This is a genomic window from Peribacillus simplex, assembly GCF_900156045.1.
GTDB classification, from domain to species: domain Bacteria; phylum Bacillota; class Bacilli; order Bacillales; family DSM-1321; genus Peribacillus; species Peribacillus simplex_D.
Genome location: NZ_FTMX01000006.1, coordinates 1 through 57671 on the forward strand (window position 1 = coordinate 1; position 57671 = coordinate 57671).

49 protein-coding genes, 21 tRNA genes, 1 rRNA gene, 1 riboswitch and 1 other annotated feature (1 of these 73 running past the window's edge) are annotated in these 57671 nt (G+C 43.7%); of the genes, 50 read left to right on the top strand and 21 right to left on the bottom strand.

Features of this window, described 5'->3' with window-relative positions; genetic code table 11:
* The 22 genes from rrf to BW986_RS19770 form a co-directional block, all read left to right on the top strand.
* A 5S ribosomal RNA gene (gene rrf, locus BW986_RS19665) occupies positions 1-95 on the top strand; the annotation flags it as partial.
* Positions 96-106: 11 nt separating this feature from the next.
* A tRNA-Val gene (locus tag BW986_RS19670) sits at positions 107-182 on the top strand.
* Positions 183-192: 10 nt separating this feature from the next.
* Positions 193-268, top strand: a tRNA-Thr gene (locus BW986_RS19675).
* A gap of 20 nt (positions 269-288) precedes the next feature.
* Positions 289-364, top strand: a tRNA-Lys gene (locus BW986_RS19680).
* Positions 365-372: 8 nt separating this feature from the next.
* Positions 373-454: transfer RNA gene (locus BW986_RS19685), tRNA-Leu, on the top strand.
* An 8-nt stretch (positions 455-462) separates the two neighbouring features.
* A tRNA-Gly gene (locus BW986_RS19690) sits at positions 463-537 on the top strand.
* 12 nt (positions 538-549) lie between these two features.
* Positions 550-638 (top strand) — tRNA-Leu (locus BW986_RS19695).
* A 9-nt stretch (positions 639-647) separates the two neighbouring features.
* Positions 648-724: transfer RNA gene (locus tag BW986_RS19700), tRNA-Arg, on the top strand.
* 11 nt (positions 725-735) lie between these two features.
* Positions 736-812, top strand: a tRNA-Pro gene (locus BW986_RS19705).
* A gap of 17 nt (positions 813-829) precedes the next feature.
* Positions 830-905 (top strand) — tRNA-Ala (locus tag BW986_RS19710).
* A 28-nt stretch (positions 906-933) separates the two neighbouring features.
* Positions 934-1010 (top strand) — tRNA-Met (locus BW986_RS19715).
* Between the two features lie 10 nt (positions 1011-1020).
* Positions 1021-1097 (top strand) — tRNA-Ile (locus BW986_RS19720).
* Between the two features lie 21 nt (positions 1098-1118).
* Positions 1119-1211: transfer RNA gene (locus BW986_RS19725), tRNA-Ser, on the top strand.
* 104 nt (positions 1212-1315) lie between these two features.
* A tRNA-Met gene (locus tag BW986_RS19730) sits at positions 1316-1389 on the top strand.
* A gap of 6 nt (positions 1390-1395) precedes the next feature.
* Positions 1396-1471, top strand: a tRNA-Asp gene (locus tag BW986_RS19735).
* Positions 1472-1494: 23 nt separating this feature from the next.
* A tRNA-Phe gene (locus tag BW986_RS19740) sits at positions 1495-1570 on the top strand.
* A 17-nt stretch (positions 1571-1587) separates the two neighbouring features.
* Positions 1588-1663, top strand: a tRNA-His gene (locus BW986_RS19745).
* A gap of 4 nt (positions 1664-1667) precedes the next feature.
* Positions 1668-1741, top strand: a tRNA-Gly gene (locus tag BW986_RS19750).
* Between the two features lie 5 nt (positions 1742-1746).
* A tRNA-Ile gene (locus BW986_RS19755) sits at positions 1747-1823 on the top strand.
* A gap of 10 nt (positions 1824-1833) precedes the next feature.
* A tRNA-Asn gene (locus BW986_RS19760) sits at positions 1834-1908 on the top strand.
* A 1-nt stretch (position 1909) separates the two neighbouring features.
* A tRNA-Ser gene (locus tag BW986_RS19765) sits at positions 1910-2000 on the top strand.
* Positions 2001-2003: 3 nt separating this feature from the next.
* A tRNA-Glu gene (locus BW986_RS19770) sits at positions 2004-2075 on the top strand.
* A 41-nt stretch (positions 2076-2116) separates the two neighbouring features.
* On the opposite strand, the gene BW986_RS19775 is transcribed toward BW986_RS19770, so the two are convergent.
* On the bottom strand, positions 2117-2866 hold the full coding sequence (locus BW986_RS19775) for a TraR/DksA C4-type zinc finger protein (protein ID WP_076369973.1): 750 nt from the start codon (positions 2864-2866) through the stop codon (positions 2117-2119).
* Between the two features lie 147 nt (positions 2867-3013).
* Positions 3014-3934, bottom strand: a complete 921-nt coding sequence (locus BW986_RS19780; RefSeq protein WP_076369974.1) for a 1,4-dihydroxy-2-naphthoate polyprenyltransferase — start codon at positions 3932-3934, stop codon at positions 3014-3016.
* 299 nt (positions 3935-4233) lie between these two features.
* Here BW986_RS19780 and BW986_RS19785 point away from each other — a divergent pair, with 299 nt between their 5' ends.
* The 7 genes from BW986_RS19785 (at position 4234) to BW986_RS30320 (ending at position 12230) form a co-directional block, all read left to right on the top strand.
* On the top strand, positions 4234-5643 hold the full coding sequence (locus BW986_RS19785) for an isochorismate synthase (protein WP_076369976.1): 1410 nt from the start codon (positions 4234-4236) through the stop codon (positions 5641-5643).
* On the top strand, positions 5636-7387 hold the full coding sequence (gene menD, locus BW986_RS19790; protein ID WP_076369978.1) for a 2-succinyl-5-enolpyruvyl-6-hydroxy-3-cyclohexene-1-carboxylic-acid synthase: 1752 nt from the start codon (positions 5636-5638) through the stop codon (positions 7385-7387). The genes BW986_RS19785 and menD overlap by 8 nt, the downstream gene beginning before the upstream one ends.
* Positions 7384-8205, top strand: coding sequence for a 2-succinyl-6-hydroxy-2,4-cyclohexadiene-1-carboxylate synthase (gene menH / locus BW986_RS19795; protein ID WP_076369980.1), 822 nt, complete (start codon positions 7384-7386; stop codon positions 8203-8205). Before menD ends, menH begins: the two co-directional genes overlap by 4 nt.
* Position 8206: 1 nt before the next feature.
* On the top strand, positions 8207-9025 hold the full coding sequence (gene menB / locus BW986_RS19800) for a 1,4-dihydroxy-2-naphthoyl-CoA synthase (RefSeq protein ID WP_076369982.1): 819 nt from the start codon (positions 8207-8209) through the stop codon (positions 9023-9025).
* A gap of 86 nt (positions 9026-9111) precedes the next feature.
* Entirely contained in the window at positions 9112-10590 is a 1479-nt protein-coding gene (locus tag BW986_RS19805; protein ID WP_076369984.1) for an o-succinylbenzoate--CoA ligase, read from the top strand.
* Positions 10587-11690: an o-succinylbenzoate synthase gene (gene menC / locus BW986_RS19810; protein ID WP_076369986.1), complete on the top strand. Its 1104-nt coding sequence runs from the start codon at positions 10587-10589 to the stop codon at positions 11688-11690. Before BW986_RS19805 ends, menC begins: the two co-directional genes overlap by 4 nt.
* Positions 11691-12083: 393 nt before the next feature.
* Positions 12084-12230, top strand: coding sequence for a hypothetical protein (locus tag BW986_RS30320; protein WP_179086120.1), 147 nt, complete (start codon positions 12084-12086; stop codon positions 12228-12230).
* Positions 12231-12278: 48 nt separating this feature from the next.
* Here BW986_RS30320 and BW986_RS19815 read toward each other — a convergent pair whose 3' ends face one another.
* A complete protein-coding gene (locus tag BW986_RS19815; protein ID WP_076369988.1) occupies positions 12279-12974 on the bottom strand; it encodes a response regulator in 696 nt (231 codons plus the stop codon).
* Positions 12967-14577 carry an ATP-binding protein gene (locus BW986_RS19820; protein ID WP_076369990.1) on the bottom strand — a complete coding sequence of 537 codons (1611 nt, stop codon included), beginning with the start codon at positions 14575-14577 and terminating at the stop codon, positions 12967-12969. The genes BW986_RS19815 and BW986_RS19820 overlap by 8 nt, the downstream gene beginning before the upstream one ends.
* Before the next feature lie 139 nt (positions 14578-14716).
* Here BW986_RS19820 and BW986_RS19825 point away from each other — a divergent pair, with 139 nt between their 5' ends.
* Positions 14717-15781: a DctP family TRAP transporter solute-binding subunit gene (locus BW986_RS19825; RefSeq protein WP_076369992.1), complete on the top strand. Its 1065-nt coding sequence runs from the start codon at positions 14717-14719 to the stop codon at positions 15779-15781.
* Positions 15782-15845: 64 nt separating this feature from the next.
* Here the strand turns inward: BW986_RS19825 and BW986_RS19830 are convergent, their stop codons facing one another.
* Together BW986_RS19830 and yidD are read right to left on the bottom strand one after the other, a co-directional pair.
* Positions 15846-16790 carry a metal ABC transporter solute-binding protein, Zn/Mn family gene (locus tag BW986_RS19830; RefSeq protein ID WP_076369994.1) on the bottom strand — a complete coding sequence of 315 codons (945 nt, stop codon included), beginning with the start codon at positions 16788-16790 and terminating at the stop codon, positions 15846-15848.
* Between the two features lie 123 nt (positions 16791-16913).
* Entirely contained in the window at positions 16914-17135 is a 222-nt protein-coding gene (gene yidD / locus BW986_RS19835; protein WP_377400061.1) for a membrane protein insertion efficiency factor YidD, read from the bottom strand.
* A 209-nt stretch (positions 17136-17344) separates the two neighbouring features.
* Between yidD and BW986_RS19840 the strand changes: the two genes are divergently transcribed.
* Positions 17345-17818: an S-ribosylhomocysteine lyase gene (locus BW986_RS19840; protein ID WP_076369998.1), complete on the top strand. Its 474-nt coding sequence runs from the start codon at positions 17345-17347 to the stop codon at positions 17816-17818.
* 37 nt (positions 17819-17855) lie between these two features.
* On the opposite strand, the gene ytzI is transcribed toward BW986_RS19840, so the two are convergent.
* Positions 17856-18011, bottom strand: coding sequence for a YtzI protein (gene ytzI / locus BW986_RS19845; protein ID WP_076370000.1), 156 nt, complete (start codon positions 18009-18011; stop codon positions 17856-17858).
* A 124-nt stretch (positions 18012-18135) separates the two neighbouring features.
* On the opposite strand from ytzI, the gene BW986_RS19850 reads away from it, so the two are divergent.
* Positions 18136-18576 carry a Dps family protein gene (locus tag BW986_RS19850; RefSeq protein WP_076370002.1) on the top strand — a complete coding sequence of 147 codons (441 nt, stop codon included), beginning with the start codon at positions 18136-18138 and terminating at the stop codon, positions 18574-18576.
* A 99-nt stretch (positions 18577-18675) separates the two neighbouring features.
* Here the strand turns inward: BW986_RS19850 and BW986_RS19855 are convergent, their stop codons facing one another.
* Positions 18676-18942: a DUF6154 family protein gene (locus BW986_RS19855; protein ID WP_370662567.1), complete on the bottom strand. Its 267-nt coding sequence runs from the start codon at positions 18940-18942 to the stop codon at positions 18676-18678.
* A gap of 226 nt (positions 18943-19168) precedes the next feature.
* On the opposite strand from BW986_RS19855, the gene BW986_RS19860 reads away from it, so the two are divergent.
* Both BW986_RS19860 and ytkD read left to right on the top strand, forming a co-directional pair.
* A complete protein-coding gene (locus BW986_RS19860) occupies positions 19169-19519 on the top strand; it encodes a hydrolase (RefSeq protein WP_081395714.1) in 351 nt (116 codons plus the stop codon).
* 113 nt (positions 19520-19632) lie between these two features.
* On the top strand, positions 19633-20103 hold the full coding sequence (gene ytkD, locus BW986_RS19865; protein ID WP_076370006.1) for an RNA deprotection pyrophosphohydrolase: 471 nt from the start codon (positions 19633-19635) through the stop codon (positions 20101-20103).
* A 379-nt stretch (positions 20104-20482) separates the two neighbouring features.
* Here the strand turns inward: ytkD and BW986_RS19870 are convergent, their stop codons facing one another.
* Genes BW986_RS19870 through BW986_RS19880 form a run of 3 tightly spaced genes read right to left on the bottom strand, consistent with a single transcriptional unit; the run spans position 20483 to position 23018 of the window.
* Positions 20483-21274, bottom strand: coding sequence for an ABC transporter permease (locus BW986_RS19870; RefSeq protein ID WP_260320910.1), 792 nt, complete (start codon positions 21272-21274; stop codon positions 20483-20485).
* Complete coding sequence (locus BW986_RS19875; protein ID WP_076370010.1) at positions 21264-22034, bottom strand: ABC transporter ATP-binding protein; 771 nt, start codon at positions 22032-22034, stop codon at positions 21264-21266. The genes BW986_RS19870 and BW986_RS19875 overlap by 11 nt, the downstream gene beginning before the upstream one ends.
* Before the next feature lie 27 nt (positions 22035-22061).
* Positions 22062-23018 (bottom strand): ABC transporter substrate-binding protein, encoded by a 957-nt coding sequence (locus tag BW986_RS19880; protein ID WP_076370609.1) that lies wholly within the window; start codon positions 23016-23018, stop codon positions 22062-22064.
* Positions 23019-23198: 180 nt separating this feature from the next.
* Here BW986_RS19880 and BW986_RS19885 point away from each other — a divergent pair, with 180 nt between their 5' ends.
* The 4 genes from BW986_RS19885 to BW986_RS19900 all read left to right on the top strand — a co-directional run bounded on the left by BW986_RS19885 (position 23199) and on the right by BW986_RS19900 (position 25776).
* Positions 23199-23987, top strand: a complete 789-nt coding sequence (locus BW986_RS19885; RefSeq protein WP_260320911.1) for an alpha/beta hydrolase family protein — start codon at positions 23199-23201, stop codon at positions 23985-23987.
* 41 nt (positions 23988-24028) lie between these two features.
* Positions 24029-24271, top strand: a complete 243-nt coding sequence (locus tag BW986_RS19890; protein ID WP_076370015.1) for a DUF2584 domain-containing protein — start codon at positions 24029-24031, stop codon at positions 24269-24271.
* 231 nt (positions 24272-24502) lie between these two features.
* The gene (locus BW986_RS19895; protein WP_076370611.1) at positions 24503-24967 is read left to right on the top strand and encodes a 2-thiouracil desulfurase family protein; all 465 of its coding nucleotides are present in this window, start codon (positions 24503-24505) and stop codon (positions 24965-24967) included.
* A 38-nt stretch (positions 24968-25005) separates the two neighbouring features.
* Positions 25006-25776, top strand: a complete 771-nt coding sequence (locus tag BW986_RS19900; RefSeq protein ID WP_076370017.1) for a sulfite exporter TauE/SafE family protein — start codon at positions 25006-25008, stop codon at positions 25774-25776.
* Positions 25777-26249: 473 nt separating this feature from the next.
* Here the strand turns inward: BW986_RS19900 and wecB are convergent, their stop codons facing one another.
* Positions 26250-27386: a non-hydrolyzing UDP-N-acetylglucosamine 2-epimerase gene (gene wecB / locus BW986_RS19910; protein WP_076370019.1), complete on the bottom strand. Its 1137-nt coding sequence runs from the start codon at positions 27384-27386 to the stop codon at positions 26250-26252.
* A 196-nt stretch (positions 27387-27582) separates the two neighbouring features.
* Here wecB and BW986_RS19915 point away from each other — a divergent pair, with 196 nt between their 5' ends.
* The 3 genes from BW986_RS19915 to BW986_RS19925 are packed head-to-tail and all read left to right on the top strand — an operon-like array spanning position 27583 to position 31471.
* A complete protein-coding gene (locus BW986_RS19915) occupies positions 27583-28788 on the top strand; it encodes a glycosyltransferase family 4 protein (RefSeq protein ID WP_076370021.1) in 1206 nt (401 codons plus the stop codon).
* Positions 28789-28811: 23 nt separating this feature from the next.
* Positions 28812-30128, top strand: a complete 1317-nt coding sequence (locus tag BW986_RS19920; protein ID WP_076370023.1) for a glycosyltransferase — start codon at positions 28812-28814, stop codon at positions 30126-30128.
* A 41-nt stretch (positions 30129-30169) separates the two neighbouring features.
* Complete coding sequence (locus BW986_RS19925; protein WP_076370025.1) at positions 30170-31471, top strand: nucleotide sugar dehydrogenase; 1302 nt, start codon at positions 30170-30172, stop codon at positions 31469-31471.
* Between the two features lie 564 nt (positions 31472-32035).
* On the opposite strand, the gene pckA is transcribed toward BW986_RS19925, so the two are convergent.
* On the bottom strand, positions 32036-33622 hold the full coding sequence (pckA, locus tag BW986_RS19930; protein ID WP_076370027.1) for a phosphoenolpyruvate carboxykinase (ATP): 1587 nt from the start codon (positions 33620-33622) through the stop codon (positions 32036-32038).
* Positions 33623-34052: 430 nt separating this feature from the next.
* Positions 34053-34215: riboswitch (SAM riboswitch) on the top strand.
* 162 nt (positions 34216-34377) lie between these two features.
* Between pckA and metK the strand changes: the two genes are divergently transcribed.
* On the top strand, positions 34378-35571 hold the full coding sequence (metK, locus tag BW986_RS19940; protein WP_076370031.1) for a methionine adenosyltransferase: 1194 nt from the start codon (positions 34378-34380) through the stop codon (positions 35569-35571).
* A gap of 453 nt (positions 35572-36024) precedes the next feature.
* Here the strand turns inward: metK and BW986_RS19945 are convergent, their stop codons facing one another.
* Positions 36025-36543 carry a gamma carbonic anhydrase gene (locus BW986_RS19945; protein WP_076370613.1) on the bottom strand — a complete coding sequence of 173 codons (519 nt, stop codon included), beginning with the start codon at positions 36541-36543 and terminating at the stop codon, positions 36025-36027.
* A gap of 209 nt (positions 36544-36752) precedes the next feature.
* On the opposite strand from BW986_RS19945, the gene BW986_RS19950 reads away from it, so the two are divergent.
* Complete coding sequence (locus BW986_RS19950; RefSeq protein WP_076370033.1) at positions 36753-37556, top strand: alpha/beta hydrolase; 804 nt, start codon at positions 36753-36755, stop codon at positions 37554-37556.
* Positions 37557-37627: 71 nt separating this feature from the next.
* Here BW986_RS19950 and BW986_RS19955 read toward each other — a convergent pair whose 3' ends face one another.
* The 3 genes from BW986_RS19955 to mnmL form a co-directional block, all read right to left on the bottom strand.
* The gene (locus BW986_RS19955) at positions 37628-38023 is read right to left on the bottom strand and encodes a hypothetical protein (RefSeq protein ID WP_076370035.1); all 396 of its coding nucleotides are present in this window, start codon (positions 38021-38023) and stop codon (positions 37628-37630) included.
* A 134-nt stretch (positions 38024-38157) separates the two neighbouring features.
* Positions 38158-38730, bottom strand: a complete 573-nt coding sequence (gene mnmM, locus BW986_RS19960; RefSeq protein WP_076370037.1) for a tRNA 5-(aminomethyl)-2-thiouridylate-methyltransferase MnmM — start codon at positions 38728-38730, stop codon at positions 38158-38160.
* Positions 38727-39686 (bottom strand): tRNA modification radical SAM protein MnmL/YtqA, encoded by a 960-nt coding sequence (gene mnmL / locus BW986_RS19965; RefSeq protein WP_076370039.1) that lies wholly within the window; start codon positions 39684-39686, stop codon positions 38727-38729. Before mnmL ends, mnmM begins: the two co-directional genes overlap by 4 nt.
* A 168-nt stretch (positions 39687-39854) precedes the next feature.
* Between mnmL and BW986_RS19970 the strand changes: the two genes are divergently transcribed.
* The 4 genes from BW986_RS19970 (at position 39855) to BW986_RS19985 (ending at position 47070) form a co-directional block, all read left to right on the top strand.
* Positions 39855-40361 carry an SMI1/KNR4 family protein gene (locus BW986_RS19970; protein ID WP_179086121.1) on the top strand — a complete coding sequence of 169 codons (507 nt, stop codon included), beginning with the start codon at positions 39855-39857 and terminating at the stop codon, positions 40359-40361.
* A 96-nt stretch (positions 40362-40457) separates the two neighbouring features.
* Positions 40458-40721 carry a DUF2524 family protein gene (locus BW986_RS19975; protein WP_076370043.1) on the top strand — a complete coding sequence of 88 codons (264 nt, stop codon included), beginning with the start codon at positions 40458-40460 and terminating at the stop codon, positions 40719-40721.
* Between the two features lie 154 nt (positions 40722-40875).
* Positions 40876-41107, top strand: a binding site (T-box leader).
* 54 nt (positions 41108-41161) lie between these two features.
* Complete coding sequence (gene leuS / locus BW986_RS19980) at positions 41162-43576, top strand: leucine--tRNA ligase (protein WP_076370045.1); 2415 nt, start codon at positions 41162-41164, stop codon at positions 43574-43576.
* Positions 43577-43902: 326 nt separating this feature from the next.
* On the top strand, positions 43903-47070 hold the full coding sequence (locus BW986_RS19985; protein ID WP_076370047.1) for a S8 family peptidase: 3168 nt from the start codon (positions 43903-43905) through the stop codon (positions 47068-47070).
* 848 nt (positions 47071-47918) lie between these two features.
* Here BW986_RS19985 and BW986_RS19990 read toward each other — a convergent pair.
* From BW986_RS19990 to BW986_RS20000, 3 genes are all read right to left on the bottom strand, one after another.
* On the bottom strand, positions 47919-48518 hold the full coding sequence (locus BW986_RS19990) for a hypothetical protein (protein ID WP_076370050.1): 600 nt from the start codon (positions 48516-48518) through the stop codon (positions 47919-47921).
* A gap of 133 nt (positions 48519-48651) precedes the next feature.
* Entirely contained in the window at positions 48652-49146 is a 495-nt protein-coding gene (locus tag BW986_RS19995) for a spore coat protein (RefSeq protein WP_076370052.1), read from the bottom strand.
* Positions 49147-49285: 139 nt separating this feature from the next.
* On the bottom strand, positions 49286-50188 hold the full coding sequence (locus tag BW986_RS20000; protein WP_076370054.1) for a glutamate biosynthesis transcriptional regulator GltC: 903 nt from the start codon (positions 50186-50188) through the stop codon (positions 49286-49288).
* A gap of 133 nt (positions 50189-50321) precedes the next feature.
* On the opposite strand from BW986_RS20000, the gene gltB reads away from it, so the two are divergent.
* The 3 genes from gltB to BW986_RS31285 are packed head-to-tail and all read left to right on the top strand — an operon-like array spanning position 50322 to position 56719.
* Positions 50322-54872 (top strand): glutamate synthase large subunit, encoded by a 4551-nt coding sequence (gene gltB, locus BW986_RS20005; protein ID WP_076370056.1) that lies wholly within the window; start codon positions 50322-50324, stop codon positions 54870-54872.
* A gap of 16 nt (positions 54873-54888) precedes the next feature.
* Complete coding sequence (gltD, locus tag BW986_RS20010; protein WP_076370058.1) at positions 54889-56370, top strand: glutamate synthase small subunit; 1482 nt, start codon at positions 54889-54891, stop codon at positions 56368-56370.
* 55 nt (positions 56371-56425) lie between these two features.
* A complete protein-coding gene (locus tag BW986_RS31285; protein WP_397222708.1) occupies positions 56426-56719 on the top strand; it encodes a hypothetical protein in 294 nt (97 codons plus the stop codon).
* Here BW986_RS31285 and BW986_RS20015 read toward each other — a convergent pair.
* Positions 56681-57671: the 3' portion of an MmgE/PrpD family protein gene (locus BW986_RS20015; RefSeq protein WP_076370060.1), read on the bottom strand. 350 nt of this gene lie beyond the right edge of the window; only the last 991 of its 1341 coding nucleotides appear in the window; the start codon falls outside the window, past its right edge — the gene reads right to left on this strand; the stop codon is at positions 56681-56683. The genes BW986_RS31285 and BW986_RS20015 overlap by 39 nt on opposite strands.

Sequence of the window (57671 nt, forward strand, 5' to 3'; positions counted from 1 at the left end):
GTCACACCCGTTCCCATTCCGAACACGGCAGTTAAGCTCTTCAGCGCCGATGGTAGTTGGGGGTTTCCCCCTGTGAGAGTAGGACGTCGCCAAGCAGGTTTCATATGGAGGATTAGCTCAGCTGGGAGAGCATCTGCCTTACAAGCAGAGGGTCGGCGGTTCGATCCCGTCATCCTCCACCATTTTACACCTGCCGGTGTAGCTCAACTGGTAGAGCAACTGACTTGTAATCAGTAGGTTGGGGGTTCAAGTCCTCTTGCCGGCACCATTTTAAGATAGTACAAGCACGAGCCATTAGCTCAGTTGGTAGAGCATCTGACTTTTAATCAGAGGGTCGAAGGTTCGAATCCTTCATGGCTCACCATTTTATATGCGGGTGTGGCGGAATTGGCAGACGCACCAGACTTAGGATCTGGCGCCGCAAGGCGTGGGGGTTCAAGTCCCTTCACCCGCATCTTTCATGCGGAAGTAGTTCAGTGGTAGAATACAACCTTGCCAAGGTTGGGGTCGCGGGTTCGAATCCCGTCTTCCGCTCCACTTTTCGTATGTGCCGGGGTGGCGGAACTGGCAGACGCACAGGACTTAAAATCCTGCGGTAGGTGACTACCGTACCGGTTCGATTCCGGTCCTCGGCACCATCATAATATGCGCCCGTAGCTCAATTGGATAGAGCATCTGACTACGAATCAGAAGGTTGTAGGTTCGACTCCCGCCGGGCGCACCATGTTTTTATTGCGGGAAGTAGCTCAGCTTGGTAGAGCACTTGGTTTGGGACCAAGGGGTCGCAGGTTCGAATCCTGTCTTCCCGACCACGTGATTTTTAATGAATGGGGCCTTAGCTCAGCTGGGAGAGCGCCTGCCTTGCACGCAGGAGGTCAGCGGTTCGATCCCGCTAGGCTCCACCATTTTTCAATCAGATACTTATATTATATTGGCGGTGTAGCTCAGCTGGCTAGAGCGTACGGTTCATACCCGTGAGGTCGGGGGTTCGATCCCCTCCGCCGCTACCAATAAATATAAGGACCTTTAGCTCAGCTGGTTAGAGCAGACGGCTCATAACCGTCCGGTCGTAGGTTCGAGTCCTACAAGGTCCACCATATTCACTTTTCAAAAGCCATGGAGGTATACCCAAGTTCGGCTGAAGGGATCGGTCTTGAAAACCGACAGGGGAGTCAAATCCCGCGGGGGTTCGAATCCCTCTACCTCCTCCATTTTTTAAAAAAAGCAGCAAGTTGTTTTGAAACACCCTTACATAAAGGATGCGGACGAAACGATATACACGAAAACTTGATGCGAATCGTTTCATTATTACCGTCGCGGGGTGGAGCAGTCCGGTAGCTCGTCGGGCTCATAACCCGAAGGTCGCAGGTTCAAATCCTGTCCCCGCAATTATTAGGTCCCGTGGTGTAGCGGTTAACATGCCTGCCTGTCACGCAGGAGATCGCGGGTTCGATTCCCGTCGGGACCGCCATTCTTTAAATTGAATACATATGTGGCTCAGTAGCTCAGTCGGTAGAGCAAAGGACTGAAAATCCTTGTGTCGGCGGTTCGATTCCGTCCTGAGCCACCATATTATAAAAAATTACGGCGATTGTGGCGAAGTGGTTAACGCACCTGATTGTGGTTCAGGCATTCGTGGGTTCGATTCCCATCAGTCGCCCCATTTCGCGGGTGTAGTTTAGTGGTAAAACCTCAGCCTTCCAAGCTGATGATGAGGGTTCGATTCCCTTCACCCGCTCCAAATATGGGCCTATAGCTCAGCTGGTTAGAGCGCACGCCTGATAAGCGTGAGGTCGATGGTTCGAGTCCATTTAGGCCCACCATATTCATTGTTCCGCAGTAGCTCAGTGGTAGAGCATTCGGCTGTTAACCGAACGGTCGTAGGTTCGAGTCCTACCTGCGGAGCCATGGGGAAGTACTCAAGAGGCTGAAGAGGCGCCCCTGCTAAGGGTGTAGGTCGCGCGAGCGGCGCGAGGGTTCAAATCCCTCCTTCTCCGCCAGTTGGCCCGTTGGTCAAGCGGTTAAGACACCGCCCTTTCACGGCGGTAACACGGGTTCGAATCCCGTACGGGTCATAACAAAAAAGGAAGCATACATTCATGTATGCTTCTTTTTTTCATTTCTTTTCATTGATATAACTATCTTTTTGTTTATAGGGAATGTCTCCAAGATTGGATTCTATATTTTCTTCCACCAGTGTATCTTCAAATTCCTTTTGCTTTTTGTTCGTTATATTCACTCTATTTTTTCCTTCGATATCATTTGCGGCATATCCTTCATAGTCTTCAGGAAACCCGTTCGTTTCATCCTCGGTTTTATAAAGATCATTATAATTGTCATGATCGCCTGTGTAATCGGATGGTGTTTCGGATGTACCGAATTTGGCAACTTCACCAAAGCTATCTTCTTTATCCACCATTTCGATTCCATGACGATTTTCAAAATGATCACCCTTGGAAGGAATTAGTATATCCTCTTCCACAGGCCGGTCTTGTAAAAGTGGCCGTTCTGGGGCGTGCTCGACACAGTAGAGGGTACTTGGGATCGCTTCAAGCCTCTCGATAGGGATTTCCCTATTGCAGGTTTTACAATGGCCATACGAACCTTCTTCCATGGCTTTCAAAGCTTCATCGATTTTCTCCATTTCGGAATGTGCGTGCTCATCGAGTGCTTGATTCCGTTCCATCTCGAATAATTCGGTTCCTAGGTCAGTGGGATGATTATCATAGGATGATAATTCCCCTACGGATTCGGTCTGGCTTTTATCCAGAACGGATTGTTCATCATTTTGAATTCTATTACTTAGCTCATTCTTTTCCTGGAGCAGTTCTTTTTTGAATTTTTGCGTTTGTTGTTTCGTTGCCATATCGGATTCACTCCTTCTAAAGTCTAAATATCATTTTATATTGGTAAGATGGTTGTATTATCTATTACCCGATTCGGGGGATAGGAAAACAATATGGAACGGATGATAGAAAAAAAGGACTGAGCGGATGAGCTCAGTCCTCGGAGGTTATATAAGATAGCTGATGAATAATCCAATGGCCATGAGTAAGCCAAAGAATGTGTTTGTTTGGGCCGTGGCTTTCATTGCTGGCACCATCGTGATCGGCTGCGTTTTACCTACGAAGCCTTTGATTGCGGCCATGGCTTTCGGGATGCTTAGGAAGGCAAGGAGGATCCACGCCGTTACGCTTCCGGTAAGGACTAGCCCAACTAGCCATAGGTAAGAGAAGGCGAACATGATTGCCATGAATGTCAGGGCGTTTTTCCGACCCATGACTACTGGCATCGTTTTGCGGCCATGTGCCTTATCTCCGTCATGGTCACGCAGGTTATTGGATAAGTTGATCAACCCGACCAATATTCCACTTGGAATGGCAATTAAGATGGCTGTTGAAGAAACATCACCGGTTTGAATGAAATAGGCGATCAGGATTATCAAAAAGCCCATGAACAATCCAGAAAAAAGTTCCCCGAATGGTGTATATGAAATGGGCAGGGGGCCGCCTGTATAAAGATAGCCGACAAGCATGCAAACGAGTCCTACTGCAGCAAGCCACCAAGATGATGCGGCACAGATATAGATTCCAATTATCAAGGCGATGGCATACATGCCAAGGGCCAAGTTCATGATTAGTTTGGGGGTCATCCCATGACGGACGATCCCGCCGCCGATGCCTACGGATTCCTCCGTATCCAAACCTCTCTTGAAATCATAGTATTCATTGAATAAATTGGTTGCAGCTTGAATCAGGATACTTGCAATCATCATGGCAGCGAATAATAACCAATTCACTCCATCTTCCAAAAGTGCAATAACAGTTCCAAGCAAGACTGGGACAAAAGCTGCGGTTAGTGTATGTGGACGAATTAACTCCCACCAAATTTTCCAGGTCCGTTTAAGGGGAAGTCCGTCGTATTCTGTTTGCATTATTTCTCTCCTCAAAATCATTATTGGTTCTCTCGAAATTATAACAAATATTGAAATGTTGCACAAAAGGTTATCCTAATAAATGCAGGAAAAGTGGGCAAGGGTGATATTTGGAATTCATGGATGATGCATTTCCAGAATCAAGGATATTTCTCTGCATTCGCTAAGATTCATATAATAAGGAAAAAAGCAGGAAAGAATCGGACGGTAAAGGGGCGTTTTATTGACATGAGGTTCAAGGGAGGTGTATCTTTAAATAGGTTAAAAAGCTTTTAAAATGTACATTTGGGGGGATTTTTTTGGCTATCTCAGAGGAAACTGAACAGTTTCAGGGACTGGCTTCAGCTATACAAAAGGCGAAGGACTTGAATGATCAAGTTCTATTCAGTCATATTAAGAAAGTTAATTGCAACAACCCCCTTTCATTTTATCAAGCTGGAAGAGAACGGTACGCGGGTGAACGCTTTTTCTGGGAGGACCCTGCAAAGGAAATAACCATCACCGGTTTAGGCAATGTTAAGAAACTCAAAGCGGCATCGAATGCCGAACGTTATAGAGAAGTCGAAAAGAGCTGGATCAAATTGCAGAATACTGCTGTCAAAACAGGAGTGACCGATGTGGAAGCGACAGGTCCTTTACTGTTTGGAGGCTTTTCGTTTGATTATGAAACGGACAGTACGCTCCTGTGGAACCAGTTCGGGGACAACCTGTTTTATATACCTGCCTTCATGCTGTCAATAGTGGGGAAACAAGCTTACTTAACGACAAACTTACTTTGTTCGCCTGATGATTCAGAAAAACTCTTCATAGATATGATAAATGAACGGGAAGCTTTTCTTTTAGAAGGCTTGGATGGCAATGGATCGGCTGCAAATTCCCTGGTTATGCAGAGGGAAGTCGAACCTGAGGAATGGAAGCGGACGGTCGAAGAGGCTGTTCAGGAAATCAAGACGACAGATCTCGACAAGATCGTTTTGGCAAGGGAGCTTCGACTTGTTTTTGAACGTTCCATCGATTCAGGGAAAGTGCTTGAACAATTGATTGCAGAGCAGCCATTAAGCTATATTTTCAGTTTGGAGGCTGGAGGTGACTGTTTTGTAGGTGCCACCCCTGAACGTTTAATTAAGAAACAGGGAAATGAAGTTTTTTCAACCTGTCTTGCCGGATCGATGGGACGAGGGAAAGATGAGCAGGAAGATGTTTGTCTTGGTGAAGAATTGCTTCATGACCAAAAGAATTTACAAGAGCATGAATATGTCGTGTCGATGATATCCAATGCTTTTGATTCTGTATGCGAAAAGGTGATGGTTCCGGCACAACCGACGCTTATGAAAAACCGTCATATCCAGCATCTGTACACACCTGTCCGCGGTATATCCAAGGAAGATGTCACGATTTTTGAATTCGTCGAGAACCTCCATCCAACACCTGCCATGGGCGGACTTCCAAAAGAAAAGGCTGTTGTCCGGATTCGGGAAATGGAAGGTCTTGAACGAGGCTTTTATGCGGGTCCTTTAGGTTGGGTGGATACGTATGGAAACGGGGAATTCGCTGTAGGGATACGTTCTGCCCTATTACAGAATAATGAGGCATCCCTCTTTGCCGGATGCGGGGTAGTCGAAGATTCGACTCCCGAAAGTGAATTCAGGGAAACAGGGATTAAATTCAATCCGATGTTAAGTGCTTTAGGAGGAAATCTTAATGAATGACCGAGATGCATTGACAGCGTATGCTGCTTCATTCGTCGATGAGCTGGCACAAAATGAGGTGAAGCATGTGGTGGTGAGCCCAGGTTCACGATCCACGCCCCTAGCTTTGTTGCTGGTGGAACATCCTGATATCGAGATTCATATTAATGTGGATGAGCGTTCGGCTGCTTTTTTTGCCCTTGGTTTGGCTAAGGCCTTAAAAGAACCTGTCGGACTTCTTTGTACGTCCGGTACAGCCGCAGCAAACTATTATCCAGCCGTCATTGAGGCTTTCTATTCAAGAGTGCCGCTTATTGTACTTACCGCTGACCGCCCGCATGAATTGCGTGATGTCGGAGCCCCGCAGGCGATCGATCAGATACATCTTTACGGGAGACATGTAAAATGGTTTGTCGAAATGGCACTTCCTGAAAGCACGGATGGGATGATGCGGTATGCCAGAACGGTCGGTGCAAGGGCAGTGGCTACAGCGGCAGCTGAACCTGCAGGGCCTGTACATTTGAATTTCCCGCTTCGTGAACCATTGATTCCGGATCTGGAGAAAGCAAAGGAGTACAGGCAAAATAAAATGACGCCTGCAGTGTTGATTGACAGTGGAGAACGGTTACTGTCCGCATCACAAATAGAAGCTGTAGCAACTACATTGTCACAAGCTAAGCAAGGTATGATTGTATGTGGAGAATTACCGTATCCGGAGATGAAGGAAGCCATCGTCGCATTAGCGGAAAAACTTGCTTTTCCTATACTGGCTGATCCCCTTTCCCAGTTAAGGAGCGGAAGTCACGGCAAAGCCGTCATAATTGATGCGTATGATACGTTTCTACGCGATGAGACGGCAAAAGCGGCTTTCAGGCCGGAAGTGATCTTGCGTTTCGGGGCAATGCCTGTTTCTAAACCCTTATTGTTATTCATGAAAAACCAAAAACAGGCAATCACTTTGGTCGTCGATGGCGGAGCAGGCTGGCGTGAACCTGCCGGATTGGCAGCGAATATGATTTACAGCGAAGAGAAAGATTTTTGTTTAAAAATTGCTGATAAAATTATTTCTTCCCCTGATGATGATTGGCTTCGTTTATGGCAGACCGTCAACGGAGCGACGAAGGATGCCCTGGCCTCCGTCAGGGATGAATCGGAGTTAAGTGAAGGAAAGCTGTTCGCCCTGCTTACTGATATGATGCCATTGGAATCGACGCTGTTTGTCGGGAATAGCATGCCTATACGTGATTTGGATACTTTCTTTTTGAATAATGGAAAAGGAATCAAAACCATGGCAAATCGAGGTGCGAACGGGATCGATGGTGTCGTTTCCACTGCTCTTGGCGTAAGCACGGTATCAAAAAATACAGTGCTGGCAATCGGGGATTTAAGCTTTTTCCATGATATGAATGGCTTGCTTGCGGCAAAACTTCAAAAACAAAATATCACGATATTGCTGGTTAATAATGATGGCGGCGGCATATTCTCCTTCTTGCCGCAGGCGAATGAGAGGGAACATTTCGAAACGCTATTCGGCACGCCTCATGGGCTTGATTTTTCCCATACTTCACAGCTTTATGGCGGTAAATACAGCAAGGTCCAAAGTTGGGATGAGTTTGAGAAGGTATTTACGGAGTCATTTGAAATTCAAGGTCTGAAAATCATCGAAGTACCGACAGAAAGAGAGTCCAATTTACAAAAGCATCGAAATTTGTGGAGCTTTGTTTCCCAGGAAATAAAAATGGTGTTAGACAGGGAAATATCATGAATATTGTCAGCAAGGATGTCAATTATGCTGTTGAAATAACGGGAAATGGGGATCCTCTTGTACTTTTACATGGATTTACGGGAAATCGGGATACATGGAAATTCCTCATTCCGCTACTGAGTGACAGGTTCACCATGATAATGGTTGACATCATCGGTCATGGCATGTCTGCGTCACCAGCCGATCATCGAAGGTATGACATGGAGCGTGTGGCTGAGGATATCAAGTATATTTTGGATGTGTTACATTTCCCGAAAGCCCATATCCTTGGATACTCGATGGGCGGAAGGCTCGGATTGGGATTTGCCTGTTTGTATCCCGAGTATGTTGATACACTGATATTGGAGAGCGCTTCACCAGGCCTTTTAACAGAAGGGGAACGGGAAATCCGAAGGGAAAATGATAGGAAGCTTGCCGAACGGATTCTTGTAAATGGCATGGAAGCGTTTGTGGATAAATGGGAAAACATCCCGCTGTTTGAAAGTCAAAAACGGCTGTCGTCCAAAACCAGGTCGGCCATTCGGGAGCAGCGATTGGCAAATGATCCTGCCGGCCTTTCCAATAGCCTTCTTGGTATGGGGACAGGCAGTCAGGCATCATATTGGGAACAATTGCAAACTCTTGATTTCCCTGTACTCCTTGTAACCGGTGAACTTGACCGTAAATTTTGTGACATTGCAGACTCCATGAAGAGAAAGCTGAAGCGGGCCGAATGGAAAATAATAAATGATGCGGGACATGCGATTCATGTGGAAGTTGGAGAAAAGTTTGGTAAAATAATAAGTGAGTTTTTAAAGCGAAATAAAGGGAGGAATTAAGATGACGATACAATGGGAAACAATACGTGAGTATGATGAAATTCTGTATGAAAAATATAACGGGATTGCAAAAGTGTCCATCAACCGACCACATGTACATAATGCATTCACGCCAAAAACGACTGCTGAAATGATTGATGCATTCGCAAGGGCGCGTGATGATTCAAGCATTGGTGTCATTATTTTAACAGGTGTAGGCGGCAAAGCATTCTGTTCAGGCGGAGATCAAAAAGTACGCGGAAATGGCGGATATGTAGGTGAAGATAACATTCCGCGTCTAAATGTTCTTGACTTGCAACGTTTGATCCGCGTAATTCCAAAACCGGTCGTAGCCATGGTTGCAGGATATGCAATTGGTGGCGGTAATGTCTTGAACGTGGTATGTGACTTGACGATCGCTGCTGACAATGCAATTTTCGGACAAACTGGACCGAATGTAGGAAGCTTTGATGCTGGTTATGGTTCTGGCTACCTTGCACGTATCGTGGGTCATAAAAAGGCGCGCGAAATCTGGTACCTATGCCGTCAATACAATGCACAGGAAGCATTGGATATGGGATTGGTCAACACGGTTGTACCTTTGGACGAATTGGAAACGGAAACGGTTAAATGGTGTGAAGAAATGCTTGAGAAGAGCCCGACTGCACTTCGTTTCTTGAAAGCGGCAATGAACGCTGATACGGATGGCCTTGCAGGTCTTCAACAATTGGCTGGTGACGCTACACTTTTATACTATACAACAGAAGAAGCAAAAGAAGGCCGCGATGCATTCAAAGAAAAACGCACTCCGGACTTTGGGCAATTCCCTCGTTTCCCTTAATGAAACGCGTGAATCGATGAGACTGACAGCTTGGCGGAAAATCGCCGGGCTGTTTTCTATATCAAAATGGAAGAGGGTAAGCAGCAATGGCAGAAGAAAAGTTGCCGAACTGGCTGAAAAATCGGGCGCATCTTTCACCGGATCGCCCGGCAATCGAGTTTGAAGGTCATACGTATAGCTTTCTTGAACTGCATACATTATCGGAGAAAATGGCTGGTAAGCTGGCAAGCGTTGGTCTGGGCGCTGGCGATTCATGTGCGGTTTTGCTACGTAACCATATTGATGGTGTTGTCGTTATCCATGCACTACTTTACCTCGGTGTAAAGATTGTGATGCTGAATAATAAGCTAACGGCAAAAGAGCTGTCCTGGCAGATCGGGGATAGTGGAACTGCCCATTTGGTTTCAGAAGGCTCCTTCTCCGGCAAACTCTCTGATATTGGTGAGATTCTCCCGGAGTTGAACCTTCACCTAATGGAAGGATTGCCGGATGGCACTGCTGAGATACTTCAAGAGTTTTACCTTGAGGATACTGCGACGATCATGTATACATCAGGTACGACAGGAAATCCAAAAGGAGTGATCCAAACATTCGGCAACCATTGGTGGAGTGCCGTCGGGTCGGTTCTGAACCTCGGATTGCATGAGGAGGATGCGTGGTATTGTGCGGTGCCCATCTTTCATATTAGCGGCTTATCCATCCTGATGAAAAATGTGATTTATGGCATGAAAGTCGTTTTGGCAGAACGTTTCGATGAACGGGAAGCAAACCGGAGCATCCAGGAAAATGGTGTGACGATCATTTCGGTCGTGACGGCGATGCTGAATAGAATGGTACAGGATTTGAAGGGAACCGGCTATCCGGAAACCTTTCGCTGTTTCCTGTTGGGCGGCGGCCCTGCACCCGTCCATTTACTTGAGTTATGTAAGGAGAAAGGGATTCCCGTCTATCAAACATATGGGATGACCGAAACGTCTTCACAGATTGTGACACTGGCACCGGAGTATAGCATGACAAAAATCGGCTCGGCGGGAAAGCCTTTGTTTCCTTCGCAGTTACGGATAGAGAAAGACGGCACGATGTGTGAACCGGGAGCAGTGGGCGAAATCGTGGTTTCAGGTCCGAATGTGACGAAAGGCTATTTTAATCGGTTGGACGCTACACAGCAGGCCATTACCGATGGATGGCTTTATACTGGGGACCTTGGATATCTCGATGAGGAAGGGTTTTTATATGTACTTGACCGACGCTCGGATTTAATCATTTCCGGCGGTGAAAACGTCTACCCGGCAGAGATTGAAAATGTCCTTAGTATGCACCCTGATGTTTTCGAAGCGGGGGTGACGGGGACTGACGATGAAAAATGGGGACAGGTCCCGCTTGCCTTTGTCGTCTTGCATCAAGATGCAGAGCTTGATGAGAGCGAACTGCTGGAATATTGCAGGGGATATTTGGCGTCTTATAAAATTCCCCGGAACGTGATTTTTTGTAAGGAGCTTCCCCGGAATGGCGCAAGCAAGCTTTTGAGGCGGGAACTGAAGAAGGAAATGGGGGAATGGCAATGAAGTTATCCTCCATTTCCCTTAAGCTCATTAAGGCCCCTTTAAAGCGGTCATTCAAGACGCATCTCGAAACGGTAAGCGATCGGGAAGTGATAATTGTCGAAGCCATGGATGAAGACGGATTGATAGGATACGGGGAAGCTGTCCCTTTTACAAGTCCTTGGTATACCGAAGAAACGACCAAGACATGCTTTCATATGTTGGATGACTTCTTAATCCCGCTGACATTGGCCAGTCAGATCAGGCATCCTGATGAGCTGCCGAACTTATGGAGCGGAATCAGACGGAATGCGATGGCGAAGTCAGCTTTAGAGCAGGCAATCCTCGATTTATATGCGAAGCAGAAAGGAGTCTACCTCGGACGGCTGTTTGGCGGCGAGCGAAGTGAAGTGGCCGCTGGTGTAGTCATTGCATCCAATGATATAGAAGACGCGATGCACCAGATCGAGGATTTTTCCGGATTTGGTTATCAGCGTTATAAAATAAAGATCAATCCTCAAAATGATCTGGAGTTTTTAGGGGAAATACGTCGGGCCTATCCCGATATCCCGCTAATGGCAGATGCCAATTCAGCGTACAGTCTTGATGACATCCCACATCTCCAGAAGCTTGATGTGTTTAAGCTGATGATGATTGAGCAGCCGCTTGGACATGACGACATCGTGGAACATTCATTTTTGCAGAAACAGCTGCAGACACCCATTTGCCTTGATGAAAGCATAAATTCATTTCATGATGCCAAAAGTGCGCTGTCGCTCCAAAGCTGTGGGGTGATCAACATTAAGATGGCTAAAGTCGGCGGCTGGATGGAAGCTGTTAGAATCCATGATCTATGCCTGGGTAATGGTGTGCCCGTATGGTGCGGCGGTATGATTGAATTTGGCATTTCACGTGCACATAATATCGCACTGGCCACATTAAAAGGGTTCACGATTCCCGGGGATATATCATCTTCATCTCGTTATTGGGAAGAGGATATAATCGATCCCGAAGTCATTGTCGAAAACGGCATGATCCAAGTTCCCGATAAAGCTGGAATTGGTTTTGCCATCAATGAAAAGCGGCTAAAGGAATTGACTACATATAGTAAGCTGTACAAGTGAAAACATCAAAAGAGGTGCATCACGCCTCTTTTGATCAAATATTGATAACCTTCCTTTTACATCCCACGGTCTATGTAAATCACCCAATTAGTATTTTTTGGACAGGAATCCCACCCTTTTGGTAAATGATTTAATAGGATAAATAACAAATAAAAGTTTGAAGTTTCGATTGGCATCTCCCCGAACCACTAGGTCCTGCTGGATGCCTGTGGCGAGGCAGGCAGTCGGGCGGAAGGGGAATTACTGAAAGCGCCCCTACAGATTTTAGAAAATTCATTTAAATGGCCGGATAAACCATATTTTTTTTTCGGAAAATGGGGTTTTGTCTATTTTTTCTTTATTGGATTATTTTGTATAATGAATTTAAAAGAATGGCAAGGGAGGGGAGAGTGTATGAAAAAACCGTACCTAATTGCGGAAATTCTACTGAGAAGAGGCATGCCTGACTATGTCGTAAAAGAAGTGACGGCTTTGGAGGAGTGCGAGCTGTTTCATTTGAAGAGAAAGTGGGGCCTCTATGACCGGAAGACAGGTGCGTAAAGAATAAAAGTAAAAAGGGAACCGTTTTCGAGCCGGTCCCCATGCATTTTAAGGTTTTTTAAGCCGGTACCTATTGACGGGGCGGCCTATGCTGCCATACTGTACGTCAAGCTGAAGGACTTCTTCGCCATGCAAGTATTCAAGATAGCGTCTTGCTGTAACTCTGGCGATACCAATTCCATCAGCCACTTCTTCTGCAGATAGTGACCCAGGCTGGGTCTTTATGAACTTCGTCACTTGCTCAAGAGTCGCGCCATTCAATCCTTTGGGAACATCATGTTTCGGACTCGTTTCAGAATGTGTTTTATTTTGAAAGAGAATTCGGTCGAGCTGGGTTTGAGAAATTTGATGGTCAGGCTCAACCTCCATCCGAAAAGCGAAGTATTGTTCCAGCGTATGTTTTAGCCTATCGAATTTAAATGGCTTGATTAAATAGTCAAAAGCCCCGTTCTGCATCATTTTTCGGATCGTTTTCTGATCATTTGCCGCTGAAATGATGATGACATCCACATCAATTTGCTCTTTTCTGATTTGATAAAGTGTATCAACCCCGTTTAAAGAAGGCATGAAGATGTCCAAAATGACAAGGTCGGGTTTAGACTGCCTGATTTTATCCAGACCTTCAAGCCCATTTGAAGCTGTATCAACGACTTTAAAGGCAGGCAGGCGCTCGATGAACTGTTTGTTGACCTCTTGGACCATTGGGTCGTCTTCAATTAAAAGTACACGAATTTCGTTAGTCATTTTGGTTCTCCTCTATATCGTGCATCGGAAAAGAAAGAAAAAAGCTTGTTCCTTCGTTAGGGCGTGTCGTGAATTTCATTTCGCCGTTCGCTTTTTTTACAATTTGGTCTATAAGATAAAGACCGATTCCTGATCCTTCCGCACCTTTTGTTGTAAAACCATACTCGAATATATCTTTATGAATGTCCTCGGGAATGCCGGGTCCATTATCCTCAAGCACGATTTGACAGTGACGTTCATCCTGGTAGATGGATAAATAAACCTGTTTTGTTTCCTCGGAACAATGCTTTAGCGCTGCGAATGAGTTTTCGACCAGGTTTCCGATTATCAAAACAAAATCGTGATGATCCAAATCAGCGGGGAAGCGGTCCAATTTCGTGTGCTTGTCCATGATGAGCTCGATTCCGAGTTCCCGTCCCAATGAGATCTTACTTAATATCAGCCCCACTAAATTATCATCGTGAATGTGCTTCGTTAAAAACCTGGTCAATTCCTCTTGTTCTTCCGTGATCTGAAAAATGTAATGCAGCGCTTCGTCAAGATTACCTAGCTGGATCAATCCGGCTATCGTATGAAGTTTGTTCATATGTTCATGGTTTTGAACACGCAGGGCTTCAACGAATGCCTTGACACTAGTCAACTCTTCAGCTAGCTTCGTCACATCGGTCCGATCTTGGAAAATGGCCACGGCACCGATCGTTTTATCCGCAATCTTTATTGGTACCCGGTTGCTTACAATATTCCTGTTTTGAACGGAGATTTCCTGATTGAAGATGGGAGATGTCCGGTCGAGCACTTCCGGGAGACGGGTATCGTGTATAACATCATTGATATTTTTGCCTATGACTTCATCGTTGATATTGAATATTTGCTTAGCCTTTTCATTGAAAATCGTGATTGTTTCATTATTATCTATGGCGATGACCCCTTCATGCATCGCATTGAATGCGGCTGTCCTTTCAACCAACATCCGTGAAATTTCATGTGGTTCAAGTTGGAAGGTCTCTTTTTTTATCCTTTTTGCCATGAGCCATGAGCCGCATACCCCGAATAGGAGTGTAAGGACCAGGATAATCGCGATTTCCCCCTTAAGATCCTTGATTAATTCGGGTATCGTGGGCAAGATATTCCCTACCAGAACGACGCCGATTTGCTCTCTATTTTTATCAAGGATCGGGACAAAGGCGCGGACGGAAATGCCAAGATCGCCAGCCGCCTTTGAAAGATACTCGTGCTCAGCGAACGCAGCGCTTTCATCACTGCTTTCCGAAGGGGTCCCCAATTGGCTGAACACCGGATGGGAATAACGTATATGCTGATTGTTGAGCACAACTATATAATCGGCTTGATGGATTTTCCTCAAGTTTTCAATAATCGGATTGAGCTGCGTCCATCCTTCGGGCTCACGGACCAATTTTTGTACTTCAGGGAGTTCGGCAATGGTATGGGCAGTGATCATGGATCGTTTGCCGATTTCATCTTCCCTGACCGAAACGATGTTTCCGAATATAAAAATCCCGCCTATTAGTATCGAAAAAGCGACGATTACAAATGATAGCAGGGTGATTTTAATTTGTATGGGCATATGAAAGGATTTATCCATTGTTTTTCCTCCATTACTTCTATACTTTATAGTAACAGAATTTCTATCACTTTTCGCTATTTTTCGCGCATTGTATTACGACAGTAAAAAGCTGTGATAGAATAGTGATAATGTGAAGTGAGCGGTGAGGAGTGTCGGTATGCGTGCATTATGGGGGTACTTATTATTAATTGGCCTGGGGCTGTTGGTAGCAGTGTATATATCGTTTCAATCGTTCTTTACAAGCTTCGGTTTCAATTTGCCAAAGGATGAGGAGCAGGTCGGGATGAAGGATCAAATCGTGATTAAGTTCAGTCATGTCGTTGCCGAAAATACACCTAAAGGACTAGCTGCGAACCGGTTTGCCCAACTTGTCGATGAATATACAGATCATCGTGTCAAAATTGAAGTTTATCCTAATCAGTCATTATATAGTGATCATGAAGAAATCGAAGCATTACAAGAAAACAAGGTGCAGATGATTGCTCCAACTACATCTAAAATCACGAGCATATCAAAGAAATGGATGCTATTGGACCTTCCTTACGTCTTTCCAACGGACGCAGCCTTGCAGGAAGCATTAAATGGCGAAGTGGGGGAAGAACTGCTTAAGCAGCTGAACACCATCGATATCGAGGGACTCGCATTTTGGTCGAATAACTATAAACAGATTACAAGCAGTAAACCGATACGTCATCCAAGTGATTTTGCAGGAAAGAATTTTAGAATCATGCCAAGTGCAGTTCTGGAAAGCCAATTCAATCATTTTGGGGCGACAACTTCAGAGCTGGAGTTTAATGAAACGTTTAAAAGCCTTGAAATCAATGAAACGGACAGCCAGGAAAATACGATTTCGAATATCTATTCCAAGAAATTATATGAGGTGCAAAAATATTTAACGATCAGTGATCATGGCTATTTAGGCTATGTCGTCATGATAAACAAGCCGTTTTGGAACAAACTGCCGTTGGACATCCAGCAGCAAATCCAACGGGCGATGGATGATACAACGAAATGGCTATGGATCAAATCAAATGAATTGAATCAGGAACAACTTAAGGAAATCCAGCAAAAATCGAATATCGACATCTATAAACTGTCAGATGAAGAAAAGAAGGAATGGATGGATGAGATGACCGTCATCTACCCGGAATTCGAATCAACGATCGGTACCGATTTGATGATGAAGATGGAAAAGATCCGTGAGAAGCATTTAAAGGAATAACCAAAAAACTCATCAAATAGTGAGGGACAAAAAAAGAGCGGACCCAATGGGCCCGCTTTTTTTCCTATTGCAATGCAGTTTGAAGTGTCTTGATATTTTTTTCCATTAAACTGAAATAATCTTCACCGGCTTCGATATCTTTATCCGTCAACACGGAAAGGTTATGGAGCTCAAGTGATTTCGCTCCCATCTCCTTTTGGATGATCTCGGTTAGTTTAGAACTGATATTCTGCTCAAAGATGACGTAGTTCAAGTCTTTTTTTTCAGCCATGGTTACGATTTTCCCCAATTCCTTTTGAGAAGGTTCGTTTGAAGACGTTAGTCCTGTGACGCCAATTTGTTCCAAACCATAGCGTTCCTCCCAATAACCATATGCTGAATGGGAAACGATGATTTTATTGGTACGGCCCGACTCGATCGTCGTCGCGAATTTTTCATCAAGTGCCTCGAGCTTTTCGGAAAGCTCATTGAATTGGCTGTTGAAATATTCTTCCTGTTCCGGCATTTTTTTTATTAATTCGTCCTTGATGGTTCTAGCCATGTCAATGGAATAAATGGGATCTAACCACAAATGCGGATTAACGCCCCCATGGTCATGACCGTCTTCTTCATGTGAATGTTCCTCTTCGTGTGCATCTTCATCAAGATGAACCGTTTCGCCCACCGCGATTGTACTGACACCTTCTTTGCTTAGTATTGGTTCAGCCTTGGTTACAAAGCCTTCAAGATTATAGCCAATATAGAAAAATAGGTCTGACTCAGCCATTTTTACAATATCTTTTTGAGAGGGTTCGAATGAGTGTTCATCCGTTCCGGGAGGATAAACCGTCTCGACATTTACGTACTCCCCGCCAATGGCCTCCGTGAAGTACTGTAAAGGGTAAACCGTCGTATATATATCTAAGGCATCCTTGGTTTCTTCTTTACTCGATTCTCCCTTTGAGTTGCCGCAGGCCGACAGAAATACCGCAGTAACAAGGAAAAGTGAGAGCAATGCTCGGATTTTCATATTTGAAATGCTCCTTTATAATTCGTATTGATTACGATTTGAATTTTATATGGTAAAAACGAAATGATTACGATTTGACTTCTGTATGATACAAAAGATTGCAAAAGAAAGCAAGGATTTTTTCTATTGGTCCTCACTTTTTTCTTTTTTTTCAGGAACGAGGTCAATGCCCCCTGGATGAAACGGATGACATTTAAGAATCCGGATGAGTGCTAACCAGCTTCCTTTTATAGGTCCGAAACGATTGATCGCTTCCAAACCATAATGGGAACAAGTTGGGTAAAAACGGCAGGTAGGCGGTTTTAGTGGAGAAATGGCAACTTGGTAAAAACGGATGATTCCCATTAATATTTTTTTCAACACAATGCTTTCATCTCTTTTCGAGTAAATTCACTACCCTTCATTATAGCATATTTTCTATATTTCCAATAAGGGTAAAAAAGGAATAAGTATATGGGTAATCCGATAGATATAATAAGAATTAATTTTAAAGGATGAAATATATTGTTATTCAAGGTAAAATAGAGATGACATACAATTAAGGAGTGAATTAAATGCCTTCAGTTGAAAGCTTTGAATTAGATCATAATGCTGTTAAAGCCCCATATGTTAGACATTGCGGTGTCCATAAGGTAGGAACAGACGGTGTTGTTAATAAATTTGATATCCGTTTTTGCCAGCCTAATAAACAAGCGATGAAGCCGGATACGATCCATACCCTGGAACACTTGCTTGCATTCAATATCCGTAAGCATTCCGAGCGCTACGATCACTTTGATATTATCGATATTTCGCCAATGGGATGTCAAACAGGATATTACCTTGTTGTCAGCGGTGAGCCGACAGTGACGGAAATCATCGATGTTCTTGAAGATACATTCAAGGATGCTGTTACAATTACCGAAATTCCCGCTGCAAACGAAAAACAATGCGGCCAAGCAAAATTGCATGATCTTGAAGGAGCCAAGAAATTAATGAATTTCTGGCTTACACAAAATAAAGAAGATCTTCATAAAGTATTCGGTTAATAAAAAAGTTCCTGTCCTATTGTGACAGGAACTTTTTTCATTTTTTGGGTTCTTCTTTTTTTTCCTCATCCTCAGGCAAAGGATCGATGGGATCCACTGTATGCTTGTAGCTGTACCCTTTTCCGATTGTTAGGACCGATAATGCCAATACAATCAGAATCACAATGATGGAGATGACTAAAACCGTAATCATACTTCACAGCTCCTAACGTTCACAATTTAGATTCATTTTAGCATAAGAACCGAGTCAGAAAATGTTTCAATTTTCGAATAGGGGGAATTATAAAGGTATAACCAACTTACGGAGGTAGATATTTATGGCTCAGAAAAAATTAGGAACTTTAGTGAATAAGGAAATTGCAAACTTCAGTGTTCTTTATACCAAAATTCATAATTACCACTGGTTCGTGAATGGACCGCACTTCTTTGAACTTCATCAAAAATTGGAAGAATTATATAAAGAAGTGACATCCAATTATGATGAATTGGCTGAAAGGTTATTGGCCATTGGTGAAAAACCGGTCGCTACGCTTAAAGAGTACATGGAATTAACGACGATCGAAGAAGCGACAGGTAATGAAAATACGGAAGATATGGTTCAAAGCGTCATCAATGATTTTGAGAAGCTTTCCGAAGAGTTCCTGGAAATCATCGAAGTTGCCGAAGAAGAAGATCCGGTTACGGCTGATATGCTGACAGGCATGAAGAAAAGCCTAAACAAACATGCTTGGATGCTGCGAGCGTATTTAGGACATTAAGATATAGGAAAAGCCCTGCTTCGGCAGGGCTTTTTTTTTTTTAGGTTAAAACAATAAAAAAGGCATCCATCAAAAGAGGGACACCTGACTAGGTATGTATTAATGAATATTCCTAGGCGGAAAATGTGTAGGTTTCGTGTCGTTCAAACTATTTTGAGCGAACTTCCCTTTTAACGTTTCAATAATGTAAAGGCCCATTAAATTGGTTAGTTCTTGATCATCCATCTCTTGAAGCAATTCGAAAATTTCCTTGCGGTCAAGTTGTTCCAGAACCGCAAAAGTAAGCATATCAATATCCTCTTCATCACCAGTCATCTTATCACGGTACATATTGTATAATTCTTCAATTAACTTCAAAACTCTCACCTCACATTTATTAGAAATCCGTTATCTCTTTATATGTAGGTTATCAAAAAAACCTCTGGGTGCATATAAAAATCTTAAGGGATGCTTGGGCTTATTATATGTTTTACCCTTTGAAAGATACTTTAATCTATTATTTAACATCTTTGTTCTTCTGTAAACAAAATTTTCCATTGTATGAAGTAGGGAAATACGTGAAAAATAAGCGTAGGTTATATGGAAAGGGTGGATGGATGTGTCTGAAAACAGGAAAAAATACTACATTTGGCTTCCGAATGGGCAGATAACACAAGATAGGGAAAGTTCTCCATGGAATTTCGAAATCGAGGCGACCGATGATGAAATCATCAAGTTACGTGAATTATTTGATTATAATTATTCAGTAGGGGAAGAAAATTTTTACCGGGCACACGTCCCATACCTTCAATACCATTTTGACCGTGAAAATGATAAACAGGATATCACACTCCAAAAAATTTACGAGATGATTTATGCTCTAGGTACTGATGAAGGAAGAAGGCATATAGAAAGCATGGGGATTTTACAGGCAAAACCAACAGACGATGGCCTCGAATATTGAGGGTCCATCGTTTTTTTGATGTGACGCAGATTCTAGCTGGATAGTGGTTTTTTTTACCCATATAATGAGAGAAGGGACATAGCATTATTTCTTACACGGAGAGAAGGGGAAAAATGAAGCGATTTCTTGATAAGAACGGATATAAGGTAGAATACTCCGAGGATCCTGTCTTTGGAGAGTCTTGGCATGTTTTCGTGCTAAGCAGGTATAAAGGCAGGTGGGTATTGACCAAACACAAAGAGCGGGGATTGGAGTTTCCTGGAGGAAAGCGGGAAGCAGGGGAATCGATTGAAGAAACGGCCATAAGGGAAGTGTATGAAGAAACAGGAGGCTTGGTGGGCCAGCTGCAATTTTTAGGACAATATAAAGTACATGATCCAGTGAAGCCATTCGTTAAATCAATATACTACGCTTCATTGCGTGAAGTAGAGAAGAAACAGGATTACCTGGAAACGGAAGGCCCAATTTTTTTGGAAGCATTGCCGGATGTGCTTGGTGAGGAGTTTAGCTTCATCATGAAAGATGAGATTGTACCGTTGAGCTTATCAAGACTGGATGATGCCATTTTGCTGAGAAACGAGTGAACCGTCGTAACTCACGAATAAAAGCTCAATTCGCGAGTAAATGTGCGGAAATCACGAGTAAAAGGCCGGAATTCACGAGTAAATGTGCGGAATTCATGAGTAAAAGTTCAATTCAAGAGTAAAAGCCTAATTTACGAGTAAATCGCCGAAACTTACGAGTAAAAGGCCGGAATTCATGAGTAAAAGTTCAATTCAAGAGTAAAAGCCTAATTTACGAGTAAATCGCCGAAACTCACGAGTAAATGGGCGAAACTCACGAGTAAATGTGCGGAATTCACGAGTAAATCGCCCAAACTCATGAGTAAACCACCGAAACTCAACTAAATTCTGTTTTATGTCAGCATGATTGAAAAACTGCCGAGGGTTATCGGCAGTTTGGTTAGTCTTTGATTAATTTTCGCTCGAGCAGTTCTACTAGTTGATACATGATTGTGGCAAAGACGGCAATGATCATCAAGGCAAGCATTACGAGGGTGAAGTTGAAGACTTGAAAGCCATAAATGATGAGGTAGCCGAGTCCTTTGGCCGAAACAAGGAATTCCCCTACGATGACTCCGACCCAGGAGAGGCCGACATTCACTTTCAATGTCGAGATGATCGTTGGGAAAGAGGCGGGTAAAATGGCTTCCCGAAAAGCTTGTGTTCTTGTGGCACCAAAGGTTTGGAGTACCTTCAGGTAGTTCGGGTCGACTTCGCGAAATGCTGTGTAGACGACGATGGTGGTGATGATGATGGAGATGATCGCCCCCATCGAGATGATGGATGGAAAGCCAGGGCCGAATGCTACGATGATGATGGGGCCGAGTGCCACTTTCGGCATGGCATTTAAAATGACGAGATAGGGGTCAAGTGTTTTGGACAATCTTGGCGACCACCAAAGTAGGGATGCCAGGATCGTTCCAAGCAGTGTCCCTATGATAAAGCCGAAAACGGTCTCGAATAGCGTCACTCCGGAATGGGATAGCAGTGTTCCATCACCTAGTTTCTGTATGAAAAGATGCCATACTTTAGTTGGGGAGCTGAAGATGAGCGGATCGATCACTTCCATCCGGGATAAGAGTTCCCAACTGCTGAAAAAAACGATGAAAATCAGGATCTGATAAAAGCGGATGAGCCTGTTTTCCTTTTTTAATGAGGTTTTATATTGGTTATGAAGCTGTTCAATATTCAAGGCTCTCAAGCTCCTTCCATATCGTTTGGAATAGCATCGGATATTGGGGATGGTTTCGTGCATGGAAAGGCGTGAGTTCACGCAGTTCATCGGGCACCTTGAAGATTTTGTGCACGCTTCCCGGGTTCGCGGAAAACAGGTAGATGCGGTCACTCATTGCAATGGCTTCACCGATATCATGGGTGACGAGCACGGCTGTCTTTCCGAAGGATTTCAAGGTTTCAAAAACAAGGTCTTCCAGCTTCAGCTTCGTTTGGTAATCAAGAGCCGAAAATGGTTCATCAAGCAAAAGGATTTTTGGGTCGACCGCCAGTGTCCGTGCCAGTGCGGCCCTTTGCCTCATTCCTCCCGAGAGTTCGCGCGGATATGATTTTCCGGTGCCTCCCAATCCAACGTCACTTAAAAGCTTCAGCGCTTTTATTCTTTCAAGGCCTTCATCTTTTTTGATCAGTTTCAATCCTAATAAAACATTTTCTTCTATTGTCTTCCAGGGAAATAGATAATCCTGTTGCAGCATATAGCCGATTGAAAGGTCGCTGTTGGCTTTCAGCGGTTTGTTTTCGAGCAGGATCTTTCCTGCAGTGGGCGGAAATAGCCCGGCGATGATGGAAAGCAGGGTGGTTTTTCCGCAGCCGCTCGGACCTAGAAAAGAGACGAATTCACCTTTTTCAATGTCGAGGGAAATGTCCGCTAGTGCGGTCGCTGCCGTCTGATTTGAAAAATAAGTATGGTGAATGTCTTGGATTTTTAAAAAGCTCATCGGACATCCTCCTTACCTTTAGTTATGCTATTTTGTGACTTCTTCTGCAAAATCTGTATTGACCAGCTCATCATGGCTTATACGTGAAGGCAGCTCACCTGCTTCATCCATGATGTTTTGCAGATTGTTCCATTCTTCTTCATCAAGAATGGGGTCTGTGGCAAAGGATCCTTGGTCTTTGTAGCGGTTGATAACAGTTTCCATCGTCTCGATGTTGGTATCTTCAAAATACGGCTGAATGACTTCGGCAATTTCGGCAGCATCATTTTCCTGAACCCAATCCTGTGCTTTCTTCAATGCCCTCGTGAATTTTTCGACAGTCTCTTTGTCTTCTTTCAAATAGCTTTCCTTAGCCATATAAACTGTATAAGGAAGATGCCCGGACTCGGTGCCGAAAGAAGCGACGATATAGCCTTTTCCTTCTTTTTCAAACACACTGGCCGTTGGTTCGAACAGTTGAACGAAGTCGCCGGTTCCGGAAGCGAAGGCAGTTGCGACATTGGCAAAATCAATATTCTGGATGAGGTTCAAATCTTTTTTCGGGTCTATGTTATGTTTTTTCAATACGAACTCGCCGGCCATTTGTGGCATTCCGCCTTTTCGCTGGCCTAGGAATGTAGAGTTTTTCAGCATATCCCAATTGAAGTTGTCAATTTTTTCACGTGAAACAAGAAACGTTCCATCCGTCTGTGTTAATTGAGCGAAGTTGATGACCGGGTCGTTCGAGCCTTGTGCCTGAACGTAGATCGATGTTTCAGAGCCAACGAGAGCAATATCCGCACCATCGGTCAGAAGCGCGGTCATTGTCTTGTCTCCGCCTGCCGTCGTTTTCAAATCAATGCTTAAACCCTCATCTTTAAAAAATCCTTTTTCAATCGCTACATATTGCGGTGTATAGAAAAGGGAGCGGGTTACTTCGGCAACCCTGACTTTCGTTGTTTCCTGTTGCTTGTTGCCGCATGCTCCAAGCGGGATCACCAGCATGCACAGAAGTAATAATACGACACCTGCTTTACACCATTTTTTCAAAATTCCTTCCTCCTTGATATATAGGTATTTTGCCTACATTATCGTATGAACGGAAGAAGAAAATGTGAATGCCTCTTAGGGGATAAAAACAAGCGGATGTTTTACAATAAGAATAAGGAGAAAGGAGAGTGGAAATTGGAGAACGGAACGATTATTTCAAAACGGCGGTTTCCATCACCGCATCCACGAATCCATCTTTATTCAGTCACATACATATCACAAGGCCTGAAGGTGAAGGGGCTCTTAGCTGAACCGGTTGATGGCGAGATACATGACGCTTTCTTATATTTACGAGGCGGAATAAAAAATGTCGGCAAGGTGAGGCCCGCAAGGATCGTGCAGTATGCCGTAGAAGGATTCATCGTTTTTGCCCCTTTTTACCGTGGAAATCAAGGCGGGGAGGGAGATGAGGATTTTGGAGGCGAAGATAGGTTCGATGCGATATCAGGATTCAATCTTCTTGAACAGCACCCCCGCGTGAACAAGGATCACATTCATATCCTCGGATTTTCCCGTGGCGGCATCATGGCGCTTTGGACTGGGATATACTGCAGGAATGCAGCATCGATCGTCACATGGGGAGGTGTGTCGGATATGTTTTTAACATATGTCGAACGTGTCGATATGCGTCGGATGATGAAGCGGGTCATCGGCGGAACACCTAAAAAATGCCCCGATCAGTATGAATACCGTACGCCATTGTTTGCAATTGAAGATTTGAATGTACCCGTTCTGATCATTCATGGTGAAAAGGATGACAATGTCGCCATTGAACACGCGTACCGGTTGGAAAAAAGGTTGAAAATGCAGGACAAAGAGGTAGAAAGCTGGTATTTCCCTCAATTCACTCATTACTTCCCACCCGCCGTGAACAGAAAAGTAGTCGAAGATTTAACATCTTGGATGAAAAGTAAAACCGAATAATGATAGAATGAAGTATATATTGGCAAGAGGAGGAGATACACATGGGCATGCCTATGGAGCTAAATACCATGATCGTTACAAAAGGGAACGAAACCCGTGAAGAAGAAAACATTTTTCGGCTGTCGAAAGATGGTTACAGGTTATACCCTATCGATATTCCAATCGATGTCCGCAAGACGATTCAATCTGACTCAAGCGGAACAGCCGTTATCCAAAAAATTGAATGGACCAGTGAAAAGACCATCATTACGTACCAACTACTATCACTGAACTCAACTAACTAAATAGACAAGCGCTTGCCGGGAATCGTCTTCGCAGCAAGCGCTTTTTTTGATTGTGTGCATAATTCGACCTGTGCACCAGCGAAATCGACCGTAAACTCCCATATTCGACTTATACGCCAATCTTCCAACCGACATCTTTCAGCACAAGATCCCTGGCGGATTCAATCTTCGAAATCACTGTCATTAAAAGAATGGTAAAATGGTGTAAAGCGCATGAGGTTGGGTGATTTGATGATTTTGGTGAGTTCTTGTTTAGCGGGTCTTGAGGTAAGATACAATGGTACACACAGCCTGGATGATAGAATTATGGAATTGGTGAAGGAGAAAAAGGCCATAGCGGTTTGTCCTGAGTTGCTTGGCGGTTTTTCGACACCGAGGGATCCTGCGGAGATAGTTGGCGGTGAAGGTGGGGATGTCCTTGATGGAAAAGCGAAGATCATCGAAAAGTCGGGCAGGGATGTAACGGAATTGTACATAAAGGGAGCGAATCTTACGTTATTGAAAGCCCTGGAGGTAGGGGCGACGTTAGTCGTTTTAAAAGAAAATAGTCCATCCTGTGGAAGTGCCACGATTTATAATGGGGAATTCAATGGGGAGAAGAAGGTCGGGAATGGAGTGACCGCGGCTTTGCTTAGGCGGCATGGATTCACGGTCATTTCAGAGGAAAGTTTATTCGATTATCTGAAAAATGAGTAATGGCATTTTAGATAGTGCTTTGGAAAGAAGGGGAATACATGGAGGATATCAATCTCTATACTTTGCTATTTTTAGTACTTGCGGGTTTTATAGCCGCATTCATCGATTCCGTTGTGGGCGGGGGCGGATTAATTTCCATTCCGGCTTTATTGTTCACGGGGATTTCGCCTTCAGCGGCACTTGCCACTAACAAGCTGGCGGGTACAATGGGATCTTTAACGAGTACGATTTCATTCATTCGGGCTGGAAAAGTGGATTTCAAATTCGTCATCAAGCTGTTTCCGATTACTGTGATTGGAGCGGCGTTAGGAGCATACGTTGTACATTTCGTTTCCGCAGAGATACTGAAGCCCCTCATTTTGATTTTGCTGGTCATTGTAGCGATTTATACGTTGGTAAAAAAGGATTGGGGTAAAGATGCAAAGTATAAAGGGCTGAAAAGGAAGAAAATGATTCTTTTGATTGTCATAATATTTGCGATTGGTTTTTATGATGGTTTTCTTGGACCGGGCACAGGTTCCTTTTTATTATTTTCATTTTTGATCATCGGGTTTGATTTTGTCCAGGCAGCCGGGAATGCAAGAATATTGAATTTCGGAAGCAATATTGCCGCACTTATCATTTTCTTATCCATGGGGACCGTCAATTTTGCCTATGGAATTCCGATGGGTCTGGCAATGGTCGCAGGAGCATTGGTAGGAACGAACTTCGCAATTAAGAAAGGTGCTTCATATGTACGGATATTATTCATTTGCGTCACGATCTTATTGATTGGGAAAAATGTCCTTAATTATTTCCATGTGCTTTGATGGAGGGTTTACGGGAATGAGTCTATTAAAAATGGCCGGGGATACAAAGCGTATTTGCGGCCATTTTTACATTCATATTGTGAAATTCAAGTCCGAGCGAACACCAAATTGATCCTTAACCTTACCTGATTTTTCATACTAATCCTCCTGTTTCGTGTCATGACTATCGATTCGGCAGGGAGATTTTATCCTCCTTATCAAAACAAACTTCGCAGATGAAGCTTCCTTCATTTTTTAAATATGCCTTTATTTCAGTCATCCCTTCTACGCTTCGGATAACGCATCTTCACAAGAACGACTTCGTCCCCCTTAATTTCTTTACCACATTTACCACACTTGGGATCTTCCCCGAACATCTAAACACCTCCAAGCAATTTAAGGTCACATTTTCAAATTCAAATTAGGAGGATGAAAATGGAAGAGTAAAAAGCCTGCCGCTAACGTGACAGGCTTTTCTCATTATTTTTTTTCTTTCATAAAGGAAGGGGGGATTTCATTCCGCAATGCTTTAACAGGATTTCGACAATCCGCTGTGAAGCGAATCCATCTCCATATGGGTTGGAAGCTGTCGCCATTTTTTTATAGGTTTCTTCATTTGTAAGTAAGTCTGAGGCTAATTGATAAATTCGTTCTTCCTCAATTCCTGCCAATAAAAGGGTGCCAGCCTCAATTCCTTCCGGACGTTCTGTTGTATCGCGTAACACAAGGACAGGAACACCAAGTGAGGGCGCTTCTTCTTGCACCCCTCCGGAATCTGTCAATATTAGATGGGCATGCGCCGCAAAATTATGAAAATCAAGCACCTCAAGCGGCTCTATTAAGTGAAGTCTTTCCGTTTCACCAAAAATCCGGTAAGCAATTTCACGGACTACTGGGTTTTTATGAAGCGGGAAAACAACCTGGATATCTGTGTGATCTTCAAGCAGCCGTTTGACGGAACGGAATATTTCTTCCATTGGTTTTCCGATATTTTCCCGTCTGTGCGCTGTCATCAATAACATACGATCTCCATTCAAACCAGATAGAATCGGATGTTCATAGTCTTTCCGTACTGTTGTTTTCAAAGCATCGATTGCCGTATTGCCAGTAATATGGATACAATCACTCTTTTTATTTTCCAAAATTAGATTTTCTGCCGCCTGATTGGTTGGCGCAAAGTGCAAATCAGCTAAGACGCCTGTCAGCTGCCTATTCATTTCTTCAGGATATGGAGAATACTTATTACCAGTCCGGAGACCAGCTTCAACATGACCAATCTGTATCTTATTATAGAAAGCTGCCAAGCTTGCGATGAAAGTTGTCGTTGTATCCCCATGTACGAGGACGATATCCGGATTTATATCTTTCATGAGCGAACTCAATTTTTCAAGCCCTCGAGTCGTAATCTCTTCTAATGTTTGTCTATCCTTCATCATATCCAAATCGTGATCTGGCTTTATTTGAAAACATTGCAAGACTTGGTCGAGCATTTCCCTATGCTGGGCGGTGACCACCACGATGGTTTCTATTTCCTCTGGATGCTTTTTCAGTTCCAAAACGACTGGTGCCATTTTGATAGCCTCTGGTCTTGTACCAAATACGGTCATGACCTTAATACGTTGTTTAGGCATGCTCATTTCCTCCCCTTCTGAATGTCTCCCCCATTATAACGGGAAGTTCATGGGAAATATAAAAATGAAACAATAATTAACAGAATTTTTACAATATTAATGAGGACTTTATATTTCTTTAACCTTCAGTTAATATCTGGCATTTACAATATAAAGCAGGAAGTATAGCTCAGCAGAATAGAGGTGATAGGCGAATATGAAAAGCGTCCTGATGATCGTGCAAAACTTTTATCCGGAAATCGGAAGTGCGGGAAATAGAATGAAAAATATATATCTCCATTTGAAAAGAAACGGATTTGAGGTAACGGTCATCACATTGAAGCCGAGTTATCCTAATCAAAGTTTATATCAAGATACAAAGTTTTGGGATGAAGAAAGCATTGAAGAAGATGTCATCAGGATTAAACCGGACAAAGTGAAGAGGTATACAAGCAATATGGGGAAGCGGTTGCTTCATTATCTTGAAGCGATGTGGCTTTTCATTTATACAATCATCCGTCTCGAAAAAAAATATGATTATGTGTTTGCCACGACCCCGCCGATCTTCCCGACATTTGCAGCGTTGATCGCCAAGAAGAAGATGAAGGCGAAACTCATTACCGATGTAAGGGATTTATGGCCGGAATCGTTGATAGGAGTTGGGGTATTCACTAATAAGTGGGTCTTGAAAATCGCTTTCTTCCTGGAAAGGAAGCTATATCGGCATTCGGATTTTATTATCATCAATAGTCCTGGTTTCAGGGATTATATCGTTGCAAAGGGAGTCAAGGAAGAGGCCATCCAATTCATCCCTAATTCGCTTACTGCGGATGAGCTGACGTTAAAGAATTTGCTTACACCCGTATCGGAAAAAGTAATCAAGGTCGTTTATGCGGGGAATATCGGACTGGCTCAGGACTTGAAAAAACTGATAGCCGTGGCTGAAAAGCTAAGGGAACATAAACGAATCGAGTTCTCGATGATTGGATATGGATATCGGATATCCGAAGTGGAGAAGGAGATAAGCTCTAGAGGGCTGACTAATATTAAGATGATTAATGCGATGAATCGAAGAGTGACCCTTCATGAAGTTTCAACGTCCCATATTGCCTATGTGAGCTTGGTTGAAAAAGAAGTCTTCAATAAGGTTTTGCCTGGTAAAATCATCGATTATATGTGTGTCGGAAAACCGATCGTCGGTGATGTGGACGGCAGGGCCAAGAAGATGCTCAAAGAGGCGAAATGCGGGTTGGTGGCAGAGAGCAGGAATGTTGATGAAATCTGTCAGCATATCTTGACCATGGCCTCAGATCCAGCCCTTCGTGAAGAACTGGGGGAAAACGGTCATCGGTATGCTAAACAACATTTTCAATGGTCTAAAAATATTAAAGGTCTCATCAATGTGATGGAAGCGTCAGGCTGAAAAATCCGGAAGTGGAGGACAACATGGCGAAGAAAGTATGTATGTTCGTGTGGAATCACTTTACAAACGATGCGAGGGTTCTAAGAGAGTGCACAGCACTTACTGAAGCGGGTTATGAAGTCGATTTAATTGCCATTCATAACTGGAAAATCGAGGGCTTGCCCAAAAAGGAGAAACACCAAAATGGATTCTCCGTCACTAGGGTGAATAACCGCTGGGAAGCGCTTCATAGGGTTCTCAGGATCGTAGGCAAATTAAAGAAAAAGAAGTTTGAAATCGTCTTATTGGCCTTATTGGTCTGGAATACGTTGTGGAACTTGAACTTGATCAATGGCTGGCTGGGATCGGGAATACTGTTCGGTTCCCTTGCACTCCTTGCGATGGGCACCATGCTCATCACTAAAACGAAGCTGCCGACCCTATTAACAAGGAGCTATATTTTCGGTCAAATGATCTATCATGGCCGGAAAAGGAAATATGATTTTTATCATTCGAATGACTTGAATACGCTCATGCAGGGAGCGATCAGCAGTAAATGGTTGAGAAGGAAAAAGCTGATTTATGACTCGCATGAGGTGCAAACGAGCAGAACGGGATATAATAGCCGAATTTACGGGATGATGGAGAAATTCCTATTAATGTTCGTCGATGAAATGATTGCCGAAAACCATACGAGAGCTAAGTATAACGAAGACTTATATGGTCTGTATCCGAAGGTGGTCCATAACTACCCGATTCCGACCAATCCTGAGGAAAGTACGGCCGTGAATTTGCATCAGCTGCTCGATTTGCCAGAGAATGAACCGATATTGTTATACCAAGGCGGCGTTCAAATGGGCAGAGGATTAGAGCAATTGGTTGATGCTGTACCGATGATCGAAGGCGGGACGGTAGTCTTTATCGGGGATGGAAGGATCAAGGATGAATTAATGAAAAAGGTAAGCGACATGAATCTGGAGCATCGTGTGAAGTTCCTGCCGAAGGTTCCGGTCGACGAGCTGCTCCATTATACAAAAAATGCGTATTTAGGTTTTCAGATATTGAATAATGTCTGCTTTAATCACTACTCCGCATCTTCAAATAAATTGTTTGAATACATGATGAGCGGTGTACCTGTGGTTGCCTGCAGCTTTCCTGAAATTCAAAAGGTTGTCGATACGGAAGAAATCGGTGTGTGTGTCGATTCACATGATCCAAAATCAATTGCCGAAGGCGTCAATTACTTATTGAAACATCCTGAAAAAAGGGCGGAAATGAGCAATAACTGCCTGAAGGCGCGACAAAAATACAATTGGAAACAAGAGAAGGAAATCTTTATCGAAATCTATCAAACAGCCTAACGAATTAGAGTGTAGCAGAAAAATAGATAGGAGTGGTTTATATGAAACTTTGTACAATCGGACTTGGTTATATAGGACTTCCAACTTCTTTAATGTTTGCGAAACACGGTGTCGATGTTGTCGGCGTGGATATCCATTCTGAGATTATTTCCAATTTGAATAGCGGCAGGCTCCATATCGAAGAACCAGGTTTGGATGAGGTATTGCAAGAAGTGCTTATTTCCAATAAGTTCCGAGCGGCGTTAAGCCCGGAACATGCGGATGTTTTCATTATCGCGGTGCCTACACCAAATAAAAAGGACATACATCAATCTTGTGATTTAACTCATGTCATGGATGCAACCTCCAACATTCTTCCTTTTATCAAAAAAGGGAATGTCATCATTATCGAATCGACGATAGCGCCGAGAAGTATGGATGATCATATTAGACCGATGATCGAGAGGACGGGCCTTACCATCGGAAAAGACATTTTCCTCGTTCATTGTCCGGAACGTGTTTTACCTGGAAGGATTCTTGAAGAGTTGGTTCATAATAACCGTATCGTCGGGGGCATCACGGAAACATGCTCATATAAAGGAAGTCTTGTTTATAAAACCTTCGTTCAAGGGGAGATCATTCAGACGGATGCGAAAACGGCTGAAATGTCCAAACTGATGGAAAACACCTTCAGGGATGTCAATATTGCCCTTGCGAATGAGCTGACGAAAATCTGTTTCGAGCTGGACATCAATGTTTTGGATGTCATATCGATGGCAAACAAACACCCTCGTGTCAATATACATCAACCAGGGCCAGGAGTTGGCGGCCATTGTTTAGCGGTCGATCCGTATTTCGTCGTTGCAAAGGCACCAGAGTATGCGAGAATCATTAAATTGGCCCGTGATACCAACGTATCGATGCCTTATTACATCGTTAATTCCGTAAGGATGATGCTAGAGGGCATCCGGAAGCCAAAAGTAGCCGTTTTCGGTCTTGCATACAAGGGAAATGTAGATGATATTCGTGAAAGTCCCGCCATTGATGTCGTCAATATCTTGATGGGGATGGAAAACATGGATGTAGCCTTGCATGATCCGCATGTCCAATCTGGAAAGATGCCAGTCGTATCAGTCGAAGACGCTGTAAATGATGCCGACTTGATACTTGTCCTGACTGACCATGATGAATTTAAACAGATGGATTATGATAAGCTATCGAATCTCATGAGCAATAAATTGATTTTGGATACACGTAATTGCATTGATGCAACTAAAACAGATGTCCCGGTGGCCAATCTGGGCAATATATATCAATACAAAACGATGTCCATGAAAAAAGCCAGAAATAAAGCGATCATCTAAAAAACTTGGACAAACACCGAGGACGGAATAAGGATAAAGGGGGCGCTGACTATGACAGTGCCCTTTTTCCAATGAAGAAAAGGACCATGCAAGAGCTTGGTCCTTTCAGACTGAAGAAACGTTCCAGTTGGTTTCAGAATTCAGCTTCCTTTCCACCGAGACTGTCCTGGGAAGCCTCTCTCCGCGGGCATCTGACGGGGGAGGCAAGCCAGTTATTCGACTGCAGGCGCCGTCTTTCGCCATTTACGGCAGTAATAGACTATATACGCCGTCTTTGTGCCATATACGGCAGTAATCGACTGTATACGCCGTCTTTATGCCATATACGACAGTAATAGACTGTATACGCCATCTTTGTGCCATATACGGCAGTAATCGACTGCATACGCCATCTTTGTGCCATATACGGCAGTAATCGACTGCATACGCAGTTTTTCGTCATACCTGGCTTAATAAAGTAAACCATGAAGGATAACGTTTTAAAATCATGGGTCGGGAAGAGTCTTTTCTTGTCGACAAACTGAAAGGACCAAGCAAGAGCTTGGTCCTTTTGTGTACAATTTATTAAGCTGTCGGTCCGCCAAGTTCTTCGATTTCACTTGGAACGCTTTTGAATTTCTTGAAGTTTGCACGGAATTGAGCGGCAAGGTCTGTTGCTGCTGCTTTATAAGCTGCAGGATCTGCCCAAGTCTTGATTGGTTGAAGCACTTCATCAGGAACACCAGGAACATGAAGCGGGATATCCAAACCGAAGATATCATCTTTGATCGTTTCGATGTTCGCTAATTCACCTTCAAGTGCCGCTTGTACCATTGCACGGGTGTAAGCAAGTTTCATACGGCTTCCAGTTCCGTATGCTCCGCCAGTCCATCCAGTGTTGACAAGGTATACCTTTGCATTGTGCTCGTCAATTTTATCACCAAGCATCTCGGCATAGCGTGTAGCTGGAAGCGGTAAGAATGGTGAACCGAAGCAAGTCGAGAATGTAGCTTCCGGTGAAGTTACGCCTCTTTCAGTACCAGCCAATTTACTAGTGTATCCGCTTAGGAAGTGGAACATTGCCTGTTCTTTGGAAAGCTTGCTGATTGGAGGCAGAACGCCTGAAGCATCAGCTGTCAAGAAAATGATTGTATTCGGGTGTCCTGCAATACTTGGGTTCACGATGTTATCGATCGCTTGCATTTGGTAAGCAGCACGAGTGTTTTCAGTCAATGAACTGTCATCATAGTCCGCTTCACGTGTATCCGGATCAACAACAACATTTTCCAGTACCGCACCGAAACGGATCGCATCGAAAATTTGTGGTTCTTTTTCACGTGAAAGGTTGATCGTTTTCGCATAGCAGCCGCCTTCGATATTGAATACACCGTTAGAAGACCAGCCATGCTCGTCATCGCCAATCAGTTTACGGCTAGTGTCTGCAGATAAAGTCGTTTTGCCTGTACCGGACAGTCCGAAGAATAAAGCGACGTCCCCTTCACGTCCTACGTTAGCAGAGCAATGCATTGGAAGGATTCCAGCCTCTGGAAGTAAGTAGTTCATGATCGAGAAGATCGATTTTTTCATTTCTCCTGCATATTCCGTTCCGCCGATCAGGATGGTACGGCGTTCAAATGAAACGATGATGAAAGTTTCGGATGTGGTACCGTCCACTTCCGGATCTGCTTTGAAGTTAGGTGCAGAAAGGATTGTGAATTCAGCTTCGTGACCTCTCAGTTCCTCTTCGTTTGGACGGATGAACAAAGTATGGGCGAAAAGGTTATGCCAAGCATATTCATTAACAACACGGATAGGAAGACGTGATGTTTCGTCTGCACCAGCGAAACCTTTAAAAACAAAAATCTCTTCTTTTGCTTTTAGGTAGTCAACTACTTTATTATATAGTTTATTGAACACATCTTCGGAAATTGGCTGGTTCACTGGACCCCAATCGATTTTATCTTTAACTGATGCTTCTTCCACGATATATTTATCTTTAGGTGAACGACCTGTATATTTGCCAGTTTCAGCTTTTACCGCACCGGTTGATGTTAGAACGCCTTCTTTTCTGCTTAATACTTTTTCGACCAATTGAGGAACTGAAAGTTGAGTTTGCACATTGTTTCCTGTTAATAATTGGTGTAACTCATTAGAAACGTCTACAGAATTCATATATGAGGTACCTTCCTTTGTTTAAGTTTTTAGATTACAATTAGTATAACACATTCATTTAATTAGTCTATACTATTTCTTTTAATTTGTGATTATTTTCAGCTGGTTGCGTTAATCATTTTAATCCGGCAGGAACTAATTCAGGATTATCGCATATACTTCCATGAAGAAAATTTTATTTTAATAGGAAGTAAGTAAGCAATATATGTCTAAAGGGAAAGTAAGGATGTCGTTCCATTTCGGATGCTCATTACTTTATTATTAATGGCAATTTACAACATTTCTATTCGTATTTTGCATTGTAAACCCATCTAGGACGTTGTATCAACATGTTTTTTCAAATGAATGCCATTCTGTATGGAAATGTTCTTTTTAGAAAAGCATTGACAAATTCAAGCCAGATACGATAATATCTTAAATTGTACGGATTCTCTTATCCCGAGTTGGTGGAGGGACAGGCCCTTTGAAACCCAGCAACCTGCCATATTGAACTTGACTCCAAGATCGATCGCCGAAAATAAAGCGAAGGTCTTCAAGGAATAGTGGTGATGGTGCTAACCTGAGCAAGGTAAAAAACCCTTGAACGATAAGAGTGAAAGGATAGAAGACAGAATGTTAAACCTTTCCTCATTTGCCAGGGAAGGTTTTTGTGTTTTTATAAGTAATTCTGTGTCTATAGTTGAAACTAATGAGGGAAACGAGTTCCGTAAAAATCAGGCTTTTGCCTGCAATATACTAACTTCCAAGGAGGAAATATGATGTCAAAGAAACGTCTATTTACTTCTGAATCTGTTACAGAGGGCCATCCGGACAAAATTTGTGACCAGATTTCAGATTCCATTTTAGATGCTATCCTAGCTAAGGATGCAAATGCACGTGTTGCGTGTGAAACTAGCGTAACTACAGGTCTTGTACTTGTTGCTGGTGAAATTACAACGTCCGCTTACGTGGATATTCCGCGTATCGTTCGTGATACGATTAAAGGAATTGGCTACACACGTGCGAAATACGGTTTCGATGCTGAAACTTGTGCCGTGTTAAGTTCCATTGATGAGCAGTCTGCCGATATCGCAGCTGGTGTCGATAAAGCATTGGAAGCTCGTGAAGGAAACATGTCAGAGGAAGAAATCGATGCAATCGGTGCAGGGGACCAAGGTCTTATGTTCGGATTTGCTTGTAATGAAACAGAAGAGCTTATGCCGCTTCCGATTTCATTGGCGCATAAACTTTCATTCCGCTTGGCTCAAGTTCGTAAAGATGAAACTCTTGCTTACTTACGCCCTGATGGTAAAACACAGGTAACTGTGGAATATGATGAAAATAACGTTCCTGTACGTGTAGATACGATCGTTATCTCTACACAGCATGATGCAGAAGTTACGCTTGAACAAATTCAAGCCGATCTAAAAGAACATGTGATCAAAGCAGTCGTTCCAGCTGAATTGATCGATGCCGATACTAAATACTTCATCAACCCGACTGGCCGTTTCGTAATTGGCGGACCTCAAGGGGATGCTGGTCTTACTGGACGTAAAATCATCGTTGATACTTACGGCGGATACGCTCGTCACGGCGGCGGTGCATTCTCTGGTAAGGATGCTACTAAAGTTGACCGTTCTGCTGCATACGCTGCTCGTTACGTTGCGAAAAACATCGTGGCAGCCGGCCTTGCCGACAAAGCGGAAGTTCAATTGGCATACGCAATTGGTGTGGCAGAGCCAGTATCCATCTCAATTGATACGTTCGGAACTGGTACAGTTAGCGAAGAAGTCCTTGTTGACCTAGTTCGCGCTAACTTCGACCTTCGTCCAGCTGGTATCATCAAAATGCTTGACCTTCGTCGCCCAATCTACAAACAAACAGCTGCCTACGGACACTTTGGCCGTACAGATGTCGATCTTCCATGGGAACGCACGGACAAAGCAGAAACATTAAAAGCACAAGCGTAATCCATATAAATAAAGGTGTCCCGCAATTAGCGGGGCACCTTTTTTATGGATTAATTTTGCCGTCAGCGGGAATAATTCAAGAAATCAAAGAAATTCAACTTACGTGCAATACGCGTGAGTCAGGGTCGTTTACAAGTTTGTTTGGTTCAACTATTCGTGAGTTTGTAGCATTTACTCGTAAGTTAGATCAGTATACTCGTGAGTTTGCAGCAGGTACTCGCGTGTTTGTAGCATTTACTCGTGAGTTAGTGCGGTTTACTCGCGTTAGAGCAGTATACTCTTGAGTTTGTAGCAGTTACTCGTGAGTTAGAGCGGTTAACTCGTGAGTTTGTAGCATTTACTCGTAAATTAGAGCAGTATACTCGTGAGTTTGTAGCAGTTACTCGTGAGTTTGGAACGTTTACTCGTGAGTTTCAGTACAATACTCGTAACTTTCAGTCAATTGATCGTGAGTTACTTTATTCGTTCCGCCGTTTTATAGTATTGGCCTTTTTCGGCGTATTCACGTACGATGCGTTCCATATCCTGGCGGTCTTCTTCATTGATTTCGCGAATGACTTTAGCTGGACGTCCGAATGCCAGCATGTTTGGTGGAATGACTTTGCCTTGGGGAACGAGACTGCCGGCACCGATGAAGGCCCCTTCGCCGATTTCGGCTTCATCAAGTACGATCGATCCCATGCCGATCAAAGCTCCTTTGCAGATTTTACAGCTATGTAAAATGACCTGATGGCCAATGGTTACTTCATCCTCGATGATCAATGGATTATTTGGGCTTTGGTGCAGGACGCTGTTATCCTGTATACTGACTTTTTTCCCGATGATGGTTGGGGATACATCCCCGCGTATGACGGAATTGAACCAAATTGATGTTTCTTCGCCGATTTTGACATCACCTGTCACGACAGCATTTTCAGCAATATAAGCGCTTTCAGCAATTTCAGGTTCTTTGCCTTTATACGGATAAATAATCATTTTCAATCATTTCCTTTCCGAAGTGAATGTTTTTATGTATTATTTTAATATACCGTATGCAAATACACTTGGCTATTTATAATAGCAATGTACAACTTGTTAGATTTCTTTTTTGTCGAAAATCACGAATATGGTTATAATTTATATATATTATTTTGACTATCATGGATCGTACACAACAAGTGAAAAGGAAAGGGGGATTTCGAATGTGGAAATGGGAGACAGAAGGAGACGCAAAAGGCGTCATTGTCATCATTCATGGGGCAATGGAACATCACGGACGTTATAAGTGGGTAACACAAATGTGGCTTTCAGCTGGATACCATGTCGTCATGGGCGACCTTCCTGGGCAGGGTATGACAACTCGCGCCTACCGGGGACATATCGATTCCTTTGATGAGTATTTGGACGAGGTGAAAAGCTGGATAGAAGAGGCTTACGAATATTCGTTGCCGGTCTTTTTACTTGGACACAGCATGGGTGGTTTGATTTCGATCCGCCTTCTTCAGGAAGAGGAATGGGACATTGCAGGGGTGATTCTTTCTTCTCCTTGCTTGGGCCTCGTGACGAAGCCGCCGAAGTTCCTTACAACCATCTCTCATGGTTTGAACATCATGATGCCTCAGTTCAGGGTAGATTCCGGATTGACACCTGAAATGGCGACGAGAAGTGCGGAAATTCGTGAATCCGATAGAAACGATACATTATATATCACGAAGGTTTCGATTCGATGGTATCGCGAGCTGGCACAGGCCATGAAGGATGCTTTTGAAGAGATTCCTGAATTTCAGGATGTGCCGCTTTTGGTCATGCAGGGCGGAGATGACCGAATCGTGAATAAGAAGGCGGTTCGTGAGTGGTTTAATTATAACTTGGCCAGTGAAAAGCAATATAAGGAATGGCCGAAGCTTTATCATGAAATCTTCAATGAACCAGAGCGTGATGATGTATTTCAATATGCGCTGAGTTTTGTTGAAAACCGTTTAAAGATATTAGGGTATGTCGTTTGATCAGTACATACTGTCACGATAAATGAAAAAGCTGCCGAAGATAGAGCTCGGCAGCTTTTTTTTTATTTGGATCAGCCTGCGTTTTTAAGCATTTCGTTCGATTTGATGACCGGTGCCCAGAAAGTAACCGGATACATAAATTGGTTTAAATGTGTAAGTTCTTTTTTATTGGATAATGCGGTCGATAGAAGATAAATGGATTTGAAGGTCAAGTCATTGGCGAATAGGTCTAAAAGCGTCGCTTTCATATTCATGATCGCTTCATGGTTTTGGGTGGAAATCATTAAATCAAGCTGTGGCAGGAACTTATCAAAATGATGATCGAATTGTTTGAGGTCTTCCATGGTTTTTTGTTTTTCTGTCAACGAGTTAAGCGAGCTGACAAAATCCCCGTATTGCTCACTTGAATCCCTTTTGATTTTTTCAGTCAATATATCCGTCAGTAATGAAGTAGGCAAATGTTCCATTTTCTGCACCCTCTTATCTATTTTTTATCATTATAATCATTATAGACTAAAAATTCAAAAAGTTATGATTGGTAATTCTGCTGCATGAAAGTTGTTTTAAAAAAACACCGTTCGTATCGAACGGTGTCAAAAGTCTATCTCTTTTCCATCGCGACAATGAATGGCGGATTGTTTGATTGGTTGATGAACCCGTATTTCAGGATATGGGCTTTCTGTTGAGGGAAGTTCTCAACATAATCCATCAATGCATCCCGTTCTTCCGATCCCCCTGGATGCCCATGGTAAATGACGAGGATGATGATGCCTTCAGGCGCCAGCAGTTCGAACAGCTGTTCAATGGCTGATATCGTCGTATCGGCTTGGGTGATGATTGATTTGTTCCCGCCAGGAAGGTAGCCTAGGTTGAAAATGGCACCCGTGACCTTTCCTGAATGTTCATTCTTGATGTACTTGCTTAAATGTTCATGCCCATCGTGAATGAGAGTGCAGCGCTCTTGTAAATTCTCTGCTTCCAGTTTCGCCGCTGTGGTATGGAGCGCTTCTTTCTGAATATCAAAACTATAGACATGTCCGTTTACACCTGTAAGCCCTGCAAGAAAGGCCGTATCAAAACCGTTGCCCATCGTGCCATCTATGGTTATATCCCCGGGGCGGACTGCTTTTTCCAGCAGAATCCTGGCGAAAGGCAAAATTCGATCAAGCTTCATGATTGTACCTCCGTGTGATGATTTTTTCCCTGCCAGCTTTTGCGGCGTTTCAATTCGGCGTCAATGGCATTCAAGACATCCCATTTATTGACGCTCCACATTGGGCCGATCATCAAATCGATCGGACCGTCACCTGTAATGCGGTGGACGATCATTTCTGGAGGGATTATTTCGAGCTGGTCACATACCAGGCTGACATAATCGTCACGGTCAAGAAACTCGAGCAGGCCTTTTTCGTATTGTTTGACCATCGGTGTCCCTTTTAATAAATGAAGTAAATGGATCTTTATCCCCTGCACATCGAGTTTGGCGACTTCACGGGCTGTTTCCATCATCATGCCGTAATCTTCCTGAGGGAGGCCATTGATGATATGGGAGCATACGCGGATGCCGTGTTTGCGCAGTTTATCGACGCCTTCTTTGTAGCAATCGAAGTCGTGGGCACGGTTGATCATCGTTGCGGTCTTTTCATGAACGGTCTGGAGACCAAGCTCCACCCAAAGGTAGGTGCGTTCGTTCAATTCCGCTAAATACTCGACTACATCATCTGGAAGGCAATCCGGGCGTGTCGCGATCGAGAGTCCGACGACACCTTCCTGGGTCAATACACTTTCATATTTCTCGCGAAGCTCTGCCACGGGTGCATGCGTATTCGTGAACGCTTGGAAATAGGCCATATATTTTCCATCTTTCCATTTATGATGCATCCGTTCGCTGATCTTCTTAAACTGGATGTCGAGGGGTTCAACCCTGTTGCCCGCAAAGTCACCAGAGCCTGAGGCACTGCAGAAGGTACAGCCGCCATGTGCGACGGTGCCATCACGGTTCGGACAGTCAAAACCGCCATCCAGGGCAACTTTAAAGACCTTATGTCCAAAATGTTCCCTCAGGTGGTAATTCCATGTATGATATCGTTTGTTATCCGTTGCATATATAAACGGGTTTGCTTGATTCAAATCAGCAACCTCCTAAATAAAATAAAGAGCAACATATATTATACAACATTCTCGCAGCTAGGTCTTTTTTCGAAAAATAAGCGTATACTGTATACTTGAAGGCTAAACATTTTGCTGCTATTTCCAGTATATCTTTGAATGACTATATCCAATCGGGAGCTGATGGACATGACCGGTCAAGTTGAAGAAGCGATTAATCAAATGAAAAAGAAATTAGCCGAAAATAATCAGGTGATCGAAGTAAATGAAGATGGGTTCATATACAAAGCCACTTGCACCTTCAATTCACCTGCTTCGGAAGAACAAATTCATTCCTTTGAAAAGAAAACCGGACTGCTTCTGCCCGAGGATTATAAGGAGTTTTTAAAAATAACCAATGGATGCCGTCTGTTCGATAATGTGGAATCGGGTGGGGAAAATGATTTATACAGTCTGGATGATATTATTAATTACACATATGAAAATTCCTACGAGGGATGCTATAAAGTGGCCTGCATTTATCAAGATAATATCGTCATCGATGGGGAAGCGGTCGCTAAAGGCGATAAGGAGTATTTAATGGTAAAAGGCCATATCGATGATTTTGAAGAAGGCGAGAAACTCCATATGGGCTTTGCTGAATGGATCGAGCAGTTCATTTCCCATCAAGGTGAGAAGTTTTGGGATAAAGGTTGAATGCTCAAAAAAAAATGATAATCCAACCGTTATTTGCTCAAACTAGACAAGATGATTCCGAATCATCCAAATGAGACGCGAAGGAGAGGGTTTGAAATGGCAACCAGACAATCCGTCGATCATTTTTTAGAGCAATGTGAAGGGGCTCTCCATTTTGCAGAGTATGAATTTAACGAGGCCTCACGGCAGGAGCATTATGATGATGAACAATTTCAAAATTCGCAAAGGTATATCGAAGAGGCTTTGACGGATATGGAGCGATTGTATGCCAGTTCGAATGACCAGCAACGGGAAATGCTTTCGCGGATGAAGCAGCAGTTGAATCAATTGAGGAATGAAATGATCTTACTGCGACATTAAATGGAAGCAAGGGAGCTATGAATGTATAGCTCCCTTTTTTGCACAATTTTTCTTTAATTCGCATATATAATGAAAAACCTGTCGATAATGTTTATGTACGGCTATTGCAATTGTCGGTGAAATTGACTAGAATAAAATAAAATGCAATATTCTCATAAAGACTGTGATGAGGAATAGTAGCGGTTTAAACCAGTAAAGAGAGTTGACGGGTGGTGCAAGTCAACCTGGGATGGTCGTGAACTCGCCTTGGAGTCCCGGGTGTGAAGGTGAAAAGTAATGCCTGGCGTTTTAATCCATGTTACGGATGTTTTAAGCTGGGCGGATTTTAGCTATCGCCAATGTGGGTGGTACCGCGGGAAGATATACATAATCCTCTCGTCCCTATTTTGGGATGAGGGGTTTTTTATTGTTTTTTTATACGGAAATTAGGAGGAAATCATATGAGTTTTGACCATAGAAGCATAGAAACGAAATGGCAAAAGTATTGGGAAGGCAATAAGACATTCAAAACGGGTGAAGAAAGCGGCAAACGCAAATTCTACGCGCTGGATATGTTCCCATATCCTTCAGGGGCCGGTCTTCATGTAGGGCACCCGGAAGGTTATACGGCAAGCGATATCCTGGCACGGATGAAACGGGCACAGGGGTATAATGTATTGCACCCGATCGGCTGGGACGCTTTTGGACTTCCTGCGGAGCAATATGCGATCGACACGGGAAATGATCCGGCTGAATTCACGGAGCACAACATCAACACGTTCCGCCGCCAAATCAAAGCCCTTGGTTTTTCTTATGACTGGGATCGCGAAATTAATACGACAGATCCAGACTATTACAAATGGACGCAATGGATCTTCTTGAAATTATATGAAAAGGGCCTTGCATATATTGATGAAGTGGCCGTTAACTGGTGTCCGGCACTTGGCACGGTATTGGCTAACGAAGAAGTCATCGATGGGAAAAGTGAGCGTGGGGGCCATCCGGTCGAGCGCCGTCCGATGAAACAGTGGATGCTTCGTATCACGGCGTATGCAGACCGCTTAATCGACGATCTGAATGATGTGGATTGGCCGGAAAACATCAAGGATATGCAGCGTAACTGGATTGGCCGTTCCGAGGGAGCGGAGGTTACATTCAATATCGATGGCTTTGATGAAACATTCACGGTGTTCACGACTCGTCCGGATACGTTATTCGGTGCAACATATGCCGTATTGGCACCTGAACATCAGTTTGTCGATAAAATCACGACGGCTGATCAAAGGTCCGCAGTTGAGGCCTATTTAGATGAAGTGAAACATAAAAGCGACTTGGAAAGAACAGACTTGGCAAAGGATAAATCAGGCGTGTTCACGGGGGCTTATGCCATTAACCCGGTAAACGGCGAGAAAATGCCGATCTGGATTGCCGATTACGTGTTGATCAGCTACGGAACAGGTGCAATCATGGCCGTTCCTGCCCATGATGAGCGTGATTATGAATTTGCAGTCAAGTTCGACTTGCCGATAAAGGAAGTCTTAGCTGGCGGAGACGTGACAAGTGAAGCATATACAGGCGATGGACTTCATGTAAATTCGGAATTCCTTGATGGATTGAATAAAGAAGAAGCTATTTCGACCATGATAAAATGGCTGGAAGAAAAAGAAATCGGCACGAAGAAAATAACATACCGCCTTCGCGATTGGTTATTCAGCCGTCAGCGTTACTGGGGTGAACCGATTCCGATCATCCATTGGGAAGACGGCACGATGTCTGCAATGAAGGAAGAAGATCTTCCGTTGATTTTACCGAAAGCTACGGACATCAAGCCTTCAGGTACTGGAGAATCACCACTTGCGAACATATCGGAATGGGTGAATGTAACGGATGAAAACGGACGAAAAGGGCGCCGTGAGACAAACACGATGCCACAGTGGGCAGGCAGCAGCTGGTACTTCCTACGTTATATCGATCCAAACAATAAGGAAGCACTTGCAGATCCTGAAAAATTAAAAGAATGGATGCCGGTCGACATTTATATCGGCGGCGCCGAGCATGCGGTACTTCACTTGCTTTACGCTCGTTTCTGGCATAAATTCCTGTATGATATCGGTGTCGTGCCAACGAAGGAACCATTCCAAAACCTATTCAACCAAGGAATGATCCTTGGCGAGAATAATGAAAAAATGAGTAAATCCAAAGGGAATGTCGTGAACCCGGATGATATCGTTGAAAGCCATGGTGCCGATACACTTCGCATGTACGAAATGTTCATGGGGCCATTGGATGCTTCGATTGCCTGGTCCACAAACGGATTGGACGGTTCTCGCAGATTCCTTGACCGTATCTGGCGTTTATTGGTCAACGATGACGGTGCGATCACAGATAAGATGACAGAAACGGATGACACGGGCAAGCTCGAAAAAGTCTATCATCAAACGGTTAAAAAAGTGACCGAGAACTATGAGGAATTGAAATTCAATACGGCGATTTCACAATTGATGGTATTCATTAATGATGCTTATAAAGCGGATTCGCTTCCTAAAGTATATATCGAAGGCTTCGTAAAGCTGCTTGCACCAGTTGCACCGCACATCGCCGAGGAAATTTGGTCTAAACTGGGCCATTCCGAAAGCATCACATACGGAACATGGCCGGCTTTCGACGAAGCGAAGTTAGTGGATAACGAAGTCGAAATCGTCATCCAAATCAACGGAAAAGTCAAAGCGAAATTAATGGTGCCGACTGACACCACGAAAGAAAAACTGGAAGAAATCGCGATGGGTGATGATTCCATCAAAGAACAAATCGATGGGAAAACCATTCGTAAAGTGATTGCCGTACCGGGCAAATTAGTCAATATCGTCGCAAACTAAATAAAAATGATTGCAAGCTGTCCCGCATATTTTTACTGCTGGGGCAGCTTTTTTTCGCTGTCATCGGCCGGCCATAGGAAATAGGTCATGTTAGGATTTTCACCGATTTGAATCTACCGAATGTTGGCAACGACTATCGTCATGAGATGACCTTGGGGAGCTCAAATATCTTGCTTAATTGGTACATGTGAATCATTTTTCGACTTGATGGCCAAATAAATCAAGCATTTGACATAAAAAAGGGAAAAAATTGGTTGATATAATTTTACAGTGTGATAGTTTGGTATAGTACTGTTATTTTTTAACCAATTATTGGAGGGGAAATCGTGAAATTTAAGAATGTGAGTCGAATTACGGCATGTGCACTAATTTTTGCACTGATTTTCAGCTTGATGGTTCCGTTAAATTCTCAAGCTGCAACTGCAACACCCGTTGAAAATGTAAAAACGATTAAAAATGGGGACACTCTGGATGGAAAGTTTGAAAAACCGGATGTTCAATGGTACCAAATCAGTCCCACAACAGAAGAAATACAAAAGTTCTCCCATATTGAGTTCGAAGTCAATTCGGACAAAATCTTGAATATCTCCGTATATCAAGATAAAGAAAAAGCAGAAAAAGATGAGAGCAATTATATGGTCTCTTCTTATCCTGATGAAAAAGCCGTAGTCGATTTCCCATATGCCTGGGAAGGCACATATTATGTTAAAGTTGAATATTTCGGCGATACGGATGATGAGGGAAATCCGATCCCGGATGCGGAAAATGTAGCTGAATACTCCATCAATGCGCATTCAGTAACATTGCCGCCATCTGCCGGGGACGAAGGGGAGGAACTCGAATCATGCCCGGTTGAAGTGAGTGTAAATGATAAGAAAACGGGAGAATCCATGTTGAAAACACTCCGCGTGTTTAGAGATGAAGTTCTCACGAAGTCACCTGAGGGACGCACCCTTTCCTCTTTATACTATAAAGCTTCGCCATTCCTGGCTCTTCATCTTGCCGGGAATAAAACGGCAAGGGAAGCCGTTTATAATCACTTGGTCGAGATTAAGCCCCTTATTGAGGATCTTAATGAAAATGGAGCAAGCAGTACGGCAGTCATTAGCAACAAGCAGCAAGAAGCGATCAAGGCCTTATTCAAAAAGTCGACAGACGTCGCTCCAGCCGGATTGAAAAAGGATATGGACGCCATTGCAAAGAAAATCAATCTTGATAAGCTTGCAGGTGAAAGAATCGTCGATATCGCAAGCAAAGCGGGAATCGAACTTCCGGCTTCGAAAAATGTAAAGAACAAATATATCGTCAAACTTAAACCAGGGAAGTCATTAAGCGCTGTCCAATCCAAGATAAGCGGAAAAGGGTATGGAACATTATCGGCACCTAAGCAACAAGAGGTTCTGTATGATGATATGTATGTAGTGGAGTTAAAGAACCAAGCTAAAATGAGCACGGCGGCACTATCCGGTATCGAAAAACTTTCAGAAGTGGAATATATCGAACCGGTAAAAACGTACAAAGCACTTTCTGCCGACATTCAATCACCGTATCAATGGTCTTTGGATAACGCCGGTGGGGAAGAAGGCGTAAAGGGCGCGGACATCGATAACGAAAAACTGCAGAACCTTATTAAGAAACGTAATTTAAAAGATACATTGGTAGCGGTCATCGACACAGGTGTCGATGATTCACTTGCAGATCTTCAGAGTGTCGTTGAAATGGAGTCAGGTAAGAATTTCATCGATAAGAAAGAAAAAGCAATCGATGACAATGGCCATGGTACACATGTATCCGGAATCATCGCTGCCAAAGCGGATAATGGATATTCCATGCAAGGAATCAATCCAGTAGCTAAAATCATGCCAGTGAAGGTCTTGGACTCTTCAGGATTTGGAGACAATGAGAAAATTGCACTAGGCATTAAATATGCCGTGGATCATGGTGCAAAGGTCATAAACCTTAGCTTGGGCGGAGAATATAGCAGGACGATTGAATATGCCTTGAAACATGCCGCTGCCAAGAATGTAATGGTAGTCGTAGCAAGCGGTAATGATGGGATGGAGGGTCTTTCTTATCCTGCATCATCTAAATACGCCATATCCGTCGGTGCAACCAATGCACTTGATTTAGTATCCGATTATTCAAATTATGGATCGAAATTGGACATGGTAGCTCCAGGGACAGGCATCCCGAGCCTTGTGCCTAATGGGAATGTTACCTACATGGATGGAACATCAATGGCAACTCCCCATGTTGCAGCAGCTACAGCTCTGTTATTATCCGGAAACCCTGGGTTGAAAGTGAATGAAGTAAGGGAAATCCTTCATGAGACATCGGAATATGTCGCTTTTGAAGAAGAAGATAATGTAGATCCTTATGAGGACTATCAACCAGAAGATGGAGAAATCATAATCCCTGAAGAAGAACTGCCTGTCGGAAAAGATTTAGTATCTGGATATGGAAGGCTGAATGCATACAGCGCTCTTAGCGCAGTAGATTTACAAGCTAAAGTCAATCTTGTGATGGATACGCAAACAAAACTGACTGGTTCAGCTAAAAAAGGTTCAGTAATCGAAGTGAAAAGCGGAAACAAAACGCTCGGTAAAGGAACGGCGGCAGCTAACGGAACGTTCACCGTTACCATTCCGGTCCAAAAAGCTGCGCAGCAGCTTACTGTGAATATCTCTGATTCTTCCAAACTAGCAGTAACTTCAATCAAAGTATTCGTGAATAAGGGTGCAACCCCTAACAAACCAACTGTTAAAGCTGTAAGTGACAAAGATACGTATGTAACGGGTCAATCACAAGCGGACATGAAAATCACGATCAAAAATAGCGCAAAAAAAGTGATTGGTTCAGGTAACACGGACAGCAAAGGTAATTTCAAAGTGAAAATCAGCAAGCAAAAGGCTGGCACTAAACTTTCAGTCACAGCTACAGACTTAGCAAAACGTGAAAGCAAGGCCGCAACCGTGACTGTTCTCGATAAAACAGCCCCAGATGTACCGAAAGTGAATGAAGTAAGCGATAAAGCTACTTCAGTAACTGGTAAAACGGAAATCGGTTCAAGCGTAACCGTAAAGTACAGCAATAAAAACATCGGAACGGCAACCGCTGATAGTAAGGGGAACTTCTCCATTAAAATCAGCAAGAAAAAAGCAGGGTCTGCATTATATGTCTCAGCAAAAGACAAAGCGGGCAATACAGGAAAAGCGGCAAAAGTAACGGTTAAAGATAAAACCGCTCCAGGTGCACCGAAAGTGAATGAAGTAAACGACAAAGCAACAAAAGTAACTGGTAAAGCGGAAATCGGTTCAACCGTAACCGTGAAGTACAGCAATAAAAACATCGGAACGGCAAAAGCTGATAGTAAGGGGAACTTCTCCATCAAAATCAGCAAGAAAAAAGCTGGATCCGCATTATACGTCTCGGCAAAAGACAAAGCGGGCAATACAGGAAAAGCAACAAAAGTTACCGTTAAAAAATCTAAATAGCAATAAGAGGTGAAGGCCGTTTAACTTACAGGTTAAACGGCTTTTTTTTGTGAGAAAACGAATGAAAACACCGAGCGATGATGAGCGGTGTTTTTGCCAAGCTTTGTCACTGCATGATGTCAGATCTGGAGTTTCGCGTTATATTCTGAAACTTCACGTACTCGCCGTTCTTATATCATTAATCTGTTCAATAGTTGAGGCGAATCACAAAATATCACTGTCGGTAGTGATTTGGTATTGGAGGAAAGTAATCAAGAAAGTGATTAATTTAAGGGGATTAATATATATTGACTTCCGAAATGATAAGGAATTAAGCTCAAAAGCGGATTCCTTATTATTTCAAATGTATATACCTATGGCGGGATTTTCGAGGGTCCATATATCCGCCGGTTATTTGATGTCCGAGAGAGCTCGCGATGACTACTGCTGCAAAGAGGAGGATGATTTTCTTCAAATTAATAATCTTCTTTCCGTTTTATTATTTTTAAAGATTACACCCAAATGCCTCTTCCTTCAACCCCCTTTTTATGGATGTTGAATTAATTGTGACAAACATTAAATGACCGTTTTTAACTAATGTATCAAAGATAAAGTAGCTGGTATTTATTTGGAAGTGAAAGCTTTAAATAATGAGGATTATAAGAGGTTGTGAATTTAAGGGAGTCAGATCCTGGCGGACTCTCATTTGCTTTTTGATCCGCCAATTCCACCACTTTGATCTTGAATTGCTCTTAAAGCATGAGTTTTTCTTTCGGATAATTGGGATTACTGTAAGGCTAGGAAGATGACTGAAGGGGGAGGTCTATGCAGGGGAATGTTCAAATCAACTTGCCCCTGCATTTGTCAGCTCATTTAGTGAATTCACTTCTTAGGAGGTAGACAACATCGTATTTCTTCAACTCGTCCATATGGCTATCACTATCACCATAAAAATCAGTGGAAAGTGAACGTATGCCTTCGTTTCCGCTTGAATAGCATATACTCGCCAATGCAAGCTTGTTTGTGCTGTTTATTTTGAGTTTGCCAGCACTGCCCCAAACGCTGGACTCCATTTCATCAATGGTTTCAGGATAAGTGGCTGTATCCGTACCATTGTCGTTTTGAATGCTGATGTTGAACATCGATTGATTTTGGCCATCAACCGTTTTGGAAGTCGTAAAGATGATTGTCCCATTATCTTCGACGGCAGTTGTCATGCGTCCCATTTCAGGTTCGACAAGTTTGCCAAATTCATATTTTTCGACCCAGACTGACATCTCCTTGTATGTATCATCAACATTGAATTCGATAAGAAAGGAATGTTCACTTGAATTCTCCAGGATGGCTTTTTCCCTTTCTGTCAACTCAGGAACTGAAAGGTTATTCCAGGATTTTGGCTCATCAGCCTTACAGGCGACTAACGAAAACGAGATCAGTGATAGGATGATGGATAAAAAGATTTTTTTCATGATTCTCATCTCTTGAATACTATTTACCTAATTAAAACCAATTCTTATATATTATAACATTATAATAAAAAAAGGAATCGGAACGCGGCAAAAAGGCAAGCAATCAATCGTTATGCTTGCCTTTTTGTTGCATTTAGAATGGTTGGGAAAGAGCCTGATTGGCAACATCGACGTCATTTTGAAGCAATTGGTTCAAGTCGTATGCTGGATAGAGGTTTCGTTCATAAAGGTAGTGGAATATCTTGGTATGTGTATCGATGGCTCCATTTAAATGTTTTCTAAATACTTTTCGAAGGGAAGGGGTGGCTGTTTCAGTAATGGCACCTGCATAACTTTTGATGGATGATTTGGCAAAGCCCAGCAATTCCCCGGCAGCAGCTGCCGATGCGTCATCCCTTGATACATCATCATCCCGTCCCGTCTTAGGCGTCAATGGATAAAATTGCAGCAGATCCATGATGTTTTGGGTAAGGGAATCGATCGTTTGCCTATATATCGTTTTTAAAATGGGATCTTTTATTTTCGGATAAGCTTTTTTAAATTTCATAAGGGCATTGGACTGGGAGGCGACCAATTCATGAAGCTCGAGTGTTTCATGCCAAGCAAGATGTGAATGGGTGGGTTTCATGTAAATTCCTCCTGAACGAATAATCTTGATAAGTTATTCGAACGGTGGGCTATAGGTAAGTTGTCTAGTAAATTGTTTATGGAAAAGGTAGGTTGTCCCATCTTCCTTCACATTCACAGGTTAGAACGAGCGCCATGTTTTATTGATATTGCTCGAGAACAGAGAAGAACTTTTTGGCAAATTGGTAAAAAAGTTTTTCTGATGGTGCCAAGTCCCTGTTTTTGGGAGTGATGATGCCGACAGTCCGTTTGACTTCGGGTGTATCGATCGGAATTTTGACAGTCAGTCTTGGAATGACTTCATAAAAGGTACTGTCAGGGAGCAGACTGACTCCGATTCCTGCAGATACGAGCCCTTTTATGGAATCCATGTCTTCACCTTCCGAGGCGATGTTCGGTGCGAAACCGGCTGCTTTGCATGCTTCGAGAGCGATAGTGTGAAAGATGTATCCTTTTGGAAACAAGACGAAGGGATCATTTCGCAAGTCACTTAGACGCAGACTTTTCCTTTCGGCCAATGGGTGCGTTATCGGCAGTAAAGCGGAAATGTTTTCCGTGAACAGGATATGACCTTCGATATCTGGATCGTTTGTCGGAATCGGTCCAAGGAAAGCTAATCCGATTTCGCGATTTTTGACAGCTTCCTTTAAAGAGGAATAAGATCCCTGTCTTAAGTGGAAGCCAATATTCGGCTGCTCATCTTTAAAAGCGGAAATGACGGTAGGCAGTAAATGGGTGGAAAGGCTGGTCGGGAACCCGATTTTAATGCTTCCGTGTTCAGGGTCCAAAAACTCCTCAATTTGATATTTGGCATATTCTATCGCCTGTATCGCCGTCTTGGCATGAATCAAGAAAATTTTACCGATGGGTGTTAACTGGATATTCCGGCCGATTTTCTCGAATAAAAGAACGCCAAGCTCATCTTCCAGTCTGGAGATTTGCCGGCTGATTGCTGATTGTGCAATATGCAGGTGCTCTGCGGCTTCAGAGACGTGTTCCCTCTCGGCGACCTCAACAAAATAACGTAATTGTCGTAGTTCCATTTATTCATCCTCCTGGCATTCATCTCAAAGTGAGATAGATTCTACTAGAATTATATATTGTTTATATCGATTTGAAAACCTAGAATAAATGTAAGTGACATAACGGTGTAAGAATACGATGGGGGCGATTAATATGACATACAATCAAATACCAAAAGCACAAGGGCTCTACCATCCTGAATTTGAACATGATGCATGTGGGATCGGTTTATACGCTCATTTAAAAGGGCTTGCTACACATGACATCGTCAAACAAGGACTGAATATGCTGTGCCAATTAGATCATCGCGGCGGACAAGGCAGCGATCCCCTTACAGGAGATGGCGCAGGATTAATGGTACAGATTCCTGATGAATATTTCAGGCTGGCATGCCCGGAAATGAACTTGCCGGCAAAAGGACGCTATGGTGTAGGCATGCTCTTTTTCTCTAACAATGATGATGAACGGAATGAAATCGAAACTCGTTTGAATGCATTTATCGAACAAGAAGGCCAAATGTTATTAGGCTGGAGAACGGTTCCTGTTGATGCAGCGAAGATCGGGGAGGTCGGCAAGGAGACATGTCCGATGATCCGCCAAGTATTCATCGGGGCAAGCGAAGGGATGAACGATGATTTAGCTTTTGAGCGTAAATTGTTCATTATCAGAAAACAAGCTGAAAACTGGGCTCGTGAACGCGGCAATCGTTTTTATTTTGCCAGCCTTTCAAGTGCTACGATCGTATACAAAGGATTATTGACACCAGAGCAGGTGGATGCTTTTTATCTTGACCTTCAACAGGAGTCTTTCGTTTCGGCTTTCGCTTTAGTGCATTCCCGCTTCAGCACGAATACTTTTCCTAGTTGGGAACGGGCACATCCAAACCGTTACCTGATCCATAATGGCGAAATCAATACGCTTAGAGGCAATGTGAATTGGATGAAAGCGCGTGAACAGCAGTTTGTATCGGAAGCATTCGGGGATGACCTGCAAAAGGTCCTGCCTATTCTGGATATAGACGGCAGTGATTCCTCGATTCTTGATAATGCACTTGAATTCTTCGTGCTTGCAGGGCGTAAACCGGCACATGCGGCGATGATGCTCATTCCTGAACCGTGGACGGAGAATCCGCATATGACGAAGGAAAAGAAGGCATTTTACGAATATCATAGCATGCTCATGGAGCCATGGGATGGTCCGACGGCCATATCCTTTACGAATGGCAAGCAAATCGGTGCCATCCTTGATCGAAATGGTTTAAGGCCGGCAAGGTATTATGTGACAAAAGATGATTACATCATTTTCTCATCTGAAGTCGGCGTGATCGATGTGGAGCCGGAGAATGTATTATATAAAGATCGTTTAAGCCCAGGCAGAATGCTTTTAATAGATTTAGAGGAAGGCCGTATTGTTTCCGATGAAGAGATCAAGTCGGAAATGGCTCAGGAAAAACCATACCAGCAATGGCTGGACGAACAGCTTGTTCAATTACGTGACGAAGAACCTGTGCTCGAGGGGGAGCCATTGAGTGATTTATTATTCAGGCAAAAGGCGTTCGGATACACGTATGAAGATGTCCAAAAATATTTACTGCCAGTCATTAACGAAGGCAAAGATCCACTTGGCAGCATGGGGAATGACATTCCATTAGCGGTCTTATCAGATCGCCCGCAATCGCTATTCAATTATTTCAAGCAATCCTTTGCGCAGGTAACCAACCCGCCAATCGATTCGCTTCGTGAACAGATCGTCACGTCAACGATGACATTTCTGGGTGCGGAAGGCGATTTGCTGAAACCGGATGAAACGAACAGCCGCCGCATTCAATTGGATTCACCTGTATTGACGCCAGGTCAAATGCAGCAGTTGAAAGAAAATGCCTATCCTGAATTCAGGAGCAAAGTCATTCACACTTTATTTTCAGAAGATTTAGAGAGTGAACTCGATCGCATCTGCCGTGAAGCGGAACAAGCGATCGCTGATGGTGTCAGCCTTTTGATATTATCCGACAAGGATATGAGCAAAGAAAAAGCTGCAATTCCTTCCCTGCTGGCTGCGAGTGCCCTTCATCAAGAGCTGATCCGTCATGGGAACCGTACGAAGGTGAGCATTATCGTTGAATCGGGGGAAGCAAGGGAAGTCCATCATTATGCGTCCCTGATCGGGTATGGAGTGGATGCGATTTACCCGTATCTTGCTTATGAAACATATAAGCAGGCGGTATTGGAAGGCAGTTTGTCCATCAGCTACGAAGAAACGGTAAGGAAATATGTACGCTCATTGACAGAAGGCATCGTAAAAGTGATGTCGAAAATGGGGATTTCAACGATTCAAAGTTATCGCGGCGCACAAATTTTCGAAGCGGTCGGAATCGGTGCTGAAGTGATCGAACGCTATTTCAGCGGTACGGCATCGCAGCTTAGTGGGATCGATTTGGAAACGATCGCAGATGAGGCGTTGATTCGCCATAGGAAGGCTGCAGCTGATTCACTTGACCAAACTCTTGAAAGCGGCAGTGATTTTCAATGGAGAAAAACAGGGGAACATCATGCTTTCAATCCTAAAACGATCCATACACTGCAATGGGCCTGCCGGAAAGGCGACTATAATTTATTTAAGCAATATTCAAACTTGGCGAATGAAGAGAGACTCGGGTTTTTACGGAATTTATTCTCGTTCGATCAAAAACGCCAAAGCATTTCCATAGATGAAGTGGAATCCGTGGAATCCATCGTCAGCCGATTCAAAACGGGCGCGATGTCATTCGGTTCATTGAGTCAGGAAGCACATGAAACATTAGCGATTGCGATGAACCGTTTAGGCGGGAAAAGCAATAGCGGTGAAGGCGGAGAGCATCCTAGCCGTTACCAACTGGATGAAAACGGCGATGACCGCCGCAGCGGAATTAAACAAATTGCATCAGGTCGTTTTGGAGTGAAAAGCCATTACCTTGTTAATGCAGATGAACTTCAAATCAAAATGGCGCAAGGTGCAAAGCCGGGTGAAGGCGGCCAGCTGCCAGGGAACAAAGTATATCCTTGGGTCGCAGAGGTCCGTGGTTCCACACCAGGTGTCGGCCTGATTTCACCGCCTCCGCATCATGATATCTATTCGATTGAAGATCTGGCACAGCTGATCCATGATTTGAAAAATGCGAACCGTGATGCCAGGATCAGCGTCAAGCTTGTATCAAAAGCAGGCGTAGGCACGATTGCAGCCGGTGTGGCCAAAGGAGCCGCAGATGTCATCGTTATCAGCGGGTATGATGGCGGTACGGGGGCATCACCAAAAACAAGTATTAAACATACAGGTCTTCCTTGGGAGCTGGGCCTTGCCGAAGCACACCAAACATTGATGCTGAATGGCCTGCGCAGCCGTGTAGTCCTTGAAACGGATGGAAAGTTAATGACGGGACGCGATGTGGTCATGGCAGCTATCCTTGGAGCGGAAGAATTCGGCTTTGCTACAGCACCGCTAGTGGTCCTTGGCTGTGTCATGATGCGTGCTTGCCATTTGGATACATGCCCAGTCGGGGTAGCTACTCAAAACCCTGAGCTTCGCAGCAAATTCACAGGAGATCCGGATCATGTCGTGAATTTCATGCGCTTCATCGCTGAGGAAGTGCGGGAAACGATGGCTGAGCTTGGATTTAGAACACTGGAAGAAATGGTCGGCCGCACTGATGTTTTACAAGTGAGCGAGCGGGCACAAAACCATTGGAAAGCGAAGCATCTGGACTTGACGACACTTCTTTTCCAACCGGAGGGGATACGTACGTATCAACTTCCTCAAAATCATAAAATTGATGAATCCCTGGATATCCGTGAGATTTTACCGGTTGTGGAGCCTGCTTTGAATGACCAAACCCAGGTGGACGTAAGCTTCCCGATTACAAACGTGAACCGTGTGGTCGGAACGATTGTCGGCAGTGAAGTATCCAAACGCTATGGGGAAGAAGGGTTGCCTGAAGATACGATCACACTCCGCTTTACGGGATCGGCGGGCCAGAGCTTTGGTGCGTTCATTCCAAAAGGGATGTCGATGCATTTGACAGGTGATGTCAATGACTATGTTGGGAAAGGCTTATCTGGAGGAAAGATCATTGTCACGGCACCTGCTGGCAATCAGATTGAGGCTGGGGACAATGTAATTGCCGGGAATATCGCCTTATACGGTGGAACAAGCGGCGAGGCCTACATTAATGGCCGTGCGGGAGAACGATTTGCAGTACGGAACAGTGGAGTCAACGTCGTCGTTGAAGGAATTGGAGACCATGGCTGTGAGTATATGACAGGCGGACGTGTGGTCATTCTGGGCAACGTCGGCAAAAACTTTGCGGCAGGCATGTCAGGCGGCATCGCTTATGTACTTGCAGATGATGCAGAAGAATTCAAGGCATTATGCAATGGTGAAATGATAGAATTCGAGACGCTTGATGATATGGATGATGCAAACGAAGTAAAAGAAATGCTTTACAGCCACGTTCATTATACTGAAAGTGCCAAAGCATCGTATGTACTGGAGAACTGGGCGGATTTTGCTAAGAAATTCGTAAAAGTCATTCCGAAAGATTACAAACGGATGATCAAAAGCATCAATGAGCAGAAGGGTGCAGGGCTAACGGATGAAGAAGCGATCATGAGTGCATTTCAAGCAAATGCCGTTCAAGATAAAAAAATCACTAAACAAGCTGTGATGCAGTAAGGAAGGGGAGAGAAAGATGGGAAAAGCAACAGGATTTATGGATTACCCTCGAGAAAAACCAAAAGACCGGAATCCTCTCACTCGTTTAAGTGACTGGAGAGAATATACAGCTCCTTTCTCTGATGAAAAGTTAAGTACACAGGGAGCGCGGTGTATGGACTGCGCGACCCCTTTCTGCCATATGGGCATGGAATTGAACCGGGTGACAACAGGCTGTCCGATTCATAATCTGATCCCGGAGTGGAATGATTTGGTGTACCGCGGCAGATGGAAAGAAGCATTGGACCGTTTATCGAAAACGAATAATTTCCCTGAATTCACCGGGCGCGTCTGCCCGGCCCCTTGTGAAGGGTCTTGTACGGTAGCGATAAGCGATCCTGCCGTTACCATCAAGAACATTGAAAGGACCATCATCGACAAAGGGTTTGAAAATGGCTGGATCACGCCTCGCATCCCTGAAAGCAGGACCGGCAAGAAAATTGCCATCATCGGTTCAGGCCCGGCTGGATTGGCGAGTGCCGACCAGTTGAATCAAGCAGGTCATTCAGTCACGGTTTATGAGCGCTCAGACCGTGCAGGGGGGCTGTTGACATACGGCATCCCGAACATGAAACTTGAAAAAGATGTCGTTGCACGCCGAATTAAATTATTGACTCAGGAAGGCATCGATTTCATTACCAATACAGAAGTAGGCAAAGATATAACAGCCGAAGAACTGCAAAATCAATATGATGCAGTCATCCTTTGCACAGGTGCCCAAAAGCAGCGTGACCTGGTAATTGAAGGACGCGAGGCATCAGGCATTCACCTTGCAATGGACTACTTGACGACTTCGACTAAAAGCCTGTTGGACTCCAATTTTGAAGACGGCAAGTTTATAGACACAAAGGGGAAGGACGTCATCGTCATCGGCGGCGGGGATACAGGAGCTGACTGTGTCGCAACTGCCCTTCGCCAGGAATGTAAGAGCGTCGTGCAATTCGGGAAGCATCCAATCCTTCCGACGGCCCGTACATCTGATAATATGTGGCCAGCCTACCCGAATGTATTTTCCCTTGATTATGCGTATGAAGAAGCGGAAGCGAAATTCGGTGCAGATCCGCGTCAATATTCAATCCAAACAAAAAAAATCGTAGCCGATGAAAATGGCAACGTTAAAGAACTGCACACAATCTCAATGGAAAAAGTTAAAGGCGAAGACGGAATGTACATTTTCAGGGAAGTTCCAGGAACTGAAAAAGTATGGCCTGCACAATTCGTTTTCATCGCAATCGGATTTGAAGGAACCGAAATGCCGCTATTAACTCAATTTGACGTAGAAACAGTAAACCAAAAAATTGATGCCGTTTATGGCGAATACAAAACGAATGTCGAAGGGGTTTTCGCTGCCGGAGATGCAAGGAGAGGGCAAAGCCTTATCGTTTGGGCAATCAATGAAGGCCGTGAAGTAGCGCGAGAAGTGGACCGCTACTTGATGGGCGCAACAGTATTGCCTTAATTTTTAAAAAAGGAAGTGCCATAATGGTGCTTCTTTTTTTTGTGTGGTGGGAAATGTGGAACTCACGAGTAAAACGCCGAAATTCACGAGTAAAAGCCCTGAATTCACGAGTAAAACGCCGAAACTCACGAGTAAATGCCTCGAATTCACGAGTAAAACGTCAAAACTCACGAGTAAAGAGCCAAAACACACGAGTAAAACGCCGAAACACACGAGTAAAACGCCGAAACACACGAGTAAAGATACCGTATTGATGATAAACAAATTAGGCGAGCGGTATATAAATACCGTTCGCCTAATTTACTTTCAATCAGCTTCTAAAGTCAGCTTCTTGAAGGACGCCAAGTGATGTGTGATTCAGTGCATGGACAGCTGCTATTATTTTCTCTGTCTCTACTTCATCTCCTATGGCTTTATGCAATTTCTCTATTAGCTGGGGTTTTGTTAATGGATTTCCGGGACTTCCTTTAGGTGTATCGATGCGTTTCGATAGTACATCCCCACTCGTTGTGGTCACGGTCACAATTGTAAATCGTCCCACTGGGAGTGCTGCTTTGGAAGGCTTGATCGTTGCATCCGTCTCTCTATTTACTTTTTGAAAGGATTCTCTCCATGAATGGGGAATAGGTTTCGATTCAAAAGAAGCAAAGGTCAGGGGTTTGCCTGTAAGCGCGAGCCATACAATATACTCAATCGAAAACCTTCCTTCTTCACCAGTCGAAGGATTATGGTGAATCAAAGCGGAATCACCATTTGGAGGAAAGCAAACACTCACCGATTCAATATCTTCTTCCGACAAATCGTACGTCTTATGTAAAAAGACAGCAGCATCAGCGCCATGTGCCGCAGCAGAACAAAAAGGATACTGTTTAAACCATAATCCTGGTGTTACGATTCGCCATGTCTTTCCCCAATTTACCGTCAAATCGGGAACTCCATTTTCTGCATATACCTGAAAGAAACCATTCTTATCATTCAAAAAGTCGGGATTGCTATGTAATCCCATCCGAATCCAATCTGCGGAATCCACAGCGTTTTTAGCAGCAATCCCTACATGGAGCGGCTTTACTACAGTGCCAAATTGGAGTCGTAAACCCGCCGATTGGGTAGCGGCAAGACTCATGGTTTCAGCTATTAAGCGTGGTGAGTATTCCCGTAAATATGCAACCGCACCAGCTGCAGCTATTACGCCAAGTGTAGCCGTATTATGCCAACCTTTCGTATAATGATAGGGATTCATAGCTTCCCCAAACCGAGCCATGATTTCCACACCTACCACATAGGCAGCTAAAAAACGTTTC

Bases quoted from the DNA above. Each gene is read 5' to 3' on its own strand.
- BW986_RS19925 (WP_076370025.1), top strand. From the start codon at position 30,170: ATGAAACTTTGTACAATCGGACTTGGTTATATAGGACTTCCAACTTCT.
- BW986_RS19970 (WP_179086121.1), top strand. From the start codon at position 39,855: ATGACCGGTCAAGTTGAAGAAGCGATTAATCAAATGAAAAAGAAATTA.
- BW986_RS19895 (WP_076370611.1), top strand. From the start codon at position 24,503: ATGATTTTGGTGAGTTCTTGTTTAGCGGGTCTTGAGGTAAGATACAAT.
- wecB (WP_076370019.1), bottom strand. From the start codon at position 27,386: ATGCCTAAACAACGTATTAAGGTCATGACCGTATTTGGTACAAGACCA.
- leuS (WP_076370045.1), top strand. From the start codon at position 41,162: ATGAGTTTTGACCATAGAAGCATAGAAACGAAATGGCAAAAGTATTGG.
- BW986_RS19900 (WP_076370017.1), top strand. From the start codon at position 25,006: ATGGAGGATATCAATCTCTATACTTTGCTATTTTTAGTACTTGCGGGT.
- BW986_RS19990 (WP_076370050.1), bottom strand. From the start codon at position 48,518: ATGAAAAAAATCTTTTTATCCATCATCCTATCACTGATCTCGTTTTCG.
- mnmM (WP_076370037.1), bottom strand. From the start codon at position 38,730: ATGAAGCTTGATCGAATTTTGCCTTTCGCCAGGATTCTGCTGGAAAAA.
- yidD (WP_377400061.1), bottom strand. From the start codon at position 17,135: ATGGGAATCATCCGTTTTTACCAAGTTGCCATTTCTCCACTAAAACCG.
- menH (WP_076369980.1), top strand. From the start codon at position 7,384: ATGAATATTGTCAGCAAGGATGTCAATTATGCTGTTGAAATAACGGGA.
- BW986_RS19840 (WP_076369998.1), top strand. From the start codon at position 17,345: ATGCCTTCAGTTGAAAGCTTTGAATTAGATCATAATGCTGTTAAAGCC.
- BW986_RS19815 (WP_076369988.1), bottom strand. From the start codon at position 12,974: ATGACTAACGAAATTCGTGTACTTTTAATTGAAGACGACCCAATGGTC.
- menD (WP_076369978.1), top strand. From the start codon at position 5,636: ATGAATGACCGAGATGCATTGACAGCGTATGCTGCTTCATTCGTCGAT.
- metK (WP_076370031.1), top strand. From the start codon at position 34,378: ATGATGTCAAAGAAACGTCTATTTACTTCTGAATCTGTTACAGAGGGC.
- ytzI (WP_076370000.1), bottom strand. From the start codon at position 18,011: ATGATTACGGTTTTAGTCATCTCCATCATTGTGATTCTGATTGTATTG.
- BW986_RS19920 (WP_076370023.1), top strand. From the start codon at position 28,812: ATGGCGAAGAAAGTATGTATGTTCGTGTGGAATCACTTTACAAACGAT.
- BW986_RS19890 (WP_076370015.1), top strand. From the start codon at position 24,029: ATGGGCATGCCTATGGAGCTAAATACCATGATCGTTACAAAAGGGAAC.
- BW986_RS19805 (WP_076369984.1), top strand. From the start codon at position 9,112: ATGGCAGAAGAAAAGTTGCCGAACTGGCTGAAAAATCGGGCGCATCTT.
- menC (WP_076369986.1), top strand. From the start codon at position 10,587: ATGAAGTTATCCTCCATTTCCCTTAAGCTCATTAAGGCCCCTTTAAAG.
- BW986_RS19830 (WP_076369994.1), bottom strand. From the start codon at position 16,790: ATGAAAATCCGAGCATTGCTCTCACTTTTCCTTGTTACTGCGGTATTT.
- BW986_RS19880 (WP_076370609.1), bottom strand. From the start codon at position 23,018: ATGCTGGTGATCCCGCTTGGAGCATGCGGCAACAAGCAACAGGAAACA.
- ytkD (WP_076370006.1), top strand. From the start codon at position 19,633: ATGAAGCGATTTCTTGATAAGAACGGATATAAGGTAGAATACTCCGAG.
- BW986_RS19915 (WP_076370021.1), top strand. From the start codon at position 27,583: ATGAAAAGCGTCCTGATGATCGTGCAAAACTTTTATCCGGAAATCGGA.
- BW986_RS19875 (WP_076370010.1), bottom strand. From the start codon at position 22,034: ATGAGCTTTTTAAAAATCCAAGACATTCACCATACTTATTTTTCAAAT.
- BW986_RS19775 (WP_076369973.1), bottom strand. From the start codon at position 2,866: ATGGCAACGAAACAACAAACGCAAAAATTCAAAAAAGAACTGCTCCAG.
- menB (WP_076369982.1), top strand. From the start codon at position 8,207: ATGACGATACAATGGGAAACAATACGTGAGTATGATGAAATTCTGTAT.
- BW986_RS19995 (WP_076370052.1), bottom strand. From the start codon at position 49,146: ATGAAACCCACCCATTCACATCTTGCTTGGCATGAAACACTCGAGCTT.
- BW986_RS30320 (WP_179086120.1), top strand. From the start codon at position 12,084: ATGAAAAAACCGTACCTAATTGCGGAAATTCTACTGAGAAGAGGCATG.
- BW986_RS19860 (WP_081395714.1), top strand. From the start codon at position 19,169: ATGGATGTGTCTGAAAACAGGAAAAAATACTACATTTGGCTTCCGAAT.
- pckA (WP_076370027.1), bottom strand. From the start codon at position 33,622: ATGAATTCTGTAGACGTTTCTAATGAGTTACACCAATTATTAACAGGA.
- BW986_RS19955 (WP_076370035.1), bottom strand. From the start codon at position 38,023: ATGGAACATTTGCCTACTTCATTACTGACGGATATATTGACTGAAAAA.
- BW986_RS19780 (WP_076369974.1), bottom strand. From the start codon at position 3,934: ATGCAAACAGAATACGACGGACTTCCCCTTAAACGGACCTGGAAAATT.
- gltD (WP_076370058.1), top strand. From the start codon at position 54,889: ATGGGAAAAGCAACAGGATTTATGGATTACCCTCGAGAAAAACCAAAA.
- BW986_RS19820 (WP_076369990.1), bottom strand. From the start codon at position 14,577: ATGGATAAATCCTTTCATATGCCCATACAAATTAAAATCACCCTGCTA.
- BW986_RS19950 (WP_076370033.1), top strand. From the start codon at position 36,753: ATGTGGAAATGGGAGACAGAAGGAGACGCAAAAGGCGTCATTGTCATC.
- BW986_RS19825 (WP_076369992.1), top strand. From the start codon at position 14,717: ATGCGTGCATTATGGGGGTACTTATTATTAATTGGCCTGGGGCTGTTG.
- BW986_RS19850 (WP_076370002.1), top strand. From the start codon at position 18,136: ATGGCTCAGAAAAAATTAGGAACTTTAGTGAATAAGGAAATTGCAAAC.
- BW986_RS19975 (WP_076370043.1), top strand. From the start codon at position 40,458: ATGGCAACCAGACAATCCGTCGATCATTTTTTAGAGCAATGTGAAGGG.
- gltB (WP_076370056.1), top strand. From the start codon at position 50,322: ATGACATACAATCAAATACCAAAAGCACAAGGGCTCTACCATCCTGAA.
- BW986_RS20000 (WP_076370054.1), bottom strand. From the start codon at position 50,188: ATGGAACTACGACAATTACGTTATTTTGTTGAGGTCGCCGAGAGGGAA.